General features: G+C 60.7%; 51 protein-coding genes and 1 pseudogene (2 of these 52 running past the window's edge). 13 read left to right on the top strand and 39 right to left on the bottom strand.

The features are described 5' to 3' along the window. The 3 genes from PQR62_RS16930 to PQR62_RS16920 form a co-directional block, all read right to left on the bottom strand. On the bottom strand, positions 1–89 hold the 5' portion of the coding sequence (locus PQR62_RS16930; protein WP_408159161.1) for a hypothetical protein. 433 nt of this gene lie to the left of the window's left edge; the window shows 89 of its 522 coding nt (coding positions 1–89); it begins with the start codon at positions 87–89; its stop codon lies off the left edge, out of view. Positions 90–268: 179 nt separating this feature from the next. Next, entirely contained in the window at positions 269–1,915 is a 1,647-nt protein-coding gene (gene pgm, locus PQR62_RS16925) for a phosphoglucomutase (alpha-D-glucose-1,6-bisphosphate-dependent) (RefSeq protein WP_408159159.1), read from the bottom strand. Between the two features lie 374 nt (positions 1,916–2,289). Then, entirely contained in the window at positions 2,290–2,541 is a 252-nt protein-coding gene (locus PQR62_RS16920) for a GlsB/YeaQ/YmgE family stress response membrane protein (RefSeq protein ID WP_408159158.1), read from the bottom strand. A 336-nt stretch (positions 2,542–2,877) separates the two neighbouring features. Here PQR62_RS16920 and PQR62_RS16915 point away from each other — a divergent pair, with 336 nt between their 5' ends. The 3 genes from PQR62_RS16915 to PQR62_RS16905 all read left to right on the top strand — a co-directional run bounded on the left by PQR62_RS16915 (position 2,878) and on the right by PQR62_RS16905 (position 4,958). After that, positions 2,878–3,156, top strand: coding sequence for a hypothetical protein (locus PQR62_RS16915; protein WP_408159157.1), 279 nt, complete (start codon positions 2,878–2,880; stop codon positions 3,154–3,156). A 48-nt stretch (positions 3,157–3,204) separates the two neighbouring features. After that, the gene (gene galU, locus PQR62_RS16910) at positions 3,205–4,131 is read left to right on the top strand and encodes a UTP--glucose-1-phosphate uridylyltransferase GalU (RefSeq protein ID WP_408159156.1); all 927 of its coding nucleotides are present in this window, start codon (positions 3,205–3,207) and stop codon (positions 4,129–4,131) included. A 278-nt stretch (positions 4,132–4,409) separates the two neighbouring features. Next, positions 4,410–4,958: a hypothetical protein gene (locus PQR62_RS16905; protein ID WP_408159155.1), complete on the top strand. Its 549-nt coding sequence runs from the start codon at positions 4,410–4,412 to the stop codon at positions 4,956–4,958. 163 nt (positions 4,959–5,121) lie between these two features. On the opposite strand, the gene PQR62_RS16900 is transcribed toward PQR62_RS16905, so the two are convergent. Continuing rightward, on the bottom strand, positions 5,122–6,222 hold the full coding sequence (locus PQR62_RS16900) for a branched-chain amino acid ABC transporter substrate-binding protein (protein ID WP_408159154.1): 1,101 nt from the start codon (positions 6,220–6,222) through the stop codon (positions 5,122–5,124). On the opposite strand from PQR62_RS16900, the gene PQR62_RS16895 reads away from it, so the two are divergent. Next, a complete protein-coding gene (locus tag PQR62_RS16895) occupies positions 6,199–6,558 on the top strand; it encodes a hypothetical protein (RefSeq protein WP_408159153.1) in 360 nt (119 codons plus the stop codon). The two genes, PQR62_RS16900 and PQR62_RS16895, sit on opposite strands and share 24 nt — an antisense overlap. Here PQR62_RS16895 and PQR62_RS16890 read toward each other — a convergent pair. Then, complete coding sequence (locus PQR62_RS16890) at positions 6,518–7,372, bottom strand: MOSC domain-containing protein (RefSeq protein WP_408159152.1); 855 nt, start codon at positions 7,370–7,372, stop codon at positions 6,518–6,520. The genes PQR62_RS16895 and PQR62_RS16890 overlap by 41 nt on opposite strands. 208 nt (positions 7,373–7,580) lie before the next feature. Between PQR62_RS16890 and PQR62_RS16885 the strand changes: the two genes are divergently transcribed. Beyond that, complete coding sequence (locus PQR62_RS16885; RefSeq protein WP_408159151.1) at positions 7,581–8,027, top strand: CopD family protein; 447 nt, start codon at positions 7,581–7,583, stop codon at positions 8,025–8,027. Positions 8,028–8,183: 156 nt separating this feature from the next. Next, entirely contained in the window at positions 8,184–8,972 is a 789-nt protein-coding gene (locus tag PQR62_RS16880; RefSeq protein WP_408159150.1) for a 2-keto-4-pentenoate hydratase, read from the top strand. Positions 8,973–9,069: 97 nt separating this feature from the next. On the opposite strand, the gene PQR62_RS16875 is transcribed toward PQR62_RS16880, so the two are convergent. The 14 genes from PQR62_RS16875 to dctP all read right to left on the bottom strand — a co-directional run bounded on the left by PQR62_RS16875 (position 9,070) and on the right by dctP (position 21,383). Continuing rightward, positions 9,070–9,549 carry an acyl-CoA thioesterase gene (locus PQR62_RS16875; protein WP_408159149.1) on the bottom strand — a complete coding sequence of 160 codons (480 nt, stop codon included), beginning with the start codon at positions 9,547–9,549 and terminating at the stop codon, positions 9,070–9,072. Positions 9,550–9,663: 114 nt separating this feature from the next. Next, on the bottom strand, positions 9,664–10,596 hold the full coding sequence (locus PQR62_RS16870) for a 2-hydroxyacid dehydrogenase (RefSeq protein WP_408159148.1): 933 nt from the start codon (positions 10,594–10,596) through the stop codon (positions 9,664–9,666). 381 nt (positions 10,597–10,977) lie between these two features. Then, the gene (locus PQR62_RS16865) at positions 10,978–11,232 is read right to left on the bottom strand and encodes a hypothetical protein (RefSeq protein ID WP_408159147.1); all 255 of its coding nucleotides are present in this window, start codon (positions 11,230–11,232) and stop codon (positions 10,978–10,980) included. Between the two features lie 243 nt (positions 11,233–11,475). Beyond that, entirely contained in the window at positions 11,476–11,736 is a 261-nt protein-coding gene (locus tag PQR62_RS16860; RefSeq protein WP_408159146.1) for a DUF6139 family protein, read from the bottom strand. A 289-nt stretch (positions 11,737–12,025) separates the two neighbouring features. After that, complete coding sequence (locus PQR62_RS16855; RefSeq protein WP_408159145.1) at positions 12,026–12,976, bottom strand: ACP S-malonyltransferase; 951 nt, start codon at positions 12,974–12,976, stop codon at positions 12,026–12,028. Beyond that, positions 12,973–13,938 carry a triphosphoribosyl-dephospho-CoA synthase MdcB gene (mdcB, locus tag PQR62_RS16850; RefSeq protein WP_408159144.1) on the bottom strand — a complete coding sequence of 322 codons (966 nt, stop codon included), beginning with the start codon at positions 13,936–13,938 and terminating at the stop codon, positions 12,973–12,975. Before mdcB ends, PQR62_RS16855 begins: the two co-directional genes overlap by 4 nt. Then, complete coding sequence (mdcG, locus tag PQR62_RS16845) at positions 13,926–14,708, bottom strand: malonate decarboxylase holo-[acyl-carrier-protein] synthase (protein WP_408159143.1); 783 nt, start codon at positions 14,706–14,708, stop codon at positions 13,926–13,928. The genes mdcB and mdcG overlap by 13 nt, the downstream gene beginning before the upstream one ends. Positions 14,709–14,724: 16 nt before the next feature. After that, a complete protein-coding gene (gene mdcE, locus PQR62_RS16840; protein WP_408159142.1) occupies positions 14,725–15,498 on the bottom strand; it encodes a biotin-independent malonate decarboxylase subunit gamma in 774 nt (257 codons plus the stop codon). A gap of 13 nt (positions 15,499–15,511) precedes the next feature. Further along, a complete protein-coding gene (locus PQR62_RS16835; RefSeq protein WP_408159141.1) occupies positions 15,512–16,408 on the bottom strand; it encodes a biotin-independent malonate decarboxylase subunit beta in 897 nt (298 codons plus the stop codon). Beyond that, positions 16,405–16,719 carry a malonate decarboxylase acyl carrier protein gene (gene mdcC / locus PQR62_RS16830; protein WP_408159140.1) on the bottom strand — a complete coding sequence of 105 codons (315 nt, stop codon included), beginning with the start codon at positions 16,717–16,719 and terminating at the stop codon, positions 16,405–16,407. The genes PQR62_RS16835 and mdcC overlap by 4 nt, the downstream gene beginning before the upstream one ends. Before the next feature lie 56 nt (positions 16,720–16,775). Next, a complete protein-coding gene (mdcA, locus tag PQR62_RS16825) occupies positions 16,776–18,443 on the bottom strand; it encodes a malonate decarboxylase subunit alpha (RefSeq protein ID WP_408159139.1) in 1,668 nt (555 codons plus the stop codon). A 2-nt stretch (positions 18,444–18,445) separates the two neighbouring features. Next, positions 18,446–19,795 carry a TRAP transporter large permease gene (locus tag PQR62_RS16820; RefSeq protein WP_408159138.1) on the bottom strand — a complete coding sequence of 450 codons (1,350 nt, stop codon included), beginning with the start codon at positions 19,793–19,795 and terminating at the stop codon, positions 18,446–18,448. Next, a complete protein-coding gene (locus tag PQR62_RS16815) occupies positions 19,792–20,364 on the bottom strand; it encodes a TRAP transporter small permease (RefSeq protein WP_408159137.1) in 573 nt (190 codons plus the stop codon). Before PQR62_RS16815 ends, PQR62_RS16820 begins: the two co-directional genes overlap by 4 nt. Beyond that, a complete protein-coding gene (gene dctP, locus PQR62_RS16810; protein WP_408159136.1) occupies positions 20,361–21,383 on the bottom strand; it encodes a TRAP transporter substrate-binding protein DctP in 1,023 nt (340 codons plus the stop codon). Before dctP ends, PQR62_RS16815 begins: the two co-directional genes overlap by 4 nt. A 236-nt stretch (positions 21,384–21,619) precedes the next feature. Here dctP and PQR62_RS16805 point away from each other — a divergent pair, with 236 nt between their 5' ends. After that, positions 21,620–22,288, top strand: a complete 669-nt coding sequence (locus PQR62_RS16805) for a GntR family transcriptional regulator (protein WP_408159135.1) — start codon at positions 21,620–21,622, stop codon at positions 22,286–22,288. Between the two features lie 108 nt (positions 22,289–22,396). On the opposite strand, the gene PQR62_RS16800 is transcribed toward PQR62_RS16805, so the two are convergent. From PQR62_RS16800 to PQR62_RS16765, 9 genes and pseudogenes are all read right to left on the bottom strand, one after another. Then, positions 22,397–23,293 carry a pseudouridine synthase gene (locus PQR62_RS16800; RefSeq protein WP_408159134.1) on the bottom strand — a complete coding sequence of 299 codons (897 nt, stop codon included), beginning with the start codon at positions 23,291–23,293 and terminating at the stop codon, positions 22,397–22,399. After that, the gene (locus PQR62_RS16795) at positions 23,290–24,699 is read right to left on the bottom strand and encodes a type II toxin-antitoxin system HipA family toxin (protein ID WP_408159133.1); all 1,410 of its coding nucleotides are present in this window, start codon (positions 24,697–24,699) and stop codon (positions 23,290–23,292) included. Before PQR62_RS16795 ends, PQR62_RS16800 begins: the two co-directional genes overlap by 4 nt. Further along, a complete protein-coding gene (locus tag PQR62_RS16790) occupies positions 24,696–25,004 on the bottom strand; it encodes a helix-turn-helix domain-containing protein (RefSeq protein WP_408159132.1) in 309 nt (102 codons plus the stop codon). Before PQR62_RS16790 ends, PQR62_RS16795 begins: the two co-directional genes overlap by 4 nt. A 531-nt stretch (positions 25,005–25,535) precedes the next feature. Continuing rightward, positions 25,536–26,048 (bottom strand): DUF4019 domain-containing protein, encoded by a 513-nt coding sequence (locus PQR62_RS16785; protein ID WP_408159131.1) that lies wholly within the window; start codon positions 26,046–26,048, stop codon positions 25,536–25,538. Between the two features lie 210 nt (positions 26,049–26,258). Then, the gene (locus tag PQR62_RS25640; protein ID WP_459251860.1) at positions 26,259–26,825 is read right to left on the bottom strand and encodes a YadA family autotransporter adhesin; all 567 of its coding nucleotides are present in this window, start codon (positions 26,823–26,825) and stop codon (positions 26,259–26,261) included. Positions 26,826–26,864: 39 nt separating this feature from the next. Continuing rightward, positions 26,865–33,083, bottom strand: a complete 6,219-nt coding sequence (locus tag PQR62_RS16775; RefSeq protein ID WP_459251863.1) for a hypothetical protein — start codon at positions 33,081–33,083, stop codon at positions 26,865–26,867. Between the two features lie 108 nt (positions 33,084–33,191). Beyond that, positions 33,192–33,743, bottom strand: a pseudogene (locus PQR62_RS25635) (ESPR-type extended signal peptide-containing protein); the annotation flags it as partial. Positions 33,744–34,252: 509 nt separating this feature from the next. Next, on the bottom strand, positions 34,253–34,444 hold the full coding sequence (locus PQR62_RS16770; protein WP_408159130.1) for a YjfB family protein: 192 nt from the start codon (positions 34,442–34,444) through the stop codon (positions 34,253–34,255). Positions 34,445–34,679: 235 nt separating this feature from the next. Continuing rightward, a complete protein-coding gene (locus PQR62_RS16765; RefSeq protein ID WP_408159129.1) occupies positions 34,680–34,862 on the bottom strand; it encodes a hypothetical protein in 183 nt (60 codons plus the stop codon). 675 nt (positions 34,863–35,537) lie between these two features. Between PQR62_RS16765 and PQR62_RS16760 the strand changes: the two genes are divergently transcribed. Further along, positions 35,538–37,655: a site-specific recombinase gene (locus tag PQR62_RS16760; RefSeq protein ID WP_408159128.1), complete on the top strand. Its 2,118-nt coding sequence runs from the start codon at positions 35,538–35,540 to the stop codon at positions 37,653–37,655. Positions 37,656–37,689: 34 nt separating this feature from the next. On the opposite strand, the gene PQR62_RS16755 is transcribed toward PQR62_RS16760, so the two are convergent. The 8 genes from PQR62_RS16755 to PQR62_RS16720 form a co-directional block, all read right to left on the bottom strand. Then, the gene (locus PQR62_RS16755; RefSeq protein ID WP_408159127.1) at positions 37,690–38,565 is read right to left on the bottom strand and encodes an anti-sigma factor family protein; all 876 of its coding nucleotides are present in this window, start codon (positions 38,563–38,565) and stop codon (positions 37,690–37,692) included. Next, complete coding sequence (locus PQR62_RS16750; RefSeq protein WP_408159126.1) at positions 38,562–39,053, bottom strand: RNA polymerase sigma factor; 492 nt, start codon at positions 39,051–39,053, stop codon at positions 38,562–38,564. The genes PQR62_RS16755 and PQR62_RS16750 overlap by 4 nt, the downstream gene beginning before the upstream one ends. Before the next feature lie 105 nt (positions 39,054–39,158). Then, positions 39,159–39,530 (bottom strand): COG4315 family predicted lipoprotein, encoded by a 372-nt coding sequence (locus tag PQR62_RS16745; protein ID WP_408159125.1) that lies wholly within the window; start codon positions 39,528–39,530, stop codon positions 39,159–39,161. A gap of 425 nt (positions 39,531–39,955) precedes the next feature. Further along, the gene (locus tag PQR62_RS16740) at positions 39,956–40,453 is read right to left on the bottom strand and encodes a group I truncated hemoglobin (RefSeq protein WP_408159124.1); all 498 of its coding nucleotides are present in this window, start codon (positions 40,451–40,453) and stop codon (positions 39,956–39,958) included. A gap of 16 nt (positions 40,454–40,469) precedes the next feature. Next, positions 40,470–41,477, bottom strand: a complete 1,008-nt coding sequence (locus PQR62_RS16735) for a DUF3034 family protein (RefSeq protein WP_408159123.1) — start codon at positions 41,475–41,477, stop codon at positions 40,470–40,472. 440 nt (positions 41,478–41,917) lie between these two features. Further along, positions 41,918–44,302 (bottom strand): putative bifunctional diguanylate cyclase/phosphodiesterase, encoded by a 2,385-nt coding sequence (locus PQR62_RS16730; RefSeq protein ID WP_408159122.1) that lies wholly within the window; start codon positions 44,300–44,302, stop codon positions 41,918–41,920. A gap of 28 nt (positions 44,303–44,330) precedes the next feature. After that, complete coding sequence (locus tag PQR62_RS16725) at positions 44,331–44,918, bottom strand: methylamine utilization protein (RefSeq protein ID WP_408159121.1); 588 nt, start codon at positions 44,916–44,918, stop codon at positions 44,331–44,333. Between the two features lie 249 nt (positions 44,919–45,167). Beyond that, positions 45,168–45,785 carry a TetR/AcrR family transcriptional regulator gene (locus PQR62_RS16720; protein ID WP_408159120.1) on the bottom strand — a complete coding sequence of 206 codons (618 nt, stop codon included), beginning with the start codon at positions 45,783–45,785 and terminating at the stop codon, positions 45,168–45,170. 208 nt (positions 45,786–45,993) lie between these two features. Between PQR62_RS16720 and PQR62_RS16715 the strand changes: the two genes are divergently transcribed. From PQR62_RS16715 to PQR62_RS16705, 3 genes are all read left to right on the top strand, one after another. Then, positions 45,994–47,496: an efflux transporter outer membrane subunit gene (locus tag PQR62_RS16715; protein ID WP_408159119.1), complete on the top strand. Its 1,503-nt coding sequence runs from the start codon at positions 45,994–45,996 to the stop codon at positions 47,494–47,496. A gap of 123 nt (positions 47,497–47,619) precedes the next feature. Further along, positions 47,620–48,855: an HlyD family secretion protein gene (locus tag PQR62_RS16710; RefSeq protein WP_408159118.1), complete on the top strand. Its 1,236-nt coding sequence runs from the start codon at positions 47,620–47,622 to the stop codon at positions 48,853–48,855. 31 nt (positions 48,856–48,886) lie between these two features. Next, the gene (locus tag PQR62_RS16705; RefSeq protein WP_408159117.1) at positions 48,887–50,449 is read left to right on the top strand and encodes a DHA2 family efflux MFS transporter permease subunit; all 1,563 of its coding nucleotides are present in this window, start codon (positions 48,887–48,889) and stop codon (positions 50,447–50,449) included. Between the two features lie 152 nt (positions 50,450–50,601). Here PQR62_RS16705 and fghA read toward each other — a convergent pair whose 3' ends face one another. Together fghA and PQR62_RS16695 are read right to left on the bottom strand one after the other, a co-directional pair. Further along, the gene (gene fghA, locus PQR62_RS16700; protein ID WP_408159372.1) at positions 50,602–51,450 is read right to left on the bottom strand and encodes an S-formylglutathione hydrolase; all 849 of its coding nucleotides are present in this window, start codon (positions 51,448–51,450) and stop codon (positions 50,602–50,604) included. A 23-nt stretch (positions 51,451–51,473) separates the two neighbouring features. Further along, a complete protein-coding gene (locus PQR62_RS16695; protein ID WP_408159116.1) occupies positions 51,474–52,580 on the bottom strand; it encodes an S-(hydroxymethyl)glutathione dehydrogenase/class III alcohol dehydrogenase in 1,107 nt (368 codons plus the stop codon). Between the two features lie 689 nt (positions 52,581–53,269). Between PQR62_RS16695 and PQR62_RS16690 the strand changes: the two genes are divergently transcribed. Together PQR62_RS16690 and PQR62_RS16685 are read left to right on the top strand one after the other, a co-directional pair. Next, entirely contained in the window at positions 53,270–56,443 is a 3,174-nt protein-coding gene (locus PQR62_RS16690; protein WP_408159115.1) for an EAL domain-containing protein, read from the top strand. Between the two features lie 177 nt (positions 56,444–56,620). Next, positions 56,621–57,256, top strand: a complete 636-nt coding sequence (locus PQR62_RS16685; protein WP_408159114.1) for a DUF7482 domain-containing protein — start codon at positions 56,621–56,623, stop codon at positions 57,254–57,256. A gap of 69 nt (positions 57,257–57,325) precedes the next feature. On the opposite strand, the gene PQR62_RS16680 is transcribed toward PQR62_RS16685, so the two are convergent. Continuing rightward, positions 57,326–57,671 carry the 3' end of an MFS transporter gene (locus PQR62_RS16680; protein WP_408159113.1) on the bottom strand. It continues 914 nt past the right edge of the window, so only the last 346 of its 1,260 coding nucleotides appear in the window; the start codon falls outside the window, past its right edge; its stop codon occupies positions 57,326–57,328.

Genomic DNA, 57,671 nt, shown 5'->3' with positions numbered 1-57,671 from the left:
CTCCGCCGCCAGCCAATACGATTCCAGATGAGCTTGTGCAGAACTTGTCTTGATGTTACGAACTCGGAGGGGTGAACGAAGCAGGACATCGGCCTATTCCGATGTAGGAAATTGTGAAGCGAACGGCGCCGATAAAAAGAGAGGGGCGCACAACAAAAAAATCGCGCCTTGCCGTCAGGCAAGAACGCGATTTCCGATGCTGCAATTGATGCAATTGCATGCAAGAACCGGAGCCGGTTCATGCACTCATATTCCGCTCAGCCCATCGTCATGACTGCAAAGCCTTGGTTACGATCTCCTGGGCTTCGCCGAAGATCTTGTCCAGATGCTGCTGATCGCGGAAGCTTTCGGCATAGATCTTGTAGATGTTTTCAGTACCCGACGGACGCGCCGCAAACCAGCCGTTGTCGCTGACGATCTTGAGCCCGCCGAACGCCTTGCCGTTGGCCGGCGCGGTGGTCATCACTTCCCGGATTTTTTCGCCGGCCAGCTCGGTCGAGCTGACATCGGCCGGCGACAGTTTGGACAGACGTTGCTTCTGCTCCGGCGTTGCCGCCGCTTCGATGCGGCCGTTAAGCGGCTCACCCAGCTGCAGCGTCAGGTCCTTGTAGATCTGGCCCGGATCGGTGCCGGTGCGCGCAGTCATTTCCGCCGCCAGCAAGGCGGCGGTGATGCCGTCCTTGTCGGTGCTCCAGGGCTTGCCGTCGAACCGCAGGAAAGACGCGCCGGCGCTTTCCTCGCCGCCGAAACCCAGGCTGCCGTCAAACAGACCGTCGACAAACCATTTGAAGCCGACCGGCATTTCCTTCAGTTCGCGCCCCAGACTGGTGGCCACGCGATTGATCATCTGACTGCTCACCAGCGTCTTGCCGATGGCGGCATCCGCACGCCAGGCCGGACGATGGCGGAACAGGTAAAAAATCGCGGTGCTCAGATAATGATTGGAAGGCATTAGCCCGCTGCTCCTGGCAATGATGCCGTGCCGGTCATGATCGGTATCGCAGGCCAGCGCCACGTCGAAGCGATCCTTCAAGGCAATCAGTTCGCTCATCGCATATTGCGAAGACGGATCCATGCGGATCTGTCCGTCCCAGTCCTGCGGCACGAAACGGAAAGTCGCATCGACGTCCGTATTCACCACTTCCAGATTCAGCTTGTAGCGATCGGCAATCGCCCCCCAGTAATGCACACCGGCGCCGCCCAGCGGATTGACGCCGATCTTGACGCCGGCGCTGCGAATCGCGGCCAGGTCGATGATATTGGGCAGGTCGCTGACATAGGCGTCCAGATAATCGTAGCGGCGTGTGGTGCCGGCTTTCAGCGCGCGCTCGAAAGGAATGCGCCGGACGCCATCCAGTTGTTTTTCCAGATAGGCGTTGGCGCGCTTTTCAATCCAGCTGGTGACATCGGAGTCGGCCGGGCCGCCGTTCGGTGTGTTGTACTTGAAGCCGCCGTTATCGGGCGGATTGTGCGACGGCGTCACCACCACGCCATCGGCCAGGGCTTCGGGATGCAGCCGATTGTGCGTCAGGATGGCATGCGACAGCGCCGGCGTCGGCACATAGGGACTGCCCTGCGCGATCATGCTCACCACGTCGTTGGCGGCCAGCACTTCCAGCGCGCTGTGCCAGGCCGGTTCGGACAAGGCGTGCGTATCGATGCCGAGGAACAGCGGACCGGTGATGGATTTTTCCTTGCGGTAATCGCAGATCGCCTGAGTGATCGCATGGACATGCCACTCATTGAAGCTGTGCGCATTCGACACGCCGCGATGCCCGGAAGTCCCGAAGGCGACGCGATGCGTGGAAACCGATGGATCCGGGCGCAGGCTGTAATAGTTGGAAATCAGAATCGGCAAATCGACCAGGGCCGATGCGGCGGCACGCTGGCCTGCCTGTGGATGAACGCTGCTCATATGATTTTTCTGAGAGTTGAATTGAAGAAATAGAAAACGCAGACGCTCAGGCGTCGCGCTGCATGTTGTTCATGTTGTTATTCCGGCCTGACCTTGCCGGATCGTCAGAAATTCCGCCTGCATTGTAAGGGGAAAAAGCAGTGCAACGTCCACCACTTTACTTGCGGTAACAGAATCAAAATGCAGACGTTTCCACATGGAACTTTTGAGAGATGAATTCTCGGAAGAAATGCACTGCATCACATCCGGATATCGCAAAAGATGCCCCCGGATGTGCACAAGGGCAACATGCTTGCGCATGTCACCCTTGATTTGCATCAGCGTGCGAGGAAGGAGACTGGCAACTCAGACGCCTCGCTGCACGCAGGCCTGTGTCAGGCTCGCTTGAAAGCCCGCACGATCAGCAGCAATACCACCGCACCCAGCGTAGCCGTCACGATCGACGCCAGAATCCCGCCGCCGACGGCAATGCCGAGTGCACCGGCCAGCCAGCCACCGATGACGGCGCCGACGATACCGATAAGAATATCCACCAGCAAGCCGAAGCCGCCGCCTTTAACCAGTACGCCGGCCAACCAGCCAGCAATTGCGCCGATAACCAGCCAGGCAATAAGTCCGTGGTCCATGATGTTCCTTTCATTTCTTGTTAATTGAACACCGTCGTTATCGGACGGCTGAGCTCATCTTATGAGCACTCCGGGCTCATCCATATCAGACGCCGGCCCATTTGCTTGTAGGACAAGAAGCTGCCGTTTGTGCAACGCAAGATATTCCTGTTTTCCTACAAGTCAAAGCGCGACTTTCCTATAGCAAAGAAGCTCATGGATTCTTATGATGCCCTGCAATAGAAGCGATGTGAACCGGGCTGCCGGCAGTAAAGAAACACGGCGTCGACGCAATGAATACAGCGACTTATTCGATAACTACAAAGCAGACAAATTAATACCAACAAGCTGACAATCATGAACAATGCGCACCCTCACCAGCATGCAGACAAGCTTTCCGAAGCGGAAGATCTTGCCCTCGCCACGCGGCCGAATAGTGGTTCGGCATTGCCGAGAGCGGCTGCGCATCTGTTGGTGCTGGCGCCTTCGCGCGGCAGCTGGCCGATGTTGATGGCGAGCTTGCTGAGCAATGCCTTTCCTTCCGCCGCACCGCTGTTCCACACGTTCTTCATGTATCTGCATATGAAGCTGCTGACCAAGCAGCATCTGCAGGCTCAAGGCTTGCAAACGGAATAAAGATTCGTCCTTGTTTAAATTTATCCTTCCTTCATAAGGGTGTGCATCATGACAAAAATTACCAAAGCCGTTTTTCCCGTCGCCGGTCTCGGTAGCCGCTTCCTGCCTGCCACCAAGGCTCAACCCAAGGAAATGCTGCCCATCGTCGACAAGCCGCTGATCCAGTACGCGGTCGAAGAAGCGGTGCAGGCAGGCATCACCGAAATGATCTTCATCACCGGCCGCAGCAAGCGCGCCATTGAAGACCATTTCGATAAGGCCTACGAGCTGGAAACCGAACTGGAAGCCGCCGGCAAGACCAAGCTGCTGGAACTGATACAGAACGTGATCCCGAAGAACGTCAATTGCGTGTATCTGCGTCAGTCCTCGCCGCTGGGCCTGGGCCACGCAGTGCTGTGCGCCAAGCCGCTGGTCGGCGACGAACCTTTTGCCGTGATCCTGGCCGACGACTTCATGGACGTTGAACCGGGCGAGAAAAACGTGCTGGCGCAAATGGCAGATGTCTTCAATGTCGAGGGCAAGAGCTTGCTGGCAGTGCAGGACGTGCCGCGCCTGGATACTCGCCAGTACGGCATCGTCAGCGCTGAGGCCTATCAGGAGCGCCTGGAAAAAGTCAACGCCATCGTCGAAAAGCCGGCGCCTGAATCGGCGCCTTCGACCCTGGCAGTGGTCGGCCGCTACATCCTGACACCCGGCATCTTCGACGAACTGGAAAACATCGGCACCGGCGCCGGCGGCGAAATTCAGCTGACTGACGGCATCGCTGCGCTGATGAAGAAAGAACAAGTCATGGCTTACCGCTACGTCGGCCAGCGCTATGACTGCGGCTCCAAGCTGGGATATCTGAAGGCGACCGTCGCCATGGGCGTCAAGCACGCCGAAGTCGGCAACAACTTCAGCCATTTCCTGCGCGACTTCCAGATCGACCATGACCTGCGTCCTAGCGAACCATTGAAACTGGCCAAGACGGCCTGACCGAAAAGCAGCCGGCAGTACCTTTGTTTTTGTAGTAACCCGTAGCACCGCAGTACCCTGTAGTGAGTTCCCCTGTAATACCTGAGCAGAGACCGAAGCAATTCATGCAGCCCCTCGCGCAAGCGATCGGGCTGCTTTTTTTCGCCTGCGGGCCGTCCATTTCAGGCACATGAATCGAGTAGAATCAGGCGGCAATGTCCGAATGCATCAGAAATTATGCAATTGCGCGTAATTGAAAAAAAATATATATTGTTTATATCAATTTTTATGGAGATCGCATGGCAACCACCAAACCAGCAGTAAAAGCACGCAGCACAGCAGCGGCCAAACCAGTCAAAGCAGCGACAAGCAGCACCGCAGTCGTCAAGAAAACCGTCGCCAAGCCTGCCGCAAAAAGCGTCAAGCCGGTGGTGAAAGCCGTAGCAAAAACTCCGGTAGCAGCAAAGCCGGCAGCAGCAAAAATCGCTCCGGCAGCCGCGCCCACCAAGAAGCCTGTCGCCGCACCAGCGCCTGCAGCAGCCGCCAAGCCGGTCGTAAAGACAGAGGCAGCGAAGCCTGCGGCAAAGCCCGCCAAGCCGGCAAAACCGGTCAAGGCAGAAAAGAAGGCCAAGAAGATCAAGCAGATTCGTGACAGCTTCACGATGCCTGAAGATGAATATGCGGTGATCGCTCAGGTCAAGAAGACATGCCTGAAAGCCGGCCTGGAAATCAAGAAAAGCGACCTGCTGCGCATCGGTGTGTCGCTGATCAAGAACCTGAAGACGACAGAATTGCAACAGATTCTGGGTGGTCTGACACCGCTGAAGGTGGGTCGTCCAAAGAAATAAATCCCGCAAAAATCTTGCCGGAAGCAGCATGGCCGCGAACTCGACTGCTTTTATTTCGAGCATCGCGGCACATAAAAAAAGCGCGCTCTGTTGTGTCAGGCGCGCTTTTTTTATTGGGCGGACTTACCTTGATCACCACACGATCACCGCCTCAGAAACTGCCTCAGTTTTTTCCTGTAATCGTTTTCACAACTAGCCACTCCTGCTTGCGTACCTGATAGAGGGTGAATTGCGGATTGCGGAGATTGCCATCTTCATCGAAGGCGATTTCACCAGTGATGCCCTTGTGGCGCACCTTGTGCAGCGCTTGAGTGACACTCACGGGATCAACTGCATTGGCTTGGCGCATGGCGGCGGCGATCACCTGCACGGCATCGTAGGCGCTCGGCGCATAAAGGTAGATGGGGTCGCTGTATTGCTGCTTCCATGACTTTTCAAAATGCGTCCATTGCGCGTTTTTATAGGAAGGCAGGCCGGGCTCCAGTACGGTCGTGCCCTCGCCTGCAGTGCCGGCCAGTTTCAGAAAAGTCTGCCCGACTACGCCGCCGATGCCGACCAGCCTGCCCGGTACTTCCAGTCGCTTGATCTCGCGCACCAGTTCGCCGGCCTGCGCATCGAGCCCGCCGAACATGATCACATCCGGATCAAGCGCCTTGGTCTGGCGCAGCACTTCGTTGAAATCAGAAGTCTTGCTACCGATCGAGAAGTGCCCTGCGACATTGCCCTTCAACTCCCCGATTGCCTTGTCAAACTGCTCGGCATAGCCGGCGCCGAAAGGCGTGCGGTCGTCGATGATGACAATGCGCCTGGCTTTCAGATCGCGCATCACGTATTCGGCCGTGTAACGCGCGCCGTCGTCATCGTGGCCGACGATGCGGAAAGTGGTGGCAAAGCCTTGCTGCGTGTAGGCATGCGAAGTCACCGCCGGCGCCACCTGTGGAATGCCGGCAGCGTTGTAGATTTTTGATGCCGGAATCCCGACGCCGCTGTTCCAGTGACCGACCACTGCGGCAACCTTGCTCTTGACGAAATAGTCGGCGATCAATTCGCCTGCACGCGGATCGGCGCGATCGTCCTGAGGCAGCAATTTGAAAACGATTCTGTCGCCGCCGATGCGCAGGTTTTGCACATTCAGATCGCGGATGGCAATTTCTGCAGCACGCTGCAAACTCAGGCCGGTACTGCCTGACAAGCCGCTCATCGGTGCCGCCAGGCCGATCAGAACGGTCTTATCGGCGGCATGGGAGAAAGTGGCGAACAACATACCGCCACTCAGAATGAGCGCCGCCCTGGCCCGCAATCGGCGACCTTGCCCCTTGCCTGCGCCACCCGGATTTCCCTGTACTTGCCGCGACGCTTTCCTGATCTGGCGTTCCTGCTTCTTTTTTATATGCATAGCTTTGTTGAGCCTACCTTGAGCAACTCCCGCCTGGCTCAATCCCGCTTGGCGGATGCGATGTCCGATGAATTCCTGCATAAAATTCATAGCAGGATTTATGCCATCGCCGACATCATGGCGCTGCCTGCACTTCCTTTGCAGCGCAAGCAGCGCCGCGCAATCAAAAATTCAATTCATAAACAAATTCCTGGCCGGCCCTGATCCTGCTGCCGACGCCAGCGATCACGATGGAATTCTGTCCGAAGCACAGTCCGCCGCCGACGCGCTGATTGGCGCGGTACGCCGCCATCGTGTCCAGCGGCTCGTTCGGCCATTGCGGATCGCGCAGTCCGCTGCGCTGATCGATGCCGGGCACCGGACAGCGTGCGCAGGGCTTCACCAGTTTGATCTGCAAGGCCTGCGGCCCGTCGCCGAAAGAAATCGTATCGATAAAATCTTCTTCGTAAGCCTCCAGCCCGCTGAGCACCAGATTCGGCCGGAAGCGATTCATCGGCAAGGCCGGCGCCCCTTTGGCCTGCAGCCGGCCGTTCAGCTCCTGCAAAGACGCTTCGCCGATCACCAGCAAGGGAAAACCATCGGAGAACTGCGTGCCGGCGTCGAAGCCGCTGGTCCAGTCCGCGCTGCAAGCGCGATGCACCGCCGGGTCGAAACGCACCAGCCGCACTTCCGTTTTCAGATACGCGGAAAACCAGGCGCTTGCCTCATCCCCCTGATCCAGCGCGATGAAACTGTCTTTCCACACCTGAATCTGCAGCGGCGCGCCGGACAATTCGCCATGCGCGACATGCAAATCCGCCATGCCGGGCGCGCTGACGATGAGATGGCTGGCAGTGAGTGCCGGAGTGATGCAGGCCATCTGCGGAACACTGCGTTGCGTCAGAAACTGGCCATCGGCATCGACCAGCATCCAGTGACGGTCGAACATCAGACCGAGTTCGCCGATATCGGCCTGCATCAGGCTGATGCCGCCGCAGGACTTGATCGGATAGACATTGATTTCGCTAAGTATCGCCATGAGGTGCTCGCGCGTGATTGATCAGGGTTGCGGCCGCAGTTCCATGCTGCAGTCCGCCGAAGACATTAACATATTCAATCGATCTTCCCTGCACCGGTACGCATGCGACAATGCTGCCTCGCCGCGCTTCTGTGCAGAGACGAACCTTCTGCAAAATGCGCTCCGCTTTTTGAAGCAATGACTGACTCACTCTCCGAGGGGATACCCCATGCTGATCGCCAAATTCCTGCACCTGCTGGGCCTGACCATCTGGGTCGGCGGCATGTTCTTCGCGCATCTGGCTTTACGCCCGACAGCGGCGGAGGTGCTGCAGGGGCCGCAGCGCCTGCAACTGATGCGGGGCGTATTTGCACGTTTCTTTCCCTGGGTCTGGCTGGCGGTGGCGCTGCTGCTGGGCAGCGGCCTGCACATGATGGCGCAGATAGGCAAACCGCCGGTGTATGTCAGCCTGATGGCGGTTATCGGCATCGTGATGATGCTGATCTTCGCGCATATCTTCTTCGCGCCGTTCAAGCGACTCAAGCGCGCCGTCGATGTCGAGGAATGGAGCGCGGCAGCACCGGCGCTGGGACAGATCAGGAAACTGGTCGGCATCAATCTCTGCCTCGGCTTGCTGACGCTGCTCATCGGCAGCCTGGGGCCGTTGCTGCATTGATCTCAGTGGGGCTCAAGCCACCCACTCAGACTACGCTCGCATGAAATTATTAAAGCCTTGCTGCAACTGCAGCTGAATTTCTCTATGATGATGCAGGCCGAAGAAGTAAAAAAACAGCAAGACCGGCATCGATAATTCAACCAGGGGAAAAACAATATGCTGACAGAATCACAACGGCAACAGGCTGCGGATCTGCTGTGGGACTGCTGGGCGCACGGCAAGCGCATGGCGCAATTACCAGCCGAACTGCGCCCTCAGGATCGCCAGGAAGCCTACGCCATACAAGCACTGGTCGAAGCGCGCAGCTTTGCACCGCTGGCAGGATGGAAGATAGGCGCCACCGGCCCCGGAGGGCAAAAACTGCTCAACGTCGATGCCCCGCTGGCCGGACGTCTGCTGGCCGAGCGCGTGCATCGCAACGATGCCAGCATCGCCCTGGGCAACAGCCTGATGAAAGTGATTGAAGTCGAATTCGCCTTTCGCATGGGTAAGACCCTGGCCCCGCGCGCCACGCCCTATACGCAGGAGGAGGTAATGGACGCGGTGGCCACACTGCATCCGGCGATTGAAATTCCTGATGCACGCTATGAACAATTCAAGCAAGTCGGCGCCGAACAACTGATCGCCGACAATACTTGCGCCGACCAGTTCGTACTGGGCGCACCGACCAGCGCCCCGTGGCGCACCCTCGATCTGGCGGCGCACGCCGTCAGCGGCAGTATCGAAGGCGGTGAAAAACGCGATGGCAGCGGCGCACAGGTGCTGGGCGATCCGCGCATTGCCCTGACCTGGCTGGCCAATGAGTTGTCGCGCTACGGCATGACGCTGAGCGCGGGTCAGGTAGTGGCGACCGGCTCCGCCATCGTGCCGATGCCGGTTGAATCCGGACAACGCATCATTGCCGACATGGGTGTGATCGGCACCGTCACACTCAATCTGAGCTGAACCAACTCCGATGCTGAAATGACAAGGCGGGCGCAGCAATCATATTGCTGCGCCCGCCTCTGCTTGATGCCGCCATCAAGCGATACTGATCAAGCAATCAGCCCGGTTTGGCTTCCGCATAACGTTTGGTCAGTTCCTGGCGCAAGGACTTGCGCACAATCGCCGCGTCATAGCGGCGTTTTTCTTCCTGTGTGAAGGGACGCAGGGCCGGCACTGCGATCGGCTTGCGCTGATCGTCCACCGCCACCATGGTGAAGAAGCAGCTGTTCACGTGACGCGTTTCCTGGGTGCGGATATTTTCCGCCACCACCTTGATGCCGATTTCCATCGATGAAGTGCCGGTGTGATTGACGCTGGCCAGAAAGCTGACCAGTTCGCCGACGTGAATCGGCTGGCGGAACATCACCTGATCGACGCTCAGCGTCACGACATATTGCCCCGCATAGCGGCTGCCGCAGGCGTAAGCCACCTGATCCAGCAGTTTGAGGATGGTGCCGCCGTGCACATTGCCGGCGAAATTCGCCATATCGGGCGTCATCAGGACCGTCATGGTCAGTTGGTGAGATGGCAGGTCCATGGTGCGGGCTTTCTCTGGTTGTTGCGGGTCGCGGGTTGAATCAGTTTGCATCTGTTCGTATCAGTAAGCTGCGGGCCGCCGCATGAACGACAGCACGCAATGAAGGCAATTGCCTCAGACCCGTACCACCGGCTGGGCTGCAGCAAAATGCTGGGCGACATTATCCAGGAATTTATCGACCGACGCCGCAATTGATTGCGGCGACCAGCCCGCCACGTGCGGCGTCAGCACCACATTGCTCAGTCCGATCAGCTCTGCAGGCGGTTGCGGCTCGCTCTCATAGACATCAAGACCGGCGCCGGCGATACCGCCATTAGCGAGCGCCAGTGCCAGCGCGGCGGTATCGACGATGCTGCCGCGGCCGATATTGATCAGATAGCCTTTCGGGCCGAGTTCCTTGAGCACCCGGGTCGACACCAGATGGCGCGTCTCGGCGCCGCCCGGAGTCGCCATCACCAGGATGTCGGCCCAGCCGGCCAGTTGCGCGATATCCGGGAAATACGCGTAATCCACGTCATCGCGGCGCTTGCGGTTGCAGTAGGCAACTTCGACGTCAAAGGCATGGGCGCGGCGCGCGATTTTCTTGCCGATGGCGCCCAGGCCCACGATGCCCATGCGCTTGCCCGACAGGTCCGGCTGCAAGGGCAAGTGATCGCGCCAGCCGCCGCTGCGGCAAGCCTTGTCCATGCCGGGAATGTCGCGCACCACGGCCAGCAGCAAGGCCATGGCATGGTCGGCGACGCAACTGTCATTGGTGCCGGCCCCGGTAGCGATTTCAATCCCGTGCGCCTTGGCGTAGGCGACGTCCACGTTCTCGTAACCGGCGCCGAAGGCGCATACCAGTTGCAGTCGCGGCAGTGCCGCCATCTCGGCGCCGGTGAGGCCGGTGCCGCCATTGGTCAGCACCACCGCCACCTGCCTGGCCGCCCCTGCAATCATGTCGGCCCGGCTTTGCTTGTCCTTCGCATACAAGATCTCGTACTGCGCACTGATGGTTTGATAGCTGGCTTCTGAAAGATGGATCAGAACGACGACTTGAGGCTTCATGGGATATGTTGGAAAAAGTATAAAAATACGATGTCCGACATTCTATTTCGAATCGCCGGACAATGTCAGCCGCATCTGCGGCGCTCTTGCCCAGCCATGCGAGTTTCATGCCAGCCTCGAATAGGCGCGGGAGGTGCGGGAGGCGCGCGACATCCTGCCGATCCACGGAAAGATTTTTGCCTGCCAATATCAGGCGATCAGGAAAATGAAAGCAGAGGAAGTAAAACGGAGGGAGATGCCAGCCGCAAAATCAGGCGTGCAAGCTCTGTTCAAGCTTGCACGCCTGCATCCTGCGCTAAAACTATTTTAGATGCGTGCCTTGTACAAAGCGGTCTGCGCGGCGCCTGGCAAGGGAGAGCGAACGACGTCGAACGGGAATTTTCAGTGCTTGAAGCCGCAGCTCTTGCTGTTCTCCAGCATTTCTACACCCGCCTTGTGCGCTTCTTCCTCCGCCGATTTTTCGTCATCGAACACTTTGTCCGGCGACACGCGCTGCAAAGGAAAGACGGCATTGCGGTGCATGGGATTGGTGGAGGGGCCGAAGATTGCCAGGTTGGCAATCCACTCATCGGTGTCGCCGATCAGGCGGACGCCGGAATACTCGATATCGTAATCACCCTTGTGTTCGGTTGGCATGCTGGTCTCCTTTTTTGACTGACATTACGGACACTTGCGGCCCGGATTCTCTGGAGCGGCGCTGCTTTGCACTGATCACCCGGCCTCTTCTTCTTATTCTTTACGCCTTGCGCCGCGACTTGTTCTGAACGCTGCTATTTCTGCAATTTCCGCGATCTTTGCGATCTCTGCGGGTTGTTCACTGCTGGCGCAGGTGCTGCAAGGAACCTCCCTCAGCACCTGCCCGGCATTGGTGCTGCCGGATTAATTACTCAAACCGGCATCCCTGCTGCGATCGCAGAGATGACTGATGGCATAACCCTTTTCGCCGATCTGCCTGAAGGCGTCGTCCGGCTCAAGCGTGAAATGCTTGCGGCCATTGCCATTGCCTTCAAAATTGACATCCTGCTCATGCATCATCCAATCGGTGTTGGTCACTTCCTGAGGCAGAGGCTTTTCATGCGGGATCACCAGGTAAGAATACAGGCCATCCGTATCAGGGCGTTTATACACATCGACTTTCATATTTGCTTCTCCGGTTGAGGGTCCTGAGATTTGTGCTGCTGAGGGAGGTTGAATGACGTTGCTCGCTGTCCATTCTTCATGTCCGACTAGGGTAAAAATCAATAGTTCAACCCTAAAATGCAACAGTCGGGAAGCCGGTTCGAGCTCGCCGTAAGCGCTCGCGGGCGCTGCAGACCGTCTTGCGGTCTCTTACAACATAGCACCGCGATCCGGCGTATGCCAGTCCAAAAACGCCATCATCCGATGCAGATCAAAAGAAAGCCGCAAGAAATAAAATACGCTCAGGCCATCAGTCGCACTGACGTTGCAACCACGACAACGCACCTTGCACGCTGCGGAAATCGGATACCGAACGGCATTCGATATGCGGATGGCGTTCGCGCAGCATGCGCGACAAGGCCGAGCCGGGGCCCAGCTCCAGCGCCACGGTGATGCCATGTTCGGCACAGGCATCCATACAGGCCGACCACAGTATGGGATGAGAAAGTTGTTGCGCCAGCAAGTCCTCGGCCTGCTGTGCATTCGTCACGATCTGAGCAGTGACGCCTGCCAGCAAGGGCAAAGACGGCGCTTGCAGGTCAGCCTGCGCCAGCAAATGCAGAAATGGCGCCTGCGCCGCCTGCATCAGCGGTGTATGCGAGGCGATCGACACCGGCAACCAGCCGGTTCTGGCGCCGGCTGCCTGCAGCAGCGGCTCTGCCGCCTGCAAAGCCTGACGTGCGCCGCCGGCCACCAGACTGTCTTCCGCCGTCTGTATCGCCAGATGCGCATGCCGCGCGTTGAGAATCGCCTGTGCCTCCTCCAGCAGCATGCCGCCGACCGACATCAGGGTCTGATCGGGATCGCCGCCACAAGCCTGTGCTTCATCCATCAATTGCGCGCGCTGCGCCGCCATTCGCACTGCCGGCAAGGGCTGCAGCACGCCAGCCACGCCATACGAAGCCAGTTCTCCTATGCTGTAACCGGCTACCAGCGCCGGCTGGCCGAACACATCCGAAATCGGCGACGCCAATGCTTGCCATAAAGCAAGCTGGGCAGCCACCAGCAAGGGCTGCGCCTGACGATTGGCGAACAGCAAGTTCTCATTACCCAGTACTTCAGCCAAGGGCTGCGCCAGCAACTGATCCAGCCCGCAGGCATCGAGAAACGCCGCCGCCTTCGCATCGCCGCGCGCGAGATCGAACATGCCGGCATGCTGGCCGCCCTGCCCCGGACAGAGAATCGCCAGCCGCGCGTTCATGTGCGGCTCAGCTTGTTCATGTCGCAATCGGCGTCGGTCACGCTCATCACCAGACAAGCCGCGGCCAGCAAATCGGCCGCGCCGCCCGGCGATAAACGATGGGCCACGAACTCACGGTGACATTCCAGCGCGCGCGCATACCAGTCGTGCGCACCGCTGCCGCCCTGCTGCAGAAATTCCGTGGCGCGCTGACGCACCAGCGCCGCCCCCTGGGCGCCGCCGCGATGATAAACATTGGTGTCGCTGACATGCGCCATCAGCGCGAACAGTGCATCGGTCTTGGCGGATTGCCAGCTGCGCCCCGCCGCCAAGGTCTGGCGCATGCGCGGCAGAGCAAGCTCGAAGACCGCTGGAAAGCCCATTGCCCCCTCTTCACGCGCACCGCCCACGGCGTGCGCTGCAGCGACCTTCAGACCGTGGCTCGCGGCGCCGCCATCGCCGTCAGCGTCGGGCTGCGTGTGGCGCGCCAGTGCATCGCCCCACTGGATCAGCAAAGTGGCGCGTATCGATTGCTCCGACAGGCGAATGCTGCACGCGCGGCAACAGGCAATGGCGGCGCACAGCATGCCGAGTCCGAAGATGGCGCCGCGATGGGTATTGACGCCGCCGGTCGCGCGCAGCATGCGTGCTTCGGCATCCATCGCCAGCCGCTGCAATTGCCGGAACGGCGCCGCCTCCAGACCAGCCTGCGCAATGCTGAAAAAATAACGGCGCAAGGAAAACAGACTGCGCATGAAGGTCGCGGCATTCATGTCTGCATGACTGCCGTTATCCACCAGCGAGACCAGCCCCGGTTTCGGATACAGCGTCAGCTCCTGATACAGGCTGCGCAAGGCGAGGCGTGCAAGCTGCCGGCAGAAGCGTAAATTTTCCTGCGCATGCCGACGCTTGTGCGCGTAGTGCTGCGGCAGCGGCAAGCCTTGCGGCGTGTGGCCGGGCAAGGCCGCGTTCAGATGCTGCATGGCGCCTCCGCGAGGTCGGGAGACGCATGCGCAATTGCGCCCTCATCCAGACTCAGGCTGCTCAACAGGAGATCGACTCTCTGCAGTGAAACTTGCTTCAGACTTTTTACCAGCACACGTTCACCGCCGGCGGGTATCGATTCAACGCCGGCCACTTGCATCCATTCCTTCCAGGCGACGGCGGCGCCGCCACCGAACAGCACTTCGCCATCCAGCGGCAGAACCTGCGCATGGCGGCTGAGCAAGGCCATGCCTTGCTTCAACTGCTCCTGATTGCCAGGCTGCAGCAACAGGTCGATATCGGAAGTCGCACGCAGATAAGCAAGCCCGGTCAGCAACTGCAAGGCCAGCGAACCATAGACCTGCAGCCGCAGGTGCTGCGCGTTGGCATCCTCGTACAAATCCTGCAGCGCTTGTCGCCACTCTGCCGGCAAAGCATCCAGCGCCGCGATCACCTCCTGCAAAGGCAAGGCCGTCCTTTGCTCGGCGATTTCGCTGCGCTTCACGCGCAGCGGAATACGCAGCTTGTGAGCTTGGGCATCCGGCGGCAAGGCCAGACCGGCGCAGACTTCATCCTCGGCGGCATCGTGGTCCATGCGGCGCACGATGAGCGGCCAGCCTTGTGCGTGCCATTGCGCCAGCGCAGTCTGCACGGCGACGCTCTGCCCCGACGCACATGCAGCGCGCAACAGCCGCTGCCAGCCGGGCTCGGTCAGCCGGATCAGCGCATGCCGTTGCGGAGTGGAGATGGCGCTCATGGTTTCAGACATTCAGCCCCTGCAGCAATCAGCGCGCCGCCAGCGGCGTGTCGTTCGCCACCGCATCGATCACGCGCTGCGCCCAACGCCGGCCGCCGCGTTCCTGACCGACGCTGGCGCGCTGGTCGGTGGGCTCGGCATCTTTCAATGCAGTCGCCAGCGCCTGCGCCAGATCGCCGCGCCAGATTCCGGCCACGCCGCCCATGCGCTGATAGTTTTCCGGGCCGGGTGCGAACACCGGATTGCTCTTGGCCAGTTCGGTCAGGCGCTCTTCCGCCACCTTGGTGATGCGCGCCATCGCCGGCAAGCCCATCACGCGGATGGTGGCCTCTGGCAAGGCATAGCAGGCATCGGCAATCAGGCCGCTGGTGATGAAACCGCCCGACAGCGCCTGGTCGTACACCAGACCGACGATGCGATGACCGGAGCGGCGCGCCAGTTCCACGCATTTGCCGAGGTGCGCCATGTAGCTGTTGATGCCCAGCATCTCGTCGCGATGACGCAGACGCTGGCCTTGCGTGTCGACTAGAATCACGATGGCGCGGCCGGGATGTTCGCGCACCGTGTTCAGAATAGTTTTCGCCTGCGCCAGCGCAATCTCGATGCCGATCGGCGTGTGGCCGGTGGTGCCGACCACGGTCACGGTTTCGCCATCGACCTGCGCGCTGCCGGACAGGAAAAAATCCCGCTCTTCGATCTGATGCCCTTGCGGGAACAGCTGCTGCGCCAGCGCGCGCCAGTCTACTTGCGCAGAAACCGCCGCAGCCGCCGCTGAGGAATTATTTGATGTGTTTTGCTGCATGTGTCTGACTCCTTCAGGCGCTGATTCGGTGAGCATCGGCAATCTCGGTAAAACGATCAGCCTCCAGCATGGGAATGTGCTGCGCCTGCGGCACGCCGAGCTGCTCCCAGATTTCGATGGGATCCTGCGCCTCCCCGAAACGCGCGATGCGCTGCTCCAGCATCTGCTGTTCCGCCTCCAGCGCCTGCAGGCTGAGCGCCACTTCGCTGCCGCGCAATTGCGTCAGCGCATCGATCGCCGCCGCGCGAAACGCTGCGCTGTCGTCATTCACCACACGCTGGCAATCGCCCAGCAGATAGCGATGCTTGCCGCCGGTGGTGCGCCATACCAAAGCACGGTCGCGCGAATCGAACTCCTCCACGCCGTTGGCGGTTTCGATCACTTCCGGGCCGGACATCGCCAGCCGTCCTTCTTCCGACATGATGATCAGATTGGCGCAACGCGCCACGATGCCCATGCCGCCGAAGCAACCATTGGACCCACCGACCAGCACAATCACGGGGATATTCGCGGCGCGCGCTTCCAGCACTGCGCGCATCACTTCCGACACGGCGATCAGGCCGGCATTGGCTTCGTGCAGCCGCACGCCGCCGGTTTCCAGCAGCAGGATCACGCCTTGCGCCTGTTTCGCGATGGCGCGTTTGAGCAGGCCGACCAGCTTGGCGCCATGCACCTCGCCCACCGCACCGCCCATGAAGCCGCCCTCCTGCGCCGCCGCCATCACGCGTGCGCCCTTGAGCAATCCTTCGCCGATCACCACGCCGTCGTCGAAGGACACCGGCGCATCCAGCTGCGCCAGATGCGGGCTGACGATGCGTTGCGCCGGCGGCAGCAATTCGCTGAAACTGCCGGCGTCCAGCACCTGCAGAATGCGCTCGCGCGCGTTCGCTTCCAGATAGCTCGTGCTCATTTGGCATCTCCCAGCATGGCTTCCACCGCCTGATCCAGGCGCAGGCTGACCACCGCCGGCGTGGCGCCCATGTCATTGATCGAGATACGCGTGTCGGCCAGTTGCCAGCGTTGCTGGAAGTCCGTCATCACGGCTTCCCAGATGGCGCCGAAACCGCGCGCGGCGGTCTTGATCTCGATTGCGCAGGCGCCGTTCAGCGGCGCCGCTTCGATCAGCACTTCCAGATTGCCGGAGCTGACTACGCCGACCAGCTCCGGTGCCGGTTTCAATTTGCGCTGTCCGCTGTCGAAGCGGAAATTCAGAGTTTCCATCGTCTATACCTTTGAATCCATTTTCAATTCAATTCATGGCGCGCGAATAGTCTCGCTTACCAGTTGCGGAAACGCTTGGGCGGGTTATACAGGCCGCCGGAAGCGCGCACCAGATCCTTCATGTTCTTGGCCGCCAGCAGATCACGCGTGGCCATGCGCTTGTCGATGCCCAGGTCTTCGGCGCGGCGGATGATGCCGCGGTCGCGCAGGTTTTCCACCATGCGCTTGTCGCGTCCCATGCCCACCGGCGTATAACCGGCGACGCCGCGAATCGCCTGTTCGCGCTCTTCCTCGGTGCGGCACAGCAAGAGATTGGCGATGCCTTCTTCGGTCAGGATATGGGTGACGTCGTCGCCGTAAATCATGACCGGCGGAATCGGCATTTTCGCCTGTTCGGCCAGTTGCCAGGCGTCGAGCTTTTCGACGAAGGCCGGCTGCATGTGCTCGCGGAAAGTCTCCACCGTCTGCACCACCAGCTTTTGTCCGCGCGGGATGGTGTTCTTGCCGGCGCGCGCCTGCTGCCCGGCCTTGAGCCAGGCTTCGCTGGCGTGGCGCCGGCCGCGCGCATCGGCGCCCATGTTGGGCGCGCCGCCGAAGCCGGCGATACGGCCCAGCGTGGCGGTGGAGGAATTGCCCTGCAAATCGATCTGCAGGGTCGAGCCGATGAACATGTCGCAGGCGTAGTGGCCGGCGGTTTGCGAGAACGCGCGATTGCTGCGCATGGAGCCGTCGGGGCCGACGAAGAACACGTCGGGCCGCGCGCGGATGTAGTCTTCCATGCCCAGTTCGGAACCGAAGGAATGCACCGATTCGATAAAGCCGGCTTCAATCGCGGGGATCAGCGCCGGATGCGGATTGAGCGCCCAGTGCTTGCAGATCTTGCCGCGCAGGCCCAGCGATTCGGCATAGGTCGGCAGAATCAGCTCGATGGCCGCGGTATCGAAACCGATGCCGTGGTTCAGGCGCTGCACGCCGTATTCGGCGTAGATGCCCTTGATCGCCATCATCGCCATCAGCACCTGGATTTCCGAAATCTGCGCCGGGTCGCGGGTGAACAGCGGCTCGATGTAATGCGGCGTCGGCGCCTTGGTGACGAAGCTGACCCAGTCGGCGGGAATATCCACGCGCGGCAATTCGTCGACGATTTCATTGACCTGGGCGATCACGATGCCGCCGCTGAAGGCGGTCGCTTCGGCAATCGCCGGCGTGTCTTCGGTATTCGGGCCGGTGTACAGATTGCCGTGACGGTCGGCCGACTGCGCCGCCACCAGCGCGATGCGCGGGGTCAGGTCGATGAAGTAGCGGCCGAACAATTCCAGATAGGTATGGATGGCGCCGATGTTGAGCTTGCCGGACGACGCCAGTTTGGCGAGACGTCCGGCCTGCGGGCCGGAGAAGGAAAAATCCAGCTTCGATGCAATGCCCTTTTCGAACACGTCCAGATGCTCCGGCAAGGCCAGCACCGAAAACAGCATGTGCAGATCATGCACGCGCGCCGGGTCCAGCGCCGCCAGCCCCTTTGCCAGAAAATCGGCCTGTTTCTGATTGTTGCCTTCGACGCAGACGCGGTCGCCCGATTCGATCACCGCATACAGCAAGTCCTGCAAACGCGCAGCCGGCATGAGCTTGCCCTGCAGTTCGCCGCCCAGCGCAGATGAGGCACGCGCCAGTCTTGCTTCCCGGTTTTTCTGACGCGCGTTCCAGACGCGTTCGTTGCTACTCATCTCTATTTAACTCCCATCAACATATCGGGCAGGCTGGTCGCGATACCCGGAAAAAAGCACAGCAGCACCACCGCTGCAAACATCAGGGCCAGAAACGGAATCGTGCCCTTGATGACGTCGCCGAGCGGAATGTCCGGCGCAATGTTCTTGATCACGAACAGATTCAGGCCCACCGGCGGGTGAATCAGGCCCATCTCCATCACCACCGTCATGACGATGCCGAACCAGATCAGATCGAAGCCGGCAGCTTTCAGCGGCGGCAGGATGATGGGCGCGGTCATCAGAATGATCGACACCGGCGGCAGGAAGAAGCCGAGCACGATCACCATCAGCAGAATCACCGCCAGCAGCAGCCATTTCGACAGATGCATGTCGACCACCCACTGCGCCGCCGACTGGCTGATGTGCAGATAACTCATCACATAGGAATACAGCAGCGACATGCCGATGATCAGCAGCAGCATGCCCGATTCCTTGATGGTGGAACTGAGGAAAGGCGCAATCTCGCGCGGCTTGTAGATGCGATAGACGATGGCGATCAGCACCAGCGCCAGCAGCGCACCCAGGCCGGCGGTTTCGGACGGCGTGGCCAGCCCGCCGTACAGCGCCACCATCACGCCGATCAACAGGATCAGGAAGGGCAGCACGCGCGGCAACATCTCCACCTTCTGCGCCAGCGTGAATTTCTCGTCGTCCAGATAAGCCGATTTGACGCCGCCCGCGCTGTAGATGGCATGCGCCATCTTGTATTCCTTGCGCGCGCGGAACACGGCATAACCGGCGAACAGGATCACCAGCAGGACGCCGGGGCCGATGCCCGCCAGGAACAGCCGACCCAGCGATTGCTCGGCCGCCACCGCGTACAGAATCATGGTGATGGATGGCGGCAGCAAAATCCCCAGAGTACCGCCGGCGGCGATGATGCCGGCGGCAAAGCCGGGCGAGTAACCGCGCCGCCGCATCTCGGGAATTCCGGCCGAACCGATTGCCGAACAGGTCGCCGGCGAAGAACCCGCCATCGCCGCAAACAGCGCGCAGGCGAACACGTTGGCGATGCCGAGGCCACCCGGCACGCGATTGAGCCAGGCATGGATCGCCGAGTACAAGTCCTTGCCGGCCGGCGATTTGCCGATGGCCGCGCCCTTCAGAATGAATAGCGGAATCGACAGCAGCGTGATCGATGCAATCTCTTCGTAGACGTTCTGGGTGACGGTATCGAGCGCGGATTCCGGCATGAAGAAATACATGAAGCCGGTCGCCACCACGCCCAGCGCAAATGCGATGGGCATGCCGGAACACATGACCAGAATGGTGATGATGCCGTACAGGGCGCCGAGTGCAAGCGGAGTCATGCTGCCTCCTTTGCTTCGACCGTGCCGGTGATGCGGGTCAGCACCTGCACCAGCAATTGCAGGGTCAGCACCGTCATGCCGAAGGCCATCATCGAATAGGGAATCCACAGCGGCGGCGCAAAGGTCGAGGAGGTGGTCTGGCCGTCGACCCAGGCTTCATGGAACAGGGTCCACGATTTCCAGGCGAAGAAGGCGCAGAAGGCAAACGACACCAGATCGACCATGAACATGCGGATCTGGTTGGCCCGCGGCGACAGCAGACCGGCCAGCGCTTCAATGCCGATATGGCCGCGCAGCGACTGCACGTAGGCCGAACACAGGAAGATCACCCCGACCAGCATGAATACCGAGGCCTCGTCCTGCCAGTCGGTGGGCTGGTGGAAAAAGTAACGCACCACCACCGAATAGGTCAGGATCAAGGACGTCACGACCAGCGCGATCATGCCCAGGAATACCGCCAGCTTGTGAAATTTCTCCAGCAGCGCCGCCAGCATGGCCAGCGGCGCGTAAGCCGGTATTCTCGGCTTGGCGACAGGCCCGCTGGCGGGCATCTCGAAACCGTGACTCATAGGGTTTTCTCCGCCAGTTTGAGCAGGTTGGCGCAGCTGGCGTTGCGGCCGGCAAAGTCTTTCCAGGCGGTGGCGCGGGCGATGTCCTGCCATTTCTTGACCACTTCGGCGTTCAGATCGACCACCTTGGCGCCGGCTTTCTGATACACCTGCGCCACGGCGATGTCGTCGGCCTGCGCCGCCTTCATCGCAAACTGTTCCATCTCGGCGCCGACCGCCATGATCGCGGCCTGCTGATCCTTGGGCAGCTTTTCGAACACGGTCTTGGACATCATCAGCGGTTCGAACATGTACCAGTAAGCCTTGTCGCGGCCGGTGGTCAGCGCCTTGGCGACTTCTTCCAGACGGAAGGACATGAAGGAGGTCGAAGAGGTCATCGCCGCATCCATCGCGCCGGTCTGCATCGCGGCGTAGATTTCATTGGACGGCAGGGTCACCACGGCGGCGCCGGCTTCTTTCAGGATCAGATCCATCTCGCGCGAACCGCCGCGCACCTTCATGCCCTTGGCATCGGCCGGATCGACGATAGGCTTGCCGCGCGAGGCGACGCCGCCGGCCTGCCAGATCCAGCTGACGATGACCACGCCCTTTTCACCCAGAATGCGCGCCAGTTCCTTGCCGACTTCGGCGTTCTTCCACGATGCGCCCTGCTGATACGACGTCACCAGGCCCGGCATCAGGCCTATATTGGTTTCCGGCACTTCGCCGCCGGAGTAGTTAAGCGGCACCAGCGTCATGTCCAGTGCGCCCTTGCGCATGGCCGAGAACTGCGCATTGGTCTTCATCAGCGAAGAGCCGGGATAGATCTCGAACTTCAGGCCGCCGTTGGTGCGCTTGCTCACCTGTTCGGCAAACATGCGCACCAGGCGATCGCGAAAATCGCCTTCGGTGATGGTGCCGCCCGGAAACTGGTGAGAAATCTTCAAATTCGTGGTTTGCCCCCAGGCCAACTGGCTGCCGGCCCAGATGGGTGCGCTGGCCAATGCGCCGAGCAGGCTTCTGCGTGTTTGCGAAGTCATTTTTGTCTCCTCCTTAGGATGGGTAAATTACAACTGTGTTTTTATAGATGCGTTGTGTATACAATTTCTTCTCAAACAGATACATTGTCAAGCACTAATCCGATTTAAAATCATTGCCTTGGATGCAATTTCTTGCTGCGCAAGCCTGCCGACAACCGGTTTCCAAAGGAAACCTCATCGGCCACGAATGGCGAGACGCGGGACGCAAGTAACGGCATCGGCTGAACAGGTTAAATATGGATACCCAGAAGAAGCGCTCCGAAACCCTGCGCGAATCGATAGAAGAAATGATCGCGGTGGGCAAATTCGCCCCCGGACAACATCTGGACGAGACTTCGCTGGCCGAAGAATTCGGCGTCTCGCGCACGCCTATCCGCGAAGCGCTGATCCAGCTCGATTCCATGGGCATCATCGAAATGCGCCCGCGGCGCGGCGCCATCGTGGCCGAAATCGGCCCCCAGCAATTGATTGAAATGTTTGAAGTGATGGCTGAATTCGAAGCCATGTGCGGGCGGCTGGCCGCGCGTCGCATGTCGCCTGCGGAACATGCCGAACTGATTGCCGCACATCAGGCCTGCCAGGCGGCCCGCGACGCGTCCGATCCGGATGCCTACTTCTATCTGAACGAGGCCTTCCACGACCACATCTACGCCGGCAGCCACAACACCTTTCTGGCCAATCAGGCGCGCGCCCTGCACCGCCGCCTGCGGCCCTATCGCCGCTTGCAGCTGCGCGTGCGCGACCGCCTGAAGATGTCTTTCGACGAGCATGAAGCGGTGGTCAATGCCATCGTCGCGGGCAATAGCGAAAAGACGGTCGAAGTCTTGCGCCAGCACATCATGATTCAGGGCCAGCGTTTTGCCGATCTGGTGGCGTCCTTGCATCAACTGAAGTCGGCGGCCTGAGCGGCACGGCGGGCGACGCCAGAACAACAGCCAATAAGCGACAAAGGCGAGACGGAATCGATTCCGTCTCGCCTTTGTTTTATCTGCGGCGCATCGCCCCTGCCCGCGTTACAGACTGCGCTCGCTCTCAAAATGCCGCTCGCTGCCATCCAGCGGATCGATGAAGGACAGCGAACGCGCCAGCAATTTCAGCGGCCTGTCCAGATCGTCGGCCACGCCGGCAGGCACCGAGGTCGGATAAAACAGATCGTTGACGAGCGGCATGCCGAGCGCGGCCATGTGCACTCGCAGTTGATGACGGCGGCCGGTGACAGGCTGCAATTTATACAGCCCCAGGGCCTCGCGTGCTTCAATCAGGCTGATCGCGGTTTCCGAATTGGGCTCGCCCTCGATCTCGCGCATGCGGAAGAATTTTTCATCTTCCACCACGCGGCTGCGATACACCAGCGGCAACGGCAGGTCGACGCGCAGCGGCGCGATCGCTTCATACACCTTGTGCATGCTGCGCTGCTGAAACATGGTCTGGTACTTGCCGCGCGTGGCCGGCTGATGCGAGAACACGATGACGCCGGCAGTCTCGCGGTCGAGGCGATGTATCGGCGTCAGATGTTCAAACCCGGTGGCCTTCTTCAGACGCACCAGCAAGGTCTGCTGCACGAAGCGGCCGGTCGGAATCACCGGCAGGAAATGCGGTTTGTCGGCCACCACCAGATGATCGTCGATGTGCAGGATTTTTTCTTCGACCGGAATCGGCGTCTCGCGGCCATCCAGATCGCGATAGTAGAAAATGCAGTCGCCGCCGCAATATGGCGTGTCCGGCAGCAGTGCTTCGCCGCGCTGATTGCGCACCTCGCTGCGCGCCATGCGCTCGCGCCAGGTCGCTTCAGGGATGGCGGAAAAACGTTCGCGCAAGAAGGAAATCATGTCGGGCCAGGGGCCGTGCTGCAACCACAGATAGCTGGGCGCAAGCCCCTCCTTGAGCGGCAAAGGCGGAGTCGGTTTCATGTCTGTTGCTTACCATCTGTTTTTTTATTGTCGGTCGCCGGGTCTGGATTCAAGCCAGACGGCAAGGTCGGCAAGCTTGGCAGCCCGGGCAATACCGATTTGCGCGATGTGCGTCGGCGCCAGGCCAGCACGCTGGCATTGGCGTCCACATGCGCGCTCAGCCGGGTGCGTTGCGCGTCGCTAAAAGGTAATTGGGCAATCAGCCCCGGCCAGTGGCGCATGGCGCGGTCCACGGTTTCGACCAGCACCGCCTGCAATTTGGGTTCGGGAATACCCCAGACATTGGCGAGCTGGCGCAACACTGCCGGCGTCAGCAATTGCTTGCCTTTCTGGCCGGGCACGAAGGCCAGCGCGTGGCCGTTGCCGCCGACATAAGCGGCATAGGCGACGATGTCGTAAGCCGGCGAGAGCAGCGCCTGCTGCGGCTTGCGATACAGCATGCTGAAATTCTTCAGATGCGCATCGAAATTGCCGAGCAGCTCGTTGACCTTGATCCGCCGCAGCAGTTCGAACAGGTCTTCGATGCCGCGCGTGCTGCGTTCCAGCAGCACCATGCCGATGGCGGCGTAGGTGCCGACGTATTTGGCGGCCGGCAGCGTGCCGGTGATCTGTGCAAAGTCTTCCATGTGCAGACGGCCGGTCGGCGTCGGTGCATCGCGGTCGAAGCGATGCACCAGCAGGAAATGTCCGGCATCGTTGCGCAGCCCGAACGGCAGGTGATCGGCTATCGCGTTCAGCGGCGCCAGCTCGAACTTGCAGACATCGACGCCGGCGGCAGCAGCCAGGGTCAGCGATGCGAACTCGACTTCCGGCATCTGCGGATAGTCGGAAGCCGGCAGCTTGCCGATGAAGTGCGAACCGCTGCGATCCTTGGAACGCATCACGTAGCGGCCGCCGGCTTCGCGCACCAGCGCCATCTTGGGCTGCACGCCGGACAGCGATTCACCCTCAGGCAGCGGCAGCTGGCCTGAACTCATTTCGTAACTGTCGTGCCCCTGGCCCAGCAGACGGCCCATATCGCGCTCTTCGAGCTGCTCGGCGATAGCCGAGACGTCGCCCGGCAGATCCTTGCCGCAATAGGCCAGCAGGCCGAATTCATCGTCCGGCGCGAGCCCCGCGCGCTGGATCAGATGCTTGCGCAACTGCCCTTCGGGCAGCAGGTTCTGGAAGAAAGGCGGCAGCCCACCCTTGCCGTCGCCGCGATTCACCGCCAGCGCCGGATTGAGCAATTGCGCCAGCGTGCGATCTTCGGTCGAGGCGCAATACAGTTGCGACAGAACGGGACGCTGGGCGTCGGTGGCGTAGGCATCATCGAAACGGAAATAGCAGCGGCCGTCGTCCAGCCCGAACAGCGAGCCGACCTCGTGCAGGCCGAGCCGGATGCGCATGGAGCGCAGCATGCTCATTGACCACCCTCTTTCTGCATCAGGCGGCTCAATTGCTGCGACAGCTCGGTGCTGCTGTCGGCAGGCGTGGCGGCGGCTTCTGCGCCGCGCATCTGCGCGACCTGTTGCGGCACCAGCAGCAGCTCGATCTTCAGCTCGCCGCAGATCGCCAGCAGACGATTGAGCTCGATGTTGCCCTTGCCGGTTTCCAGCGCCAGCAGCGTGTTGCGATGGATGCCGGCCAGCTCGGCCAGCTCGATGGCGCTCAAACCGCGCGCCTTGCGGGCGCGGCGGATTTGCTGACCGATGTCGAGTATGGATGCCATGTGATTCAAACCAGTAAAAATGCGATGAAATGTCCGATTTTGCAGTGCAATATCCCCTCTGACACCAAGACATAACAAATTGTTCTTTTTATTTTAAGTCTATTTTATTGGTTTAAATGACGATCAACATGACCAATAAACAGGTCAATTAAATTTTTGACCAATTTAATTGTCATTTATAAAGCGGAAGCGACACAACATCCCTGATTGAGATTCCCGATATGTGCGCGCCATGCCGGATAAAAAAAGACCGGCATCACTGCCGGTCTTGAAACGGACGTCGCCTCTGCTGGCATTACATCCGGTAAAACACTGACTCTGTGCACGTGGGCTAGCGCTGGTATCGATGCACCCCTGCATCGGCGCTCATGCCGTCATGCTATTGATTTCCCCCGCCCCCCTTTGGCGCTGCTCCCCCCTACGATACTTTGCGATGCAAAATCCACCACCACATCTCGACTTGCCATGCGCACTTGCAGCAAGCCGACGCACAAACGGCTACCGGTCTTCCTCCCGGAAATAGACTCAGACTTATTTGGCGGCAGGTGCGGCTGGTGCTCCCGCCACTGCCGCCGGCGCTACCGCGGCAACCTGCTCGGGCTTGGTCACGGTATAGCCGACCGGCACCCAGCTGGTGCCGTCCTGCACCAGCGAAATCTTTTCTATCGCCATGCTTTTGGCAAATCGCGAAGCGAACACCACGTTCACGTATTCGCCGGGCGGCAGACTTTCGGGATTGCTGATGCGCACCACCTGCACCCAGTCGCGCTTGTTGATGCCGCCGAAATCGGTCTGCAGGCTGGTGAGGTATTTGCCCCAGTCGTCCTTGTTGAAGCTCTTTTGCATGACGGGACCACTGCTGGACCACATGCGATCGGTCGACTTGGCGTCGGCCAGCGTGGCCCAATGTTTGGCGGCGGCGATGGCGCCGTCGAGCGAAGCGGTCTGGGCGGATGCCGGCTGATGCGCCAGCAGCATGACGGCCAGCGGCGCGCCATATTTGAGAAATCGAGTCGAAGCTAGGACAGAATCGGACCACATCATGTTTTCTCCCTGAGGATGAACTGAAAAATAGCTGCGATCATCGTTGCAATCATCGCGGCGCTGAATTTCGTGATGCGTTTGATTGCCTGAAGTCAGGCTAATGTTGTACCGCCAAAACGCATCACGCAAAGCTGCAAACAGAACCCCTATCGCGCCCCAGCTTTCCTTTTAAGCAAGAATCGCGTATTTCATCTCATTTACTCATCTCATTCACCACTGGAAACCGGCGCCGACCACGGCCCCGGTACGGCCACGCGTATTGGTGGTGGCCGAGGCCTTGATCACCCATTTGCCGTTATCGGTAATGGTCGACAAACCCAGCGCCATGCCGCTCTGCCCCTCATAGGTGCCGCCGGATACCGCCAGCATGCTGCGCCCGGCCTCGGTCGGCTGCGGCAGACCGGCGACCGCCATGGCTGAGGCAATGCCGCCGTTGGCATCGCGCCGCGCCGTGTCCAGATCGCCGCGCACGCTCTGAATCTGGCTGTCGGTGTATTGATTGGATTGCGATACCGCGCTGCTGATGCCGGAGTTCAACTGATTGACGTTGACCGCATCGGTGCCGGCCACGCCCGCTGCGACATTGCTCAAGGTCACCGGCGTGCCGCCCGCATTGAGCGTGATCTTGGCCTTGGCCGCGCTGTCGTAGGTCACGTTGGTGCCGCTGCCACTGCCGCCACCGCCGCCGAGTGCGCTGATCTGGCTGGAGAGGCTGTCCGCCACCGCCGTCAACTGATTCACGTTGACCGCATCGGTGCCGGCCGAGCCGGCCGCCACGCCGGTGATCTTGCGATTGCCGATATTCAGCTCACCGGCCTAGGTCTGTCCGGTCGACAAACCATAGGCGACATAGCTGATCTGGGCGCCGACGGTGGTGACCGAGCCGGAACCAAGCGCAATACTGTCGGCAAAACCGGACGTCGCGCCCGAGCCGATGGCAATCGCACCGCCGGCCGTCGCCCTGGCATTGGCGCCCTGCGCAATCGACTGGGTGCCGCTGGCCAGCGCGCCGCTGCCCATGGCCAGGGCATCCACCTGCAAGGCCTGCGCCGCCTGGCCGATGGCGACGCCGCCGGTGGCTGCGACATCGACTATTGCCCCATTCCCCAGGCCGACGCCGTTGTTGCCGTTCACTACGGTGTTCGGTCCCATCGCCACCGCATTGGTACCCACCGCCAGCGAATCGGCGCCGCTCGAATTGGCATGGAAGTACATGGTCGGCGATACCGCAAACGAGGCCAGCGCCCCGGTCAGCTGACGCACCGTGACGGCATCCTGCGCCTGCGTACCGTCGGCCACATTGATGATCTGGCGGTAGGTATTGGCGGTACTGTCGCCGACCGATACCGCACCGAGCAAGGTCCTGTCAGTCGTGTTGTAAGGCACCGTGGCGGCTCCGGACACAATGGTGCCGTTGGTCGCGGCGATCACCCGATCCGAGACCGACCCGGAACCCAGCGCCACGCCGCCATTTACCGACGACACCGTATTCGCCCCCAATGCCAGCGCATTGCCCTGCGATGCCGTGGCGTTGTAGCCGACCGCCGTCGCCCCTTGCGCCGAAGCGTGCGAATCGCCGGCCGGCAAGCCGGTGGCATTGGTGCGCGCGTATTGCACGCCGCTGCCGTTGTTGGTGATGTAGGTCGTGCTGGTGTCGCCGGTCACCGCAAACAATTGCGCGCCGTTGATCGCATCGGTACTGGTGGCACTGACCGTGCCGGCCGCCAGATTGGTCAGCTTGCTGGGCGTGCCCGCATGATTTGCGCTGTAGGCGCCCAGGCCGCCGTTGGCGGTCGGGTCCCATATCGGACCGCTGCCGCTGGCGCTGCTGATCTGTGCCTGCACCGCCTGTAACTGCGCAACGTTGACAGCGTCGGTCGCAGCACTGCCAGCCGCAAGATTGGTCAGTTTGCGTTCGGCCCCCGACGATCCAATCGAAACCTCTCCCACCGAATTGCCGCTACCGGCCAGCAAGGCGAAGGGGTTATAGCCGCTTTGCGCACCGGTAGTGGTGACCGCCCCATAGCCCAGCGCCACGCTGCCGGCGAACAAGGCCTGGCTGTCGCGCCCCAGCGCCAGCGAATTGTTGGCGGTGCTGACCGCGTTGTAACCGACCGCAGTCGAACCCACGCCTTGCGCAGAAGAATCGCTGGCGGTGAGCGTGCTTTCATTGGTGCGCGCATAGCGGGCGCCGACACCGTTGGCCGTGGTGTAGGCGGAACTGGTATTGCCGGCCACCTCATACAACTGGCCGCCGTTGATGGCATCCTTGCTGCCGGCGGCGACGGTGCCATCCTTCAGATTGACGATCTTCTGCGCGCCGGTGCCGTTGTCGGCGTTGTAGGCACCCAGGCCACCGTCGGCCGCTGCGTCATATTTCAGGGGATCGCCAACGACGGTGAGGATACCGGCGGCCACGTCGTACAACTGGCCAAAATTCACTGCATCGGTTCTTTCGCTACCGGGTGCGACATTGGTCAGCTTGCGCTCGCTGCCGGGCGCACCGATCGACACTTCGCCCACCGAGGTATAGGTATTGCCAAAGATCGACTCCGTGTAGGTTTCAGCCCCGACGCTGGTGCGCGATCCTGCCCCCAGCGCCACGCTATTGCCGAAATTGGCCACTGCACCATTCCCCAGCGCCAGCGAATTGACCTGCGACGCCACTGCGTTGTAACCCACCGCCGTCGCCCCCTGCGCGGATGCGTGCGCGTCATCCGCCGCCAGACCGGTGTCATTGGTGCGCACGTATTTCACGCCGGCGCCGTTGTTCTGTACATAGGTGGTGCTGGTGTCACCGGTCACCGCAAACAATTGCGCCCCGTTGACGGCATCGCTGCTGGCGGCGTTCACTGCGCCGTTGGCGACATTGGTGATCTTGCTCGGCGTACCGCTGTGGTCGGCGCTATAGGCTCCTAGCCCGCCGTTGGCAGCCGGATCCCATTGCAGCGTGTCGCCCTGTGCGGCGACGATACGATTGGCCACTGCGGTCAGCTGGTTGACGTTGACCGCATCGGTGCCGGCGCTGCCGGGCGCCAGATTGGTCAGCTTGCGTTCGCTGCCGGATGAGCCTATCGACACTTCACCGGCCGAATTACCGCTGCCGGCCGCCAGTGCAAACGGGTTGTAGCCGCTCTGTGCCCCGGTCGCCGCCACAGAATTGGCGCCCAGCGCCACGCTGTTGGTGGCGCTGGCCTGCGCTGCCTTGCCCAGGGCGATGCTGTTCAACTGATTGCTGGCGGCGCCATCGCCTATCGCCAATGCACCGGCGGCGCCGGCGCTGGCGGCATTGCCCAGCGCAGTCGCACCCTGGCCGCTGGCGGTGTTGCCATTGCCCAGCGCCAGGGCGCCCTGACCAGTCGCGCTGTTGCCGCTGCCGGCGGCCAGGGCGCCATCGCCGCTGGCCGTGTTGTTGGCGCCGACCGCCACTGATTTGCCGCCGCCGGCCACCGCGTTATCGCCAATGGCCACGGCGCTGGCCGTTTGCGCCTGCGATTGCGTGCCCATTGCCACGCTGTTGGCGCCGGTCGCGACGGTCTGCGGGCCGGCTGCGACGCTTTCGGCGCCGATCGCCTGCCCGGCGGCTGCGGACGAGTTGGCCTTGAAGTAGGCCGAGGTGCCGGAACTGACCGAAGCAATCTGTGCGGTCAGGGCATCGTTCACCGCTTTCAGCTGACCGACGGTACTGGCATCGCCATTGTTGACGCCAGGCGCCAGCCCGGTAATCTGGCGATTGCCGATATTGAGTTCACCGGCCGAAGAGCTGGCGCCGGGAGTCAAGGCATAGCCGTTGTAGTTGGTGAGCGCGCCGACTGTCGTCGCCGAGCCCGAACCCAGCGCAATGCTGTCCGCATGCGTGGCCGTGGCATTCACACCCAGCGCGATCGCGCGCGCATTGCTGGCGCTGGCGCCGCTGCCCATGGCAATGGCATCGGCTGCGCCTGAGCTGGTGTTCTGGCCGATGGCGATACCACCCGGCGCTACGCCGGAGACGGTCGCGTTGTTGCCGATGCCGAGGCCGTTGTCGCCGGTCACTGCGGTAGCCGGACCGACCGCAATCGAGTTGTTGCCGTTGGCCAGCGAATCCGACAAGGTCGAATTCGCATGGAAATACTTGGTCGGCGACGCAGCGAATGCAGCCAGCGCCGTGGTCAACTGGCGCACCGTCACAGCGTCATGGTCCTCGGTGCCGTCCGCCACATTGGTGATCTGGCGATAGCTGTGTGACGTCGCGTCGCCTACCGAGATCGCGCCGAGCAAAGTGTGGTCGGTGGTGTTGTAAGGAATCGAAGTGCCGGAAATCACACCCGAGGTCGCCGCCAACGCACGGTCGGAGGTCGAGCCCGAACCCAGCGCCACGCCGCCGTTGACCGTGACCTTGGCGGTATCGCCCAAGGCTACGCCGCCGGCGTTCGCCACGGTGGATTGATTGCCCATCGCGATTGAGCCCTGCCCGGTCGCGCTATTGTTGTTGCCCAATGCCAGCGCGCCGGTACCGTTGGCGGTGTTGTCCGCGCCGATGGCCAGGGCACCTGTGCCGGTGGCGTTGTTCGGATCCCCGATGGCCACCGCGCCATTGCCGCTGGCGGTATTGCCGACGCCGATGGAGACGGCCTTGCCGCCGAGCGCGGTCGCGTTCTGCCCGATGGCGACGGCGCCCGCAGTGGAGGCGCTGGCGGTATCGCCGATGGCCACCGATGAAGCGCCGGCCGCGCTGGCTGACTTGCCGCCGGCAAAGGCATTGCCGCCGGTGGCAGTCGCACCGGCTCCCAGCGCCACATCATTTTGCACGCCGCCGCCGGACACGCCGGCCACCGCGTTCGCGCCGACTGCTACCCCATTCTGGTTATAGGCCTTGGCGGCGGCGCCGGCGGCGGTCGCGCCAACGCCGGCGGCGCTCGCCTGATCACCGACTGCCGTCGCCTGCGCCGCGCTCGCCACGGCATTGCTGCCCAGCGCTGCCGCATTGGCCGCAGTAGCGCTGGCCGAACGCCCCAGCGCAGAGGCGCCGGCGCCGCTGGCGACCGTCTGATAACCCACCGCCACGCCATATTGCGCACTGGCCAAAGCGGTGTCGCCCGCGGCAAAGGAACTGCCGCCGATGGCGCGTGCGCCGGTGCCGAAGGCTGCGTCATTGAGGATAGAACCGGAACCGGATACGCCGGCCACAGCGTTATACCCGACCGCCACCGCAGCGCTGTTGAAGGCGCTGGCGGCAGAACCGCCGGCATAGGAATTCACGCCTGCCGCATTGGCATTGCCGCCGACCGCCGTCGCCGTCGCCGCCGTCGCCTGGGCGCCGCTGCCCAAGGCCGCCGCATTGCTGGCGGAGGCCTGCGCGCCCGTACCTTCAGCCAGCGCATTCTGCGCGCTGGCCACGGTATTCAAACCCAGCGCCACGCTGCCGATGCCGCTGGCGCTGGCGGTATCGCCCAAGGCCGAGGCCGAGGCGCCGCTGGCCGCAGCGGAGACACCGCTGGCCAGAGAACGTCCGCCGGTGGCGCTGGCGGCATCGCCGATGGCGGTGTCATTGGTCAGGGTGCCAGAACCGGATACACCGGCCGTGGCATTGCGCCCCAGCGCCGTATCGCCGGCATTGAAGGCCCGCGCCTGCAAACCGCCTGCCAGCGAACCGGCGCCGGCGGCATTGGCCTGCGCACCGAGCGCCGTGGCGTTGGTGCCTGATGCCGCAGCAGACAAACCCAGTGCGGCGGCACCGGCATTGCTCGCGCTGCTGCTGGCGCCGAGCGCGACGGCATTGGCGCCAGAGGCTGCCGCAGTATCGCCCAGGGCGATCGCTGACGCCCCTGACGCGGTGGAGGAAACGCCGCCGGCAAACGCACGGCTGCCGCTGGCGGTCGCAGAACTGCCCGTCGCCACCGAACTGCCACCGGTGGCGCGCGCTGTGTTGCCGATCGCCACGTCGTTCGTGATCGTGCCCGAGCCGCTGACACCGGCCACCGAATTCAAACCCAGCGCCAATGACGCGCTGTTGTAGGCCTTGCTGGTGTCGCCGATGGCAATCGAACTGGCGCCCAGCGCATTGGCCGCATTGCCCAGCGCAGCCGACTTGCCGCCGCTGGCCTTGGCCGCCGCGCCGATGGCGGTATCGTTGGTCAGCGTGCCAGAACCCGATACGCCGGATTCGGCGTTCATGCCCAGCGAGACATCGCCGGTGTTGTAAGCAGTGGCAGAACTACCGCCTGCATAACTGTTGTTGCCTGTAGCGTTGGCCGCATTGCCGCTGGCCACTGCACCGGCGCCGCTGGCAACGGCATTGTTGCCGCTGGCGGAACTGGCGGAACCGGACGCCGTGGCGCCGTTGCCGATGGCACTGGCATTGGCGCCGGAGGCGATGGCATTCGGCCCGATGGCAGTCGTGGAGGCGCCGGTGGAACTGGCTCCTGTACCGAGCGCGACAGCCGCCGCCCCGGTGGAATTGGCCAGCCGGCCGATGCTCACCGCGTACTGGCCGCTGGCAACCGCGCCCACGCCCTGCGCCAGCGAGCCGCCGCCGGTGGCGGCCGCCTGATAACCCAGCGCAACATCGCCGGTCAGCGTGGTATTGCCGCTGATGCCGGCCACCGCACTCGGGCCCAGCGCCATGCTGTTGGTGCCGTAGGCATTGCTGGACAAGCCGGTGGCGACGGCGGCATTGCCGCTAGCAGTGGCCGAGCGGCCGAGCGCCAGCGCGCTGGTGTTGGTGGCGGCGGCGTTGGAGCCGAGGGCCGCTGAATATTGCGCCGTGGCGCGCGAGGTGTTACCGATGGCGACGGTGTCGGTATTGGAAGAATTAGCGGCCGTACCGATTGCGATGGATGAGGCTGAAGATGCAATAGCGGTGTTACCCAGCGCCACCGATGAAGCCCCCGACGCAGATGCGTTAGGACCTCCGGCAAAGGCATTGGCACCCGCCGCGCTGGCCTGAAAACCCAGCGCCAGCGCGGCCTGTCCGCTGGCGGCGGCAGACGAACCAATTGCGATCGCGTTTTGCGCCGACGAGCTGGAGCTCAAACCCATTGCAATCGAATTCACTCCGGAAGCATTCGCTTGGTCACCAGCCGCAAAAGCACTCTGAGCGCTGGCGTTTGCCTGCACACCTACTGCGGTTGATCCCTCACCGGTAGTTTTGGAAAATGGACCGATAGCCAGCGAATTATCAGCGATGGCTGTAGCGTCAGTGCCAATGGCCACTGCCGATCTACCATTCGAAACACTAAGCCGACCGATTGCAATCGAAGCAGTATTTGTGGCACTGGCAACCGTGCCGATGGCAGTGGAACTTCCGCCGGTGGCTGCGGCCTGCTTACCGACCGCAGTAGAGTCTCCGACGGTTGCTGTGGCGCCCGCGCCCACCGCGATTGTGCCTTCATTCAAAGCCTTGCTGCTTGCTCCGATAGCCACATTGCCGCCCGTACCCGTCTGAGCGCTAGTATTTGCTACCGGCGAAGTACCTGTTGTGACACCAATATAATTTTGCCCCCAGGCACTGCCGCCCGGCAGCAATGTCAGGCCTATGCCGACCACCAGCGCCATTTTTCGAAGAAGCGCGCAGCCACGAGCCAACCCGGCCTTTGCACCGGCGCTTGCAGATGAAGTCGAGCTTTTCCCTTTGCCTTTGCTCTTCGTCATTTCGGATGCCGCCACCCAGCCCCCGCGCACGGCGCTCCACACGACGCAATATATTCGATTCATGACCCCTCCCCGGGCAAGCTCTCGAACCAGGCGGACAACGACCTGCCTTGAGGCAAGTGGCACCCTGAGCTCGCTGCAACTACGTCTGCAATTAAGTGTTACCCCCTGCATGCCGAGCGCGCGCTCAATGAGCAAAATGCGATCGGACTGACACCGGCGGCCGCGCGAGCGGCATGTCCGGCGATGCAAATCTATTGGCGATGCAAGAACGAGAATTCGGAACTGCTGAAACTGATGCTTAACAAATTGAAAACAAATTCAACGTCAATTCAAATTCAGAGCGGCCTGATGAGATGGCCAAAAGCACGCAGTATTATTTTTATTGTCGCAACGCAAGGACTGCAAAAACCTACGGGAAAACTTGAAAATGGCTGGCGTCATGCCCCTTTCAGACTGACAAGAAGCTTGTCGAAGCCTGACACTTCACCGAAATCAGCCAATACATGTCTTTAAGGCAATATTCGACTCAAAAAAAATCGCACCGGCAGCGCGATTTTTCCAGCCTGAAGTCAGGCTGTGGTGTTGACGTTGCGACCGATATTCGGATTGGCCGGCAACGGCGGCGGTAAAGCCTGCAGCAATCCAGCGGCAACACTGACTTGAGCATCCAGCGCTTTTTTCAACACGGCGATGTTCACCGCATCCGCATCTTTCGCCGTCGCCAGATTGGTGGCAAGAGAGGCTATTTGGGTTACGTCCATAAATACTCCTTATGAGACTTGCAAATCACACGCACCAGAACAGCACGCATGAAAGCATTTACGGCAGTTTTTCTCAAATCTTTACTAGCATCAAGATATTTTTTACATTTCGCTGACAAAAATATTGCCAAAACAACACACTAAACGCGAGTAAGTCCTATCCAACACACAAAAAAAATCGCCCCCTTGCGGGAGCGACTCAAGCAATACAAGTGCTGTATCAGCACGTCATTCTTCAGGCCCAGGTATTGATAATGCGACCTATATTCAGATTGGCCGGCAAACTCGGGGTAACAAAACCGACGACCTCGTCAATGACATGACCTGCCGCCTTACCCACTTCCCCCCCCACTGTTTCAACTGCCTTCTTTGCCAGCCATGCTGTTGCTACACCGGTGGCGATAGTAGCTATCTCCATAAGAACTCCTTCACAACGGCCTGTTCGCATCCGATTCAACAGATGTGTCCAACCCGGAAGGAACACTACCGGCCCCACCCGACTCCGGCGCTCCGGACAGGCAAACGCAAAACATCGCGGGAGGCAGGCAATGCCTGCGACTCTTTCTCATTCTTGAACCGAATGTGAATAAGCCCCTAAGGTGTAACGAAAGCTCATCGCATCAAAACGCAAGACCTGCAGCCGCTGCACGCGACGGCTTTGCCATGCCGGCCGAGCTGATGCTGCACCGCTCCGCCGCCATCTCTTTCCGCCGCTTGCCGGACCTATCCAGCTCAGGTCCGGGCCTCTTGACGCTTTTTCGCGATGAGTAAATATTTAGCGGCATCAAGCCGGGTTTTCTTTACGTCTGAGGACGGTTCTTATCTTTAATTTTCACCTGTTAAGACTCCCGCCAAGATCGGCATTACACTGCGATGCTGCCATGCACCAAAGTCGGCTTTCGTCGTTTGCAGACCTCATCACATAAAACAGAGAAAACCAACGTAAAGCGACTAAATGCATCAAGATTGGCGATCCAGCGATTGCAGTTTTCCAGCGATCTGCTAGCGTTGCGCTCCGGCCAGACCCGCCATGCCGTAGCCTTGCGGGCATTCTGTACTTTCATCCTCACTTTTTAAGATCGATCCGCCGTACATGCTGTCAGCCCTGGAAAAAATCTCTGCCGCTCCCGAATCCGCCGAACTTGAAAATCTGGCGCATCTGATCGCCTGTCTGCGCCCGGCCACAGGCGCCGAGCCGGAGCAGGCCATCGAACGCGTGCGCGAACTGACGCTGCTGTTGCAACGCCAGCCGCCACATGCCGTGAACCTGCGCCGGCATTTGCTGCATCTGCTGTCGGCACGGCGCCAGACCAGCCTGTATACCGACATCGGGATTCTGTCGAACGACGGTTTTTTCTCGGAGCTGCACCGGCGCATCGTGTATCGCATCCTGCCGCCGGCGCTCGATGAACGCTATCTGCAGGATTGCCTGGAAAAGATTCTGCCCTTCAACACCGACTATCTGTGGATACAGGCGGTGCCGCTGGCAGACTGGAATGCGCTGGCGCAAGCGCTGGACGGCGTGCGCGATGCCACTGCGCTGACTGCCGACACCCACGCGGCGCGCAGCAGCAATGACCAGCTCGACCGCCTGAAGATCATGACCGAGCTGCTGCAGGCGATTCAGGTGCTGTCTTACCGCATCAGCGCCATCGGCATGGAGCCCGAGCTGATCCGCATCTATAGCGATATCAAGGCCTTCGAATCGCCGTTCCTGATGCAGAACGTGGAGCTGCACACTTATCTGGAGGGCTATCGCCGCTATCTGCAGGGCGATACGGCGCCGATGGAAGACGCCAGCCATGTGCTGGTGATGCTGCAGCAATGCCAGGATGTGGTCGACAAGATCCGCAAGAACGCGACGCGCATCGGCACCAGCGTTTCGCTGACCTACCGTCTGCTGCGGCTGGATCAGAACCTGGACCGGCTGCGCAAACTGCTGGCGCTGGTGGATGTGGCCGATGGCCGTCCGGCGCTGGCCTCAGCCTCTGAAAATTCGACCGTCAACGCCCCGCTGCCCGCCGAACAAAAACAATTGATCGGTCTGGAGCTGGGGCTTGAACTGGTGGAGGCGCACAACCGCAAATACACCGTGCGCGAACTGTTTGCCGGCAACATCAATCTGCTGGCGCGCAACATCACCGAGAACGCCAGCCGCACCGGCGAGCACTACATCGCGGAAAACCGCGCCGAATATTCGGCCATGTATCGCTCGGCGGCCGGCGCCGGCTTCATCATCGGCTTCATGGCGATGATCAAGATCATGATGTCTTACCTGCGCGCGGCGCCGCTGGTGGAAGCATTTCTGTTCAGCATGAATTACTCGCTGGGCTTCATGCTGATCCATGTGCTGCACTTCACCGTCGCCACCAAGCAACCGGCCATGACGGCCTCGCGCATTGCCGCTGGCCTGCACAGCCGCGACGGCCGCAACCTCGATCTGGACAGTCTGAGCGGCATGATCGTCAAGGTCTTCCGCACCCAGTTCGTGGCGGTGCTGGGCAATCTGAGCATCGCCTTTCCGGTCGCTTATGCGCTGGCCTACGCCTTCTACTTTGCCAGCGGCCATCATTTCGTCACGCCCGACAAGGCGCAGCATCTGCTGCACGACATCGATCCCTTCGGCAGCCTGGCGCTGTTCCATGCCGCGATTGCCGGTGTCTGCCTGTTCCTGGCCGGCCTGATTTCCGGTTACTACGACAACAAGGCGCTGTACACCCGCATGGCGCAACGCGTGGCGCGCGCCCGCTGGCTGACGCGCGTGCTCGGCCAGGCCCGCACCGTGCGTTTCGGCGACTATCTGGAGCGCAGTCTGGGCGGTCTGATGGGGAATTTCTATTTCGGCATTCTGCTGGGCACCATCGGCACCATCGGCTTCCTGCTGGGCTTGCCGATCGATATCCGCCACATCACTTTCTCCGCCGCCAATTTTGCAATCGCGCTGGTCGGTCTGAGCAATGAGGTCGGCTGGCACGTCTTGCTACGCTCGGCCTTCGGCGTACTGGCGGTGGGCGCCATCAATCTGTGGGTGAGTTTTGCGCTGGCGCTGTTTGTGGCGCTGCGTTCGCGCGGCGTCCGATTCCGTCAGGGAATGCCTTTGCTGAAAAGCATCGCATCGCGCTTCCTGAAACGGCCGCTTGAGTTCTTCCTACCGCCCAGGGATGAGGCGACAGCGGCAGCTCCTGCCGATGAGGGCGCAGCGAAGCATTGATGTGCGGGGGCAAGGGCTGCGGTATTGCCGCGCCTTATTTTTTCGCCGTACCGGCAGCGGCCGGCAGCTCCAGCTGCTCATACACGGCGCTGGCAATGCGCGACAAATCGGCGCGGCTGATGCCGCCCGACAAGGCATAGCCGAACTCGCCGTCTATCCAGTAAAAGACATTGATCTTGCCTTCTTCGGCGAAGCGGAAACCGGTGTCCTGATTCTGCTGCTGGTCGCGCGAGACATACAGCGTCAGCCGCTGACCGCCGCGATCCTGATACATGAATTGCGCCACCGGACCGCTCTGCCCCGGCAGCAAGCGGCCGCCGATCAGCTCGAAGCCCAGCGTCGCCAGCTTGGGCGCCCGCATCGGCGAGCCTATGCGCTTGGACAACCAGGTCACCAGCGCCTGCTCCTGATCCGCGCCGATTTCCACGGGACGTCGCACATCGGGGCTATACACGGCATGCGCCACCGCCGCCTGGCGCGCCAGTTCCAGCGGCGCGGTCTGTGCCGCTCTGATGACGCCGGAGCGGGCCGATTGCGCCAGCCATGGCACTGAAGAATTCTGTGCAGCGCCATGCAAAACCCAGCCGCCTACCGCGCCGGCAACGGTCAATAGCAGCATCGCCGCCCAGCGCAGGAGCGGCATGCGGCGTTTTTCCTGCGGCCGCGCCGTTTCACTCGCCCCGGCCTGCGTATTCAGAAACGCAGCAAAGCGCGGCGGCAGAGGCTCATCCAGCACATCGTCGTACAGCAGATGCAGCGATTGATTTTGCTGGCGATAGACGCGCAGGCGCTCCAGCTGCCCGGGCTGCTGTTGCAGATAATCGGCCACCTCGGCCAGTCTTTCGGCCGGCAGCAGGCCATCTGCATAAGCATGCAGATCGGATTCACTGATCGGGGATCGTGCGCTCATTTCACCACCTTCAACGGCGTCGCCGGCCGTTCATCCTTGCCGTCCACCAGCATGCGCAAGCGTTCGCGCGCACGTGACAGCCGCGACATCACGGTGCCCAGCGGAATATTCAGTGTCACCGCGACCTCTTCGTAGCGCATCTCTTCCAGCACCACCAGCAACAAGACTTCGGACTGCTCCGGCGCCAGCAGGCGCAAGGCAGACTCCAGATCGCGCAGCACGCCATGTTCCAGCGGCGGAGCTGCCAGCTGATGGCTTTCGCTCTCATCCAGTTCGACCGTATCCAGCGCCGGTCGCCGGCGCTGGTCCACATGCAGGTTGTGCATGATGCCGAACAACCACGGCCGCATGTCGTCGCTGCGCTGCCAGCTCGCCAGCTTCTGCCAGGCCCGCTCCAGCGTGTCCTGCACCAGATCGTCGGCCGCTGCTGCATCGCCCGCCAGCAGCGCCCGCGCGTAACGCCGCAGACGCGGCAGGCAGGCGAGCATCAGTTGCTCGTCTGCGCCCGGCCTGACCTGCCTGGCAGCTGGCCTGGAAAAGCTGAAGATCATGTCGGGGTCGGCGGCATAGGCGGCAATCTGGCGTAGCGGCTGTTATTGCTTGACCACGTGCCAGATGTCCTTGAAGTTGTCGCCCGCGCGCTCGCCGGCCTGCTTGTCGGACGCGTACAGATACAAGGGCTTGCCTTCATAGGCCAGTTGCGCGCTGCCGTCATCGCGCTTGATGCTGGAGTAAGGTGCGGCCGGCATGCCCATGGCAGGCACCGGCGGCCAGATCGCAGCGCATGGGCCGTTGCAGGCGCTCTTGCCGCTGTTGGCAGTGTCTTTGTCGAAGGTATAGACGGTCATGCCTTTGGCGTCGACCAGAATACCGCCCTTGGCCATCACGCCGACATTTTGTGCAGAGACGGAAAAGGAGGCGGAAGCGCAGGCCAGCACGATCAGGGAAGATGCGAGGAGTCTCATGGTATTTCCTTTTTTTGAAACCTGCTTGCAATCTGTAGCGAGAGGCCATCAGCCGGTGACGGCCGGAACACAGGAACCGGAGTGTACTTTAGTCCCTCAGGATTCCGAGCACCGCCCGACGCCGGATCATGGTCTCGCGGCAAGATCGCACGCAGGTTTGTATCAGGGTTACGCGATATGCCTTACCCATGCCGAGGTATACGTGGCTGAGGAAGGATTTATTCCATGTACTTGAAAATATTTTTGCTGTGCGAGATGACAGCCTGATAGCGGCCCGGAAGTGCCTGAGCTTAATACAAGTCCATGCAGGGCGGAGCAGAAAAGAATTTGACTGCGGCGCCCCGGCAACCGCCGGGATGCCGACCGATCAGGATCCGATCGCCATCAGCAGATCAGACCTTGACCGGGCGGGAGCCAGAGCGATTTCAGCGTGTGACGGTATCGCGCTGCATCGGCGCCAGCAAGGCCAGCAGGCGATTCTGCACATGCGAGGGGATGTCCGACTTGTCCATCGCCAGTTGCAGGTCTTCCACCAGCGCGTTGAAATGCGCATTGGTCAGTTGCAGGCCCTGATGCACTTCCTTCATCGGATCGCCGGTGTAGATGCAGCCTCCGCCGCTCAGGTCGCAGAACTGCTCGACCAGGGTTTTATCCAGCCGCTTCAGATCGGTGTCCCTGAAGGTGTGCTTGATGCGATCGTCAGCCAGCATCAGCGCGACAAAATCGGCCACCACTTTCTGGATCACCGGCAAGCCGCCCAGGTCCTTGAACAAGCTCGGATCCTTGACCACGGCCGGCTTGGCCGTCGGCGCGGCAGAGGTCGTCATGGTTGCGGGCGCAAGGCCCTGTGCTTGCGACATTGCGGTGAGACTCAAGGAGGCCAGCAGCGTCAGGCCTGCGATTTTAAGATGCATGATTTTCATGGCGGTCTCTTCCGATTCAGAATCCGGCCTGCAGCGACAGATACACGCCTTCCTGCCGTTTGGGGTTGTACACGGTGATATCGCCGAGCGACACATAGGCCAGCGTCAGCGACACATTCTTGGTCGGGAACCAGGCGACGAAGGCGTCGTAGTAATCCTTCTCGTTATCGGCCGACAAGTTGCGCGGCTTCATGCGGTATTCGGCGCCGATCGCCAGCTTGCGGTTGATCAGGTAAGCCACCGAGCCTTCCAGCATGGGTTCATAGCGGTCGCTCTTGTCGCCGCCGAAACCCAGAATCCCCATCTGATTGGCCTTGGTGAAACGCACAGTACCGTTGACCAGCAGGCTCTGCGCCAGGAACAGCTTGGTCGCCGCCAGGTAATAGTCAATGCCGGAGTCGCTGGCCGAGCCCAGCTGCTTCACATTGGTGACGGCGCCGAGGCCGTTGATGCCGTTGTTGCGTTTGAACATGGCGCCGGCCGAAATCTGAGGCAGCCATTCGTCCTGATTGTAGACAGCGTCGCCGACCAGCTTGACCTTGATGCCGAAAATATCCTGCTCGATGCTGAGATTGTTCAGCGGCGCCAGACTGCCGGTGAATTTCTGCTTGGCTACCGACAGCTCGACGCGGTCCAGCAGACCGACGGCCACGCCATAAGAAGTCAGTTTGTAATCCTGCGTGCTGATATAGGTGTAATGCGCGTTCGCGCCGTAGCTATCGCGCGTGCCGTAACCGGTGATCAGCGCCCACGGCGTCAAGCCGCCGCCGCCCGCGCCCTCAACCTGGATCACGCCGCCGGTGGCGGTGAGCTTGCCCAGATCAGGCAACCAGCCGGCGCTGCCGGCGTCTGCCGGCGCGACAGCAGCGGCACCGGTCGACACGGCCGGCGCCGCCTGAGTCTGATTCTGAGTTTGCGCCTGGACTGCCAGCGGCGCGCCGGCAGTCAGCGCGGCGGCGATGGCGATGGCGCACCTGCGCCACGTCCCCGATTTCTCTGTGAGCCCGTTTTGTGTATTCATCATTCCCCTGCTTGCTGTTCATCAACTGCACGTTTGAGTATCCGCACGCCACACCTTGCATCGCCGGCCATATGCTGTCTGCACATCGCCACGTCAGGTTCCGGCGAGCCGGGTAACTTCCTCCCTCGCCGGGACATGCAAGCGAACCATCGGTCGCGTCTGTTTCAGCTCTTGTTCTTGTGATTGCTGCAGGATCATTAACGGCTGCGCAATACGGAACTTGATGCCTTTACAACAACTTGCATTGCGAATGAATTTTAAAAAAGGAGCACGGCAGGCGCTATCAGGTTGTTCCTGATGCGCTCGCGCGGTGAGGCATCACTGATGCCGCGGCGTGCGCCTAGGCATGATGGATTGGATTATTGGATTTTTTGATGTCGGAGCCGGAGGTGGCTCGCTCAGGTGGCGACGAGTGGTGACGAATGAGGGTGAAAAGACCGGCTTCAGACCGCCATGTTTTCCGACTGATCCAGCGACTCGGGCGGACGCCAGTGTTGCAGCCATTCGAGGAAGCGCTCCACCGGCATAGGCTTGCCCATGAAATAACCCTGGCCCTGATCGCAGCCCATCTGGCGCAGCAGGAACCAGACCGCTTCGCTTTCGACGCCTTCGGCAATCACGCGCAGGCCCATGTTGTGGCCGAGGTCGATGGTGGAACGCACGATGCGGGCGTCGTCCATGTCCTGCTCCATGTTCATGACGAAGGACTTGTCGATCTTCAGCTCATCCACCGGCAGGCGCTTGAGATAAGCCAGCGAAGAATAACCGGTGCCGAAATCGTCGATGGCCAGCGAGACGCCCATGTTGCTGAGTTTTTCCAGGGTCGCCATGGCGCGCGCCGGATCGTCCATGATCGCGCTCTCGGTGATTTCCAGACACATCGACACCGGCGACAGCCGGTAACGGGTGAGGATTTCCGCAAAGCGCATGGCCAGATCCTGATCCATCAGATCGCGTGCGGAGAGATTGACCGAGAACTTGAGGTGGGTGCCGCGCAACTGCAACTCGCTGCAGAACGCAGCCGTCTTCTCCAGCATCCAGATGGTCAGCATGCGGATGAAGCCGGTGGTCTCGGCAAAGGGAATGAAGTTGTCGGGGCCGATGAAGCCCTTTTCCGGGTGCACCCAGCGCACCAGCGCCTCGGCCCCGATGACGGAACCGGAAGCCAGATCCAGCTTGGGTTGCAGATAGAGCATGAATTCATCGCGCTCCAGCGCACGGCGCAGTTCACTGAGCAGCGACAAACTTTCCTGGCTGGTCTGATCGATAGCCGGATCGTAGACCACCACGCCGCGGCCACCGGTCTTGGCCGAATACATCGCCACTTCGGCGCGGCTCAGCAGCACATCACTGCTGGCGCCATGCGCCGGATAGCCGGCGATGCCGATACCGGCGCCCAGATCCACGGTATGTTCCTGCAGCGACAACGGCAGTTCGAGCGCGCGCAAGATGCGCTGCGCCTGCGCCAGCGCCTGCTCGACATCGGTATCCGGCAGCAGGATCGCGAACTCGTCGCCGCCCATGCGCGCCACCTTGTTTTCCGGACGCTGCATCTGGTCGGACAGCCGGCGCGCCACCTGCCGCAGCAAGTCGTCGCCGAAATCGTGTCCGAGCACGTCGTTGACCTGCTGAAAGCGATCCAGATCCATCATCAGAATATGGCTGCTGCCGCCATCGGTCTTGTTACGTTCTATGGATTCGCGCAGGAGGTCGGCAAACTGCACGCGATTGGGCAAGTCGGTGAGCTGGTCCCAATACGCCAGACGGCCGATCTTCAGCTCACGGCGCGCGATGCCGGTACGCATGCTTTCGAAAGCATTGGCCAGTTCGCCGATCTCGTCGCGGCGACGGATATGGATAGGCTCGCGGTAATCGCCGCTTTCCAGCCTTTGCGCAACATCGGCCAGTTCACGCAAGGGACTGGCTATACGGCGCGCCATCAGGGCGCTGGCGATTACGGCAATCACCACGCCAATGATGCTGATGCTGAGCAGGATCAATTGCAGGCGACGGTAGGGCTTGACCGCTTCGCTGATCGAACGCTGCAATACGGCAATCGCTTCCTGACCGTCGTTGGTGCGGTTCAGGCGCAGCACGCGGGCGCTGTATTCATTGTCGTGGATGTCAAGCTGCGGCACGAAATCGGCGCGCATGCCCGGCTTCTTGAATTCTTGCGGCAGCATCGCGGCCACCTCGCGCGGCAGCGTCGAAACATCGGTCCTCCAGCCGCCGTTCTTGTCGGTCACCAGCACGCTGACCTGCAACGAGGACAAGGCGCTCATGTCGGCCACCAGCTTTTCATCCACCGGAAAACCCATCACCACCCAGGCGATGGTGACCGGCGCCTTCACCGGCACCGCCACGATCTGATACAGCTTGCCGCCCACGATGGCATTGCCCGCCGCGCCATTTTCCGCCTCAGTCGACTCGATCAGTTGCATGCTGCTTTCGGTCAGATCGCCGTCCTGGCTGTCGAGGGTGGACGCGCGCACCAGCTTGTCGGTGCCGATCAGCATGGCAATCGAGGCGCCGATACGGGCGCCATGATTGGCCAGTACCGAATTGATGGTGTCGCGGTCGTCGGTGCCGATGGCCTGGCGGAAGCCGTAGTCGGAGGCCAGCAGGCGTGCGCCTTGTGTCAGTTTCTGGGCGTTTTGTTCGAGCAGGCGCGAGAAAACGCGTTCACCGATGACCAATTCTTCGCGGATCGACGCCCGCGCATTGCCGTCAATCGCCTGACGAATGGCGACGAAGCCGGCTATCTGCACCACCGTAATCAGGATGATGAACAGCGCGACGATGCGGTTTTCCAGTCGATACAAGCGCACCAGCAGTCCCCGTTGTTTGCGTGCCCGGCTATTGCACCGGCACCGCCTTCACATTCAATTTCAGCGAAGCCTTGGCCTCGCCGCCCTGATACGTCAACGCCTGCTCCTGCGCAGGCTCGTTTTGCGCCATCTTGAAATACCAGGCCTTGAGCGTGTATTTGCCATTGCCCATGCCGTCCAGCGTGACCATGCCCTGGCGATCGGTCACACCGAAAAACGGTGTGTTGACGACTTGTATATACGCGACCATCTGATCATGGATATTGCAGCCTAGCACCACGGTTCCGGCTTTGTCGAACAGTATGGGATTGCCGGGCACGCCTGAATAGAGTTTCAGCTCGAAGGTCTTGGCCGGCGAGAACGAATAGACCTGGTGGCGCACCTTATCGTGATTGGGAAACAGAATCGGCGTGCCGGTCTGGACCACCGTCACCAGCGGAAAGAATTTGGTGTCCTTTTGCTCGACCTCAGCCTGCTTGGGCGCCTTGGCCGGACCCGCGCCGGTTGCAGGTTCGGCATAGACCACGGCATTCGCCACGGGCAGACCAGCAGAATCGAGAACCTGCACCGACAACGCGGCCCACGCCGGCGTCGCCGTCAGTCCTGCAACAAGCAAAGCTGCTGCAGCGCATACCTGTAAACAGGTTGCTTTCAATGACACCATGATTGATTTTGATGAATGGCAAAAATAATGGATTCCCCCGATGCTGCGGCCGGTATCCATCCGGTACCCGCGTCCGTGCTTGCGAACCGATCAGGCCAAGCACGGGCAGATCGAAATTTATCGAGAACTTGCATGCTTACTCACATGCTTATTGACGTGCGTTCTCGCATGCTTCGATCAGCAAGCAAATCCATTATGCATTTAATTCAATCTTTGCGCAGTCAAATAACCAATAACAGCTGGAACAATTTCCGGGCGAATGCTTCCCGGGCTCAAACCGCCCGGCCCGGTCAGCACCACCGCGTTGATCAGCGCCTTGAGCATGCGCTGCACCACGAAGGTCGCGACGTCGATATCCGGCGCCGAAATGGCGGCACGATGCCGCTTCAACACGCCGCGAATGGAGTCGAAGAAGCGCTCGCGAATCTGGTTCGACACCGGCATGTTAAAGGCCGGAAATTCTTCTTCCAGGATGCGGTTGAGCTCGGGTTCCAGCAAGTGCGCCGCCACCAGCGCATCGATCAGCGCTTCAAAGTCGCTGGTCAGGGAGCCGGCGTCGGTCATCTGATCCACCACGCCTTCAAACAGACTCAGCATGCGCGTCACATGGCGTTCCCGCAGCGCAAAAATCAGCGCGTCCTTGTTCGGGAAATATTGGTACAGCGAGCCGACGCTGATGCCCGCCGCCTCCGCCACCAGATTGGTATTGGTTTTGGCATAGCCGCGTTCGACCAGCACCCGCGACATGGCATCGAGAATGGTATCGACCATGGCGCGTGAACGCGCCTGGCGTGGCTCTTTTCTAGGTTGGAGTTTCATTTTTGCCTGCTTGAAAACGTGCCCTTAAACACGCGAATTAACAACATGAGTTATTGTTCGTATATCCAGAGTATAATACAAAAATGAGTTTTTACTCGTCAGCACTCGCATATAGCAATAGAAATAATGCGATAGATCATTCGAATCTAATTTAAATCATCGAATTAAAAAACAAAGTCATACGCCAATCATTACCGTGGAGAACCCTATGAAATTCGTTACGTCGCCCGCCGCTCCGTTGCGGGCGATCGCCGCGTGCGCGATGCTGATCGGCCTGCTGGGCCTGTCCGGCTGTGCCAGTTTCAGCGGCATCAATAGTGACAAGCAACTGGCCAAGGCCTCCGATTTTTCGACCGACCGCAGCTTCGCCAACCCCAACGGCCAGCCAGGTCAATGGCCTGAAAGCAATTGGGTGCAGCAATTCGGCGATGCGCAATTGACGGCGCTGGTGGAAGAAGCGCTCGCCTCCAGCCCGACACTGCAGCAGGCGCAGGCGCGCATCGCCGCAGCCGGCGCCCTGGCGGAAAGCCGTGGCGCGCCCTTGCTGCCGACCGTCAACGCGGAAGCCAGCTTCACCCGCAACCAGTTCTCCAGCACCACGATTTATCCCGAGCCTTACGGCGGCAACTGGTTCAACGAGAAAAAAGCCTTCCTGAACATCGGCTACGAACTCGACCTGTGGAACAAGAACCATGCGGCGCTGGCGCAAGCCATCTCCAACGAAAAAGCGGCGCAGGCCAGCGCCCAGGAAACGCGCCTGGCGCTGACCAGCTCCATCGTCTCGGCCTACAGCGAACTGGCGGCGCAGTATGCGCAGCACGACATTTTGCAGCGCACCGTCACGCAGCGCGAATCTTTGCAAAAAATTACGGTTGATCGCGTCAAAAATGGCCTCGATACCCAGATCGAACGCAATCAGTCGCAAGGCAGCAGCGCCGATGCACGCGCCCAGCTGGAGCAGAGCGAAGGCCAGATTCTGCTGACCCGTCAGCAGATCGGCGCACTGGTCGGCAAAGGCCCGGATCGCGGCCTGCAACTGACGGCGCCGACCATGAGCAATCTGAGCACCCCGGCCCTGCCGGGCGATCTGCCGCTCAATCTGATCGGCCGCCGTCCGGATATCGTGGCCGCGCGCTGGCAGGTGGAAGCCGCGACGCAAGGCGTGGACGTGGCCAAAGCGCGCTTCTATCCCGACATCAATCTGTCGGCGATGATCGGCTTCGACACGCTGCTCAACAACAATCCGTTTACCGCGGCCAGCAAGAGCATCGCCTTCGGTCCGGCGATCACCTTGCCGATCTTTGAGGGCGGCGCCCTGCGCGCAGGTCTGAAAGGCGAATACGCCAATTACGATCTGGCCGTGGCCACCTATAACAAGACGCTCAACGACGCCTACAGCGAAGTGGCGCGCCAGATCACGATGATCCGTTCCACCGATCGCCAGTTGCCGATCCGCCGTGAAGCACTGGCGGCGGCCGAGCGTGCCTTCAATCTGGCGCGTGAACGCTATCGCATCGGCATGAGCTCGCAGCTGACCTTGCTGAACGCCGAGACGGCCCTGCTGGCGCAGCGCCAAGTCATCGTCAGCCTGGAAGCCAGCCGCCGCGATCAGCAGATTCTGCTGTTCAAGGCGCTGGGCGGCGGCTTCGATGCGCAGCAGGCAGGCCTGGCCTTGTCCGATGCGCCGGCGCAGCCATCAGCCCGGCAGTAAGGACGCTCTGCTCTGCCTCATCCAGATTCAACACGCAGATCAAGTCGCGCCGCCGCTCGGCAATGCCGGCGGCGACGCCGATAGTTACGACAAAAAACATACGCGAATATACGGAGTAATTTCATGAGTGATAGCAATACCCAAAGCGCGCCGGCCGCTCCGGCTCAGAACGGCAACGGTAATGGAAAGGGCAACGGCAAGCGCAAATTCCAGCTGCTGATGCTGACGCTGGTGATCATCATCATCGGCGTGCTGCTGGGCCTTTACTGGTTCCTGCATGCACGCTTCTACGAAGAAACCGACGACGCCTATGTCGGCGGCAATGTGGTGCAGATTTCAGCCCAGGTCGGCGGCACCGTGACGGCAGTCAAGGCTGACGATACGCAGGTGGTCAAGGCCGGTCAGCAACTGGTGACGCTGGATTCGGCCGACACCAAGGTGGCGTTGGCGCAGACTGAAGCAGCACTGGCGCAAGCGGTGCGTCAGACCCGTCAGATGTTCCTCAACAACGACACGCTGGCAGCCAACGTGGCGGCGGCCGAATCGAATCTGGCGCGCGCCCGCGACGACATGAAGCGTCGTCAGGCCGGTCTGGCTTCCGGTGCAGTGTCGCAGGAAGACGTGTCGCATGCGCAGGATGCATTGAAGAGCGCCGGCGCGGCACTCGATCAGACCCGCGCAGCCCTGGCCGCGAACCGCGCGCTGACCGATCACACCAGCGTGACCGAGCATCCGAATGTGTTGCAGGCCGCCGCGCAATTGCGTAACGCCTATCTGAACTATGCCCGCGTGAACGTGGTGGCGCCGTTGTCCGGCTTCGTCTCCAAGCGTTCGGTGCAGGTCGGCCAGCGCATCACCGCCGGCAGCCCGCTGATGGCCATCGTGCCGCTGGAACAGATCTGGATCGACGCCAACTTCAAGGAAAGCCAGCTGCGCCACATCCGCATCGGCCAACCGGTGGAAGTGATTGCCGACGTCTACGGTTCCGACGTGAAGTACAAGGGCACCATCGTCGGCTTCTCGGCCGGCACCGGCGGCGCTTTCTCGCTGCTGCCTGCACAGAACGCCACCGGCAACTGGATCAAGGTGGTGCAACGCGTGCCGGTGCGCATCGCGCTGGACCCGGAACAGGTGCGCGCGCATCCGCTGCGCGTGGGTCTGTCGACCACTGCCACGGTTGATATCCACGGCGACGGCAAGGCCCTGGATCAGGCTCCGGTCACCGATTACCAGACCAATGTCTACAACGATCTGGGCAAGCAGGCCGATGAAATCGTCGAGCGCATCATCTCCGACAACGCCAGCGGCCTGGCGCCTGCCAAGAAGAAGGCGGCTGCCATCATGGTCCCGCATACCTGATACCTGATATATCGATCGGATGTAAGCATTTATGGCGACTAGCCCTCAATACACTCCGCCACCGCCGCTGAAAGGCGGCGCGCTGGTGCTCGGCACCCTCTCGGTGTCGCTGGCGGTGTTCATGAACGTGCTCGACTCGTCGATCGCGAACGTGGCCATCCCGACCATTTCCGGCGACCTCGGCGTGTCCATCGATGAAGGCACCTGGGTCATCACTTCCTTTGCCGCCGCCAACGCGATCTCGATCCCGCTGACCGGCTGGCTGACGCAACGGGTCGGCGCGGTGCGCCTGTTCGTGACGTCCATCATGCTGTTCGTGCTGGCGTCGTGGATGTGCGGCCTGGCCCCTACTCTGCCGATTCTGCTGGCGGCACGCGTACTGCAAGGCCTGGTGGCAGGGCCGATGGTGCCGCTGTCGCAGTCGCTGCTGCTGGGCGCCTATCCCAAATCCAAATCCTCGTTTGCGCTGGCGCTATGGGGCATGACGGCGGTGGTGGCGCCGGTGGCCGGGCCGGCGCTGGGCGGCTGGATCACCGACGCCTATAAATGGCCCTGGATTTTCTACATCAACATCCCGGTCGGCCTGATCGCTGCCGGCCTGACGATGTCGATCTACCGCACGCGCGAAACGCCGACCCGCAAACTGCCGATCGACGGCGTCGGACTGGCGCTGCTGGTGACTTGGGTGGCGGCGTTCCAGATCATGCTCGACAAGGGCAAGGATCTGGACTGGTTCGCCTCGCCGGTGATCATCACGCTGGGCATCATCGCCGCAGTCGCCTTCGCCTACTTCGTGATCTGGGAGTTGAACAACGATCATCCGGTGGTCGATCTGCGCCTGTTCGGCCGGCGTAATTTCTTCGGCGGCACGATTGCCATTTCCATCGGCTACGGCGTGTTCTTCGGCAATCTGGTGCTGCTGCCGCAATGGCTGCAACAGTATCTCGGCTACCGCTCCATCGACTCCGGTTTGTCGACCGCGCCGATCGGGATTTTCGCGGTGATTCTGATGCCGCTGATCGGCCGCTTCCTGCCGTCCATGGATGCACGCAAGGTCGCCACCGCCTCCTTCGTCTGCTTCGCCGGGGTGTTCTGGCTGCGCTCGCGCTACAACCTGGAAGTGGATCAGTGGACGGTGATTCTGCCGACTCTGCTGCAGGGTATTCCGACCGCAATGTTCTTCGTGCCGCTGACGGTGCTGCTGCTGTCCGGCCTGCCGCCGGAACGTATTCCGGCCGCTGCCGGTCTGTCGAGCTTCGTGCGGGTGTTCTGCGGCGCCATCGGCACCTCGGTTGCGACCACTGCCTGGAACAACCGTACCATCGTTCACCATGCGCAGCTGACCGAACATGCCACGCCTTACAGTCCCTGGCTGCAGCAGAGCTTCAACAACATCAGCAGCCTGCTCGGACTGAATCAGGAGCAGACCACCGGCATGATCGAACGCAACATCACCGCGCAGGCGGCGATGCTGGGCATCAACGATATCTTCTGGATTTCGGCGGTGATATTCATCGTGATCATTCCGCTGATCTGGATCATCAAGCCATCGAAAGGCGGCGCAGGCAGTGCAGAAGCGGCAGGTGCACACTAAGCCGCAAGGTTTTGCCAGGCCCTATCCCTATTGACGCTCATCCAAAAAGGCAACACCGATAGTCAATCGTCCGCGCCATGAAAAAAGGCGCTGTTCCATTCAGGAACAGCGCCTTTTTCTTTGCCCCGGCGGGGGCACAATCCAGCTGCAGATCAATCCGCCAGAATGCCGTGGTGGAAGCGCAGATGATCTTCCATGAAGGTCGAGATGAAGTAATAGCCGTGGTCATAGCCTGCATGACGGCGCACGGTGAGCGGCTGCTTGGCCTGCTTGCAGGCAAGTTCAAACTGCTCCGGCAACAATTGCTCCGCCAGGAATTTGTCGCTCAGTCCCTGATCAATCAGGATGCCCTGCGGATACGGCGTGCGCAGGCCCTTCATCAATTCGCTGGCATCGTATTGCAGCCAGGCAGACTGATCCGCCCCCAGATAATTGCCAAAGGCCTTGTGCCCCCACGGACATTGCGAAGGTGCGGCAATCGGCGCGAACGCCGACACCGAACGATAGACGCCGGGATTGCGCAGGGCCAGCGTCAGCGCACCATGCCCCCCCATCGAATGACCGAAGATGCCGATGCGCTGGGCGTCGCCCGAAAACTCGTCCAGCACCGCCTGGCGCAACTCATTGACCACATAGGAATACATGCGGTAATGCTTGCTCCAGGGCGCCTGCGTGGCATCCAGATAAAAACCGGCACCGACGCCGAAATCCCAGCTATCGCTTTCGCCGGCGATACCTGCGCCGCGCGGGCTGGTATCCGGCGACACCAGAATCAGACCCAGTTCGGCCGCCAGACGCTGAGCCCCGCCCTTGGTCATGAAGGTTTCTTCCGTACAGGTCAGTCCGGCCAGATAGAACAACACAGGCAATTTCTCGCCGGCCACCGCGCGCTGCGGCCGGAACACCGAAAAACGCATGGGCAAGCCGATCTCTGCCGATGCGTGCTGATAAAAGCCCTGCACGCCGCCGAAGCAGCCATGTTCACTGAGTTTTTCGATCAATGCGGACATTGAGGACCCTTTGCTTAAAACTCGACCACGGAACGGATGGACTCGCCGCTCTTCATCAGATCGAAGCCCTCGTTGATACGCTCCAGCGGCAACTTGTGGGTGATCAGATCATCGATGTTGAGTTTGCCTTCCATGTACCAGTCCACGATCTTGGGCACGTCGGTACGACCACGCGCACCGCCGAAAGCGGACCCCTTCCAGACCCGGCCGGTGACCAGCTGGAACGGACGGGTGCTGATTTCCTGGCCGGCTGCCGCCACGCCGATGATGATCGACTGGCCCCAGCCCTTGTGACAGCATTCCAGCGACTGGCGCATGGTGGTGGTATTGCCGATGCACTCGAAGCTGTAATCGGCGCCGCCATCGGTCAGACCGATGATGGCATCAACCACATTGCCCACCTCCTTGGGATTGATGAAGTCGGTCATGCCGAACTTGCGCGCCATCGCTTCGCGGCCCGGATTAAGATCGACGCCGATGATCTTGTTGGCGCCCACCATTTTGGCGGCCTGAATCACGTTCAGACCAATGCCGCCGAGGCCGAATACCACCACATTGGCGCCCGCCTCCACCTTGGCGGTAAACAGCACCGCGCCGACGCCGGTAGTCACGCCGCAACCGATGTAGCAGACCTTGTCGAAAGGCGCGTCGGAACGGATCTTGGCCAGCGCGATTTCAGGCACCACGATGTAATTGGAAAACGTCGATGTGCCCATGTAGTGGAACAGCGGCTTGCCGTCCAGCGAGAAACGGCTGGTGGCATCCGGCATCAGACCACGCCCCTGGGTCGAGCGGATCGCCTGGCACAGATTGGTCTTTTGCGAGAGGCAGAATTTGCACTCGCGGCATTCCGGCGTGTAGAGCGGAATGACGTGATCGTCTTTCTTCAGCGACTTGACGCCGGGGCCGACATCAACCACCACGCCTGCGCCTTCGTGTCCGAGAATTGCCGGGAAGATTCCTTCCGGATCGGCGCCCGACAGTGTGTAGTAGTCGGTGTGGCAAATGCCGGTGGCTTTGATTTCGACCAGAACTTCACCGGCCTTGGGGCCGCCCAGTTCTACTTCTTCAATCGTCAATGGCTTGCCGGCTTGCCAGGCTACCGCTGCTTTTGTCTTCATGTCTGTGTGATCCTTGTCATGATGGTGGGAATGATCGGAGCACAATTACCCCATGGAAATATTGCCTCCGCCGCCAGCGCCGCAATTCGATCTATATTGCGCGAGAGCGCTAAAGATATGCACAAGTGTGCCGATATCTCTCATCTGGGGGCCTGTGGAAATTGCCGTGACACGGCAAGCGATCCGGCCCTCCGCTGAATGTTTTTACAGGTGAATTGCCCATGCACGGTGCGCTATTATCGCATTGCCGGGAAGAATTGAGCGGTGATGAAAATTCATGCGCAGAGCAAGTTGCTCCTGCACAGTGATGTCTCACTCTTCAGTCACGCGAAGATGACAAAGCAAATGGCTTGCGGTAAGGTTGGCACTGACAAGATGAAAATAATAAGTGGGTCGTAAAGACTGTAGAGAGACATGCGCGGGAAATCACTGTCCTCCGGTTTTGCGAAGCGTGAAATTGTATCGGCGACAAGGGAAGCCAGGCCGTGACAGCAGAATCCGGCGGAATCAGATCAACAGGACAGTTCAGAAAATAAACAGACTTGCATTCGCAGTCCCTTATACAAACAGCAATAAAAACATCGATTTAACGGATTTCGAACTCAGGTCCTACAGGGATGGCGCCTTTGCGCGCCTTCATGGGGTTGCGGCGCAGCTGCATTAAGAGTGCTTGTCATTAATATCGGCTAATGGGTAAACAGAAAAATACAGTCGGACGGGCGACGAGTACTCTGCGGACCCTGCTCATCTTCGTCGGCTTTATCGGCACTATCATCGTGGCGCAGACCTGGTGGGAAATTCGTCAGGATCGTCTGCTGACCATCGAGGCCGAAGAACGCAGCTCGCTGGTCGCAGCGCGCAGCGTGGCTGAACACGCCGAACGCATATTGCGCGATATCAATCAGATGCTGCAATCGACCAGCATGCGCATGCAGAATGGGGATCGCGGATTGCTCGACAGCGACACGCGCCTTTTTGATCTGCTGAGCAGCGAAAAGCAGAAAATCATCCACGTGCAATCGCTGCGTTACGTCGACGCCGGCGGTATCACACGCGCCACTTCGTTGCGGGCGGGCGGGCCCGGAATCGAACCGGGCGATCTGCAGTTGAAATCGGTCGATGCCAATCCCTCACAACCGCACTACTTCGTCGGCAGCATCATCCGCAGCAGCTATAACCAGGAGCTGGTGCTGCCGGTGGCGCTGCATCTGTACGACCGCACTGCACGCCCCATCGGCATGCTGGTGGCAGAACTGAAAGTGTCTTACTTCTTCGACTTCTACAAGCGCATCACCAATTACGAAGCAATCGTCTCGCTGCGCAATGAAGACGGCTCGCTGATGATTCGTTCGCCGTTTCAGGAGAGCTGGCTCAACACCAATCTGAAAAATGCCAAAAGCATGCTGCGGATACGCGCCGGGGCCGAAGAAGGCGCCTTCGAGGAAATCTCCTACCTGACCGGCGAACGCTTGCTGTTCGCGTACCGACGCATTCCCGATTCGCCGATGCTGGGTGTGTATGCAAGGCGCATGGAAGATGTCCTCAAACCATGGCGCAGCCGTACCGAAAATCGCATCCTGTTGTCGACCGGAATTCTGGGTGCCATCATGTTTGCGCTGATCGCTTTCCTGATCTATTACCGCCATCAAAAGAAAATCGACAGCGCGTTGACGGTCAGTGAATATCGCTATCGCAAGCTGTATGAAGAAGGGAATGATCCCATCGTCCTGATCTCGGCCGATCTGAAATATCTGGACTGCAATGCTGCCGCGCTCGGCTTCTTCGGCGTGTCCGACAAGAGCCGCATCATCGGTCGCCGGGTCGGCCTGTTCTCGCGCCAGAAGTCCATGCACGTGGAACAACCCAACATCGACGAATTGCTGGCCAAGGCGCTGGCCGGTCAGCCGCAGCAGTTCGAATGGGTGACGGTGCGGCAGCACAAGCTGATCCACACCGACGTCACCATGAATCGCGCCGAGCTCGACAAGGGCTATGCGATCTTCGCGATCCTGCGCGACATCAGTGCGCGCAAACGCGCCGAGGTGCTGCAGAACGAACAGAACCGCATCCTGCACATGGTCATGAGCGGCCAGGAGCTGGACAGTATCCTGCGCGAAATCATCATGTTCACCGACCTGCAGATTCCCGGCAGCGCCTGCGCCATCGTGCTGCTCAACGAACACAATACGCACTTCGCCTCGATCATGAGCAATCGCCATCCCGACCAGGTAGTGCGACGCTTTCAGGGTATCGAGGTCAAACACGGCAACGGCGTCGCCAGCGAAGCCATTCTGCGCCGCCGCCCCTACATGGCGCAGGACATCGGCAGCGATCCGGCGCTGGCGAATGTACGCGACCTGATCGATCTGGATACCTACCCTTCATGCGGCGCGTGGCCGATCGTCGGCAAGGAAGGTCAGATTCTCGGCGTGTTCTCGGCGCTGCTGAAGGAAAACCATCTCCCCAGCGATGAATACATGCATCTGGCCGGCGTCGCCGCCGATCTGGCCAGCGTCGCCATCGAGAGCCGCAAGGCCGATGAACACATCCGCCATCTGGCGCATTACGATGAACTGACCGGTCTGCCCAATCGCTTCCTGTGCACCCAGCACATCACCAATGCGCTCACGCATGCCGAGCATCGCGACGGCATGGTGGCGGTGTTTCTGCTGGACCTGGATCGTTTCAAGAACATCAACGATACCTTCGGCCACGAAGCCGGCGAAGCGCTGTTGCGCGAGATTGCGCTGCGCTTCCGCTCCTGCCTGCGCGAACTGGATATTCTGGCGCGCGTGGGCGGCGATGAGTTCATCGTGCTGGTGGATGATTTCGACGACCCGCTGCAACTCGGCGAGATTGCGCAGAAGCTGCTGAGCGAAGCACGCAAGCCCTTCCAAATCAACGGCCAGGAGTCGCAACTGAGCACCAGCATCGGCATTGCGACCTACCCGGGTGATGGCGACAACGCGCAGGCGCTGATCAAGAATGCCGACATCGCCATGTACCGCGCCAAGCATCACGGCAAGGACGATTACCGTTTCTTCTCCGACGAGGTCAACACCAATACGGTGGAACGGATTGCGCTGGAAGCCGAACTGCGGCGCGCCATCGAGCGTCAGGAATTCGTGGTGCATTACCAGCCCAAGGTCAATCTGAAGAATTCACGCATCGTCGGCGCCGAAGCGCTGGTGCGCTGGCAGCATCCGGTGCGCGGACTATTGCCGCCGGGCGAGTTCATCACGCTGGCGGAAGAAACCGGTCTGATCGATCAGATCGGTCTGGAAGTGCTGGATATCACCTGCGGCGACGTCGGCGATCTGCTGGCGCAACAGATGGAGTTCGGCCGCATCTCGATCAACCTGACCGGCAGCCAGTTCAGCGACAGCAATCTGCTGCAGGACATCATGCAGGTGGTGCAGCAGCATGGCACGCCGACCTCGACGCTGGAATTTGAAATCACCGAGAGCATGGTGATGCATAACCGCGATCAGGCCATGCTGACCATGGACGGCATACGCGCCGCCGGCTTCACGATTTCCATGGACGACTTCGGCACCGGCTATTCGTCGCTGGCGTATCTGAAGCGCTTCCCTGTCGATACGCTGAAAATAGACAAGTCCTTCATCAACGATATCCCACACGACGCCAACAGCAGCGCCATCGTGCAGGCCATCATCGCGATGGCGCATGCACTGAATCTGAAAGTGGTGACCGAGGGCGTGGAAACCGAGAAGCAACTGATGGCGCTGCAGCATTTCGGTTCCGACGAATATCAGGGCTATTACTTCAGCCGCCCGGTGCCTTACGGCCAGTTTCTGTTGATGCTGCAGCACCAGCAGGCGGCGCCGCAAGCAGTGCTGTGAAGCGCGTCAGGCTTCAACCGTTCAACCGCGTGCAGGAGCGCGGCGACCACGCCGCGAGCCATGCGCTCCACGCTGAATTGAATATGAAAACGGCCTCTTTGTAAGATTGCCGCGCTTCGCTGCGACCAAAGCTCATCGCGGGTTTTGCGTTCATGCCGATCAACCACGGAGTCATTCATGCCAGCAGCAAGTTCATCCATCGCCGCCACATCTTCTGGGCGCATCTTCAAACAACTGCGCCATGCTGCCCTGCTCTGCATGCTCTGGGCGTTGACGGCAACTGCTTTCAACAACGCGCAAGCCGCCGCAGGCGGCGCCGCGCAGACGATCGATCTGGTGCAATTGCCCTTGATCTCCGGCTGGCATGAAGGCAAGGTGGTGCGCTACATCACGACCGATGTGTCCGACGCTCAGGCCGCCGCCGACATGGGCGCCAATTACGTACCGCGACTGGCCAACGCCATCCCCGACGGCCCTCCGATGCCGGGACGCAAAAGCGCGGTCGAGCGTATCTATGCTTTCACCAATTTTCGTCAGGGCGGCGTGTTGCCGTCGATGCCGGAACCGACCGGCAAGGCCAATGCCAACAGCAACTATTCGCCGCTATGGCAGTTGCACAAGGTGACCTGGCTCGGCAAAAGCAGTCCGCGCCTACTGAAGTCGGAAGAAGAAGTGCTGGCGGCGGAAGAAGCCGGCGATGTCCGCATCGACAAGACCGGGATCATCGTCAACTGCCCGGTGGTCATGTCGGAGGCCGGCGGTCGTTTGCCCGGCATCACGCCAAGGCTGGCGGGTGGCGCTGCCGAAAAATAAGCGATGGAAACGACGAAATAAAAACGCCGCACAAATCTGAATCCCTTCCGTGCGGCGCTCTTCAATCATCTATTTGGTCTTGGGCGGCGCCAACCTGTCGACCCGGTACAACTGCGGAAACAGGCGCACCCACAGGAACACCACCAGCAAGGTGCCGATGCCGCCGATCAGTACCGCCGGCATCGCGCCGAACCATGCTGCAGTGAGGCCGGATTCAAATTCCCCCAGTTGATTCGAGGTGCCGATGAAGACCGAATTCACGGCGCTAACGCGACCGCGCATTTCATCCGGCGTCTCCAGCTGCACGAAGCTGGAGCGCACCACCACGCTGATCATGTCGGAGGCGCCCAGCACCGCCAGGGCCAGCAGCGACAGCACAAAAGAATGCGACAGACCGAACACGATGGTCGACACG

The organism is Herbaspirillum lusitanum, assembly GCF_046025995.1.
Classification (GTDB): Bacteria; Pseudomonadota; Gammaproteobacteria; order Burkholderiales; family Burkholderiaceae_D; genus Herbaspirillum; species Herbaspirillum lusitanum_A.
The sequence above is the reverse complement of the archived record's forward strand: the minus strand, read 5'-3'. Positions and strand labels throughout refer to the sequence as shown.

Excerpts from the sequence above, each read along its gene's own strand:
- PQR62_RS16905 (WP_408159155.1), top strand. The coding sequence starts at position 4,410 with ATGGCAACCACCAAACCAGCAGTAAAAGCACGCAGCACAGCAGCGGCC.
- PQR62_RS16770 (WP_408159130.1), bottom strand. The coding sequence starts at position 34,444 with ATGGACGTAACCCAAATAGCCTCTCTTGCCACCAATCTGGCGACGGCG.
- pgm (WP_408159159.1), bottom strand. The coding sequence starts at position 1,915 with ATGAGCAGCGTTCATCCACAGGCAGGCCAGCGTGCCGCCGCATCGGCC.
- PQR62_RS16740 (WP_408159124.1), bottom strand. The coding sequence starts at position 40,453 with ATGAAAATCATGCATCTTAAAATCGCAGGCCTGACGCTGCTGGCCTCC.
- PQR62_RS16790 (WP_408159132.1), bottom strand. The coding sequence starts at position 25,004 with ATGGCATCCATACTCGACATCGGTCAGCAAATCCGCCGCGCCCGCAAG.
- galU (WP_408159156.1), top strand. The coding sequence starts at position 3,205 with ATGACAAAAATTACCAAAGCCGTTTTTCCCGTCGCCGGTCTCGGTAGC.
- PQR62_RS16865 (WP_408159147.1), bottom strand. The coding sequence starts at position 11,232 with ATGCCAACCGAACACAAGGGTGATTACGATATCGAGTATTCCGGCGTC.
- PQR62_RS16920 (WP_408159158.1), bottom strand. The coding sequence starts at position 2,541 with ATGGACCACGGACTTATTGCCTGGCTGGTTATCGGCGCAATTGCTGGC.
- mdcG (WP_408159143.1), bottom strand. The coding sequence starts at position 14,708 with ATGTCTGAAACCATGAGCGCCATCTCCACTCCGCAACGGCATGCGCTG.
- PQR62_RS16785 (WP_408159131.1), bottom strand. The coding sequence starts at position 26,048 with ATGATGTGGTCCGATTCTGTCCTAGCTTCGACTCGATTTCTCAAATAT.
- PQR62_RS16760 (WP_408159128.1), top strand. The coding sequence starts at position 35,538 with ATGCTGTCAGCCCTGGAAAAAATCTCTGCCGCTCCCGAATCCGCCGAA.
- PQR62_RS16745 (WP_408159125.1), bottom strand. The coding sequence starts at position 39,530 with ATGAGACTCCTCGCATCTTCCCTGATCGTGCTGGCCTGCGCTTCCGCC.
- PQR62_RS16715 (WP_408159119.1), top strand. The coding sequence starts at position 45,994 with ATGAAATTCGTTACGTCGCCCGCCGCTCCGTTGCGGGCGATCGCCGCG.
- PQR62_RS16855 (WP_408159145.1), bottom strand. The coding sequence starts at position 12,976 with ATGAACGCGCGGCTGGCGATTCTCTGTCCGGGGCAGGGCGGCCAGCAT.
- PQR62_RS16695 (WP_408159116.1), bottom strand. The coding sequence starts at position 52,580 with ATGAAGACAAAAGCAGCGGTAGCCTGGCAAGCCGGCAAGCCATTGACG.
- PQR62_RS16685 (WP_408159114.1), top strand. The coding sequence starts at position 56,621 with ATGCCAGCAGCAAGTTCATCCATCGCCGCCACATCTTCTGGGCGCATC.
- PQR62_RS16805 (WP_408159135.1), top strand. The coding sequence starts at position 21,620 with ATGGATACCCAGAAGAAGCGCTCCGAAACCCTGCGCGAATCGATAGAA.
- PQR62_RS16870 (WP_408159148.1), bottom strand. The coding sequence starts at position 10,596 with ATGAAGCCTCAAGTCGTCGTTCTGATCCATCTTTCAGAAGCCAGCTAT.
- dctP (WP_408159136.1), bottom strand. The coding sequence starts at position 21,383 with ATGACTTCGCAAACACGCAGAAGCCTGCTCGGCGCATTGGCCAGCGCA.
- PQR62_RS16915 (WP_408159157.1), top strand. The coding sequence starts at position 2,878 with ATGAACAATGCGCACCCTCACCAGCATGCAGACAAGCTTTCCGAAGCG.
- PQR62_RS16705 (WP_408159117.1), top strand. The coding sequence starts at position 48,887 with ATGGCGACTAGCCCTCAATACACTCCGCCACCGCCGCTGAAAGGCGGC.
- PQR62_RS16890 (WP_408159152.1), bottom strand. The coding sequence starts at position 7,372 with ATGGCGATACTTAGCGAAATCAATGTCTATCCGATCAAGTCCTGCGGC.
- mdcB (WP_408159144.1), bottom strand. The coding sequence starts at position 13,938 with ATGCAGCATCTGAACGCGGCCTTGCCCGGCCACACGCCGCAAGGCTTG.
- PQR62_RS16800 (WP_408159134.1), bottom strand. The coding sequence starts at position 23,293 with ATGAAACCGACTCCGCCTTTGCCGCTCAAGGAGGGGCTTGCGCCCAGC.
- PQR62_RS16895 (WP_408159153.1), top strand. The coding sequence starts at position 6,199 with ATGGGAGAAAGTGGCGAACAACATACCGCCACTCAGAATGAGCGCCGC.
- PQR62_RS16765 (WP_408159129.1), bottom strand. The coding sequence starts at position 34,862 with ATGGAGATAGCTACTATCGCCACCGGTGTAGCAACAGCATGGCTGGCA.
- mdcE (WP_408159142.1), bottom strand. The coding sequence starts at position 15,498 with ATGCAGCAAAACACATCAAATAATTCCTCAGCGGCGGCTGCGGCGGTT.
- mdcA (WP_408159139.1), bottom strand. The coding sequence starts at position 18,443 with ATGAGTAGCAACGAACGCGTCTGGAACGCGCGTCAGAAAAACCGGGAA.
- PQR62_RS16690 (WP_408159115.1), top strand. The coding sequence starts at position 53,270 with ATGGGTAAACAGAAAAATACAGTCGGACGGGCGACGAGTACTCTGCGG.
- PQR62_RS16735 (WP_408159123.1), bottom strand. The coding sequence starts at position 41,477 with ATGATGAATACACAAAACGGGCTCACAGAGAAATCGGGGACGTGGCGC.
- PQR62_RS16885 (WP_408159151.1), top strand. The coding sequence starts at position 7,581 with ATGCTGATCGCCAAATTCCTGCACCTGCTGGGCCTGACCATCTGGGTC.
- PQR62_RS16720 (WP_408159120.1), bottom strand. The coding sequence starts at position 45,785 with ATGAAACTCCAACCTAGAAAAGAGCCACGCCAGGCGCGTTCACGCGCC.
- PQR62_RS16880 (WP_408159150.1), top strand. The coding sequence starts at position 8,184 with ATGCTGACAGAATCACAACGGCAACAGGCTGCGGATCTGCTGTGGGAC.
- PQR62_RS16795 (WP_408159133.1), bottom strand. The coding sequence starts at position 24,699 with ATGAGCATGCTGCGCTCCATGCGCATCCGGCTCGGCCTGCACGAGGTC.
- PQR62_RS16900 (WP_408159154.1), bottom strand. The coding sequence starts at position 6,222 with ATGTTGTTCGCCACTTTCTCCCATGCCGCCGATAAGACCGTTCTGATC.
- PQR62_RS16750 (WP_408159126.1), bottom strand. The coding sequence starts at position 39,053 with ATGCTCGCCTGCCTGCCGCGTCTGCGGCGTTACGCGCGGGCGCTGCTG.
- PQR62_RS16860 (WP_408159146.1), bottom strand. The coding sequence starts at position 11,736 with ATGAAAGTCGATGTGTATAAACGCCCTGATACGGATGGCCTGTATTCT.
- mdcC (WP_408159140.1), bottom strand. The coding sequence starts at position 16,719 with ATGGAAACTCTGAATTTCCGCTTCGACAGCGGACAGCGCAAATTGAAA.
- PQR62_RS16820 (WP_408159138.1), bottom strand. The coding sequence starts at position 19,795 with ATGACTCCGCTTGCACTCGGCGCCCTGTACGGCATCATCACCATTCTG.
- PQR62_RS16815 (WP_408159137.1), bottom strand. The coding sequence starts at position 20,364 with ATGAGTCACGGTTTCGAGATGCCCGCCAGCGGGCCTGTCGCCAAGCCG.
- PQR62_RS16875 (WP_408159149.1), bottom strand. The coding sequence starts at position 9,549 with ATGGACCTGCCATCTCACCAACTGACCATGACGGTCCTGATGACGCCC.
- PQR62_RS16835 (WP_408159141.1), bottom strand. The coding sequence starts at position 16,408 with ATGAGCACGAGCTATCTGGAAGCGAACGCGCGCGAGCGCATTCTGCAG.
- PQR62_RS16710 (WP_408159118.1), top strand. The coding sequence starts at position 47,620 with ATGAGTGATAGCAATACCCAAAGCGCGCCGGCCGCTCCGGCTCAGAAC.
- PQR62_RS16755 (WP_408159127.1), bottom strand. The coding sequence starts at position 38,565 with ATGAGCGCACGATCCCCGATCAGTGAATCCGATCTGCATGCTTATGCA.